Below are 57,671 nucleotides of genomic sequence, written 5' to 3' on the forward strand. Positions count from 1 at the left end.
AAACTGACGAAGCAGAGGATATACATAAAGAACCGAGGAAAGATAGAAGCGAGGGATTTCAAGGACAAAGACAGAGGAAAAGGCAGCTATGGTGAATATGCAGAACGGATCATAGAGGAGGCCTGCGAGGGAGCGATTGATTTCAGCATATTTGAGAGGAGAGAGCCTGTTTTCGATGGAAGCAGCGGAACCCAGACACTGATCAGAAGCCTTAGTATGAACAGAGGCATACCGCTAAGCTAGATGATAATCATTTTGGATCTGTCAACCAAAAACTCCACAACAACTTGACACCGCCGATTTTCTTGACAGCCTTGACCTAAAAATGAGAGCAAAAATGGTAGGTATGATTACAATCCTGCAAGAAAAGGGAAATATGCTTAGAGAACCATATAGTAAATATTTAGGGAATGGAATTTTTGAGTTGCGGGGGAAAGTTGGAAGTAATAATACAAGAGTTTTATACTTTTTTTACCACAATGGCAAAATAATTTTAACAAACGGATTTGTGAAAAAGACACAGAAGACACCCAGAGCGGAACTCGAAAAAGCAAAGGCTTATAGAAAGAATTATTTGGAAAGGCATGATGAAAATGAGGAAATTTAACGATTATTTGGGAGAGCAGATGAGGAATGAGGCATTCAGAAAAGAATATGAGGAAAATCAGCCGGAACTGGATATTATAAGGGCAATAGTGGAAGCGCGGGCATCCCAGCATTTAACCCAAAAACAGTTGGCAGAACGTACAGGGATTAACCAGGCAGATATCAGTAAGCTAGAAAATGGAACAAGAAACCCGACTATTAATTTGCTGAAGCGTCTGGCAGACGGAATGGATATGACACTTAAAATTGAATTTATTCCGAAAAAGAGGTTGTAAGGCTGCAAGGCTTTACAAATTGTTTACCAAACAAGAGAGTTTGTCATAGGTGAGAGCGGTGCAATAGACTGGTGGATGATTACGGTTTTACTACGATTGAGGAAGCCAAAATCAGAAGTGTAACCAAAGAAATCAGTGATGATACGAAGGGTCTGAAAGCATAAAATTATAGGAGACTAAAGGGCTCCGCATTCCTGTTTATCAGATGCGGAGCCCTGTTTTGCGATTTCCCTCATTACTCTCTTTTAATTAAATCTTATTCCTATAAATTTCATTACTTTCAAAAGTCATCCCCACACAAATCCGGACTTAGTGACCGAATTCGTCCAGATCGCTGTACAACTCTTTTTTCGTGCCCAGCAGTCCGACGATCGCGCCGACAATTCTGCCGCCAATGAAAGCGACAACAATGGTAATTACCATGCAAATAATCTGAACACCGGCGTTTCCTGTAATGATGATCGCGGAAAGTCCGCCAAGAAGTCCCGGCATACCGTGCAGATTATGAACGCCGCAGGTATCGGCGCCGCGAATCAGTTTTTCAATACGAGGCGCGATGATGCTGTAGCCGACAGTACTGAGAACGCCTGCCGCCAGGCCGATCAGCATGGCAAGTCCCGGGTTTGCGATGTCGCAGGTGGAACCGATGGCTACGCCGCCGGCAAGAGAGGCGTTGGCGATGTCTTCGATATCAACTTTGCCGCGGATCAGCTTTGAGAATATGTATGTGGCGATCGTAGCGCCGGCAAGGGCAAATACCGTGTTAATGGCAGTAAGAACCACCCGTTCCGGGTTTGCCACCGCGCTTGTAAAGGATGGCCAGAATACCCACAGCAGCAGGCTCCCCAAAAGGGAGAACTGGTTGCTGGTGCTGTCGGATTCACAGGATGGCCCGTTTTCGAATTTTTTGGCAGTTGTGGCTACAAGGCCCAGACCAAAGTAGGCACCAAAGGCATGGATAGCAACACTTCCGCCGGTATCCTGAAATCCATTGAAATAACCGCTTTCAAGCAGCAGCCATTCGTTGAACAGATAAACCGGGACGAACAAAACGCCCAGCAGCAGATACTGATCCATGGTCAAGCGTCCAAGGGGAGCGCCGATTGCGATCAGAAGACTTGCAGCGGCGAACTCTGCCCACATAAACGCGTCGATGCTGAGGGCAGAACCTTCTCCCATAAAGCTTTTAATCAGCATATAAACCGGAATCGCGATACTAACCGCAAGCAGTGTCGCTGTGATGGAACTATAGCCGTGTCCGCGCACAACAACCATCAGAAATCCGAAACCTAAGAGCAGCATGGCCAGAATATGAATCGAGCGATTATAACAGAGTGTGTCAAAAATCGTCCGTGCTTCATAAGCCAGTGACTGTGTGTCGATGCTTTGACCGGTCAGCTCTTTCATGCCTTCTGCGATATTCTCGTTGACAGCAGGCAGAAAAGCGATTGCGACTGCAATAAAGAAAAGAAATGCGACAATCAGAAACGTAGCGTTCCTGGAATTGCCTTGAGGTTTTGTTGACATAATTTTTTCAGCTCCTTGTTAAATAAACTTACCCCTGATAAAAGTTTAACACTGGAATGAAAAACTGTAAATATATAGTAAAATAGTTCGGCGAGTGTGATTTTTTTGAATAATGAAACGAATTGGGGCTTTATTTTGCAAAATAGCATAATAATTTTAAAATATGGTAAAATAGAAAATAAATAATGGAAATAGTGAATTTAATTTTCAAAAAATGAGATATATAAAATTAAAATGATATAATATGATATTTTATTGTATATTTTGCCCAAATATAGTACTATAAGGATACTTATTAATAAAAGAGTGGTGAGTATAGTGCAGTACATTTCTTTAAAAAAAATATATTATTCGAAACGCGCAGAATATGAGAATGAATATCATAAGAGAATGAATGATATGGCATGTGTTTCACTTGGATTAAATGGTGGGCAAGGCGAGATGTTTTTTGTGTACACTCCAGAAATGGTATCCCTTTTATCAAAAGTCCTTACCGTCAACTCCAAGATAGAAGTGCTATATAAATCACTTCCCAGGGCTGCTCGCGACTGTTATTCAAGAAACTGCCTTATCGATGAAATCATGATGACAAACGACATCGAGGGGGTAAGGAGTACAAGAAAAGAAATTCTTGATGTAATTGAAGCACCGGACGACAAAAAGAATAAACATAGTAGATTTGAAGGGCTTATTCAAAAATATTTAAGGCTGTTAGAGTCGGACGCAGGCGACATCCCTTTAAATTCTTGTAAGGATATAAGAAACCTTTATGATGAAATTGTTTTGCCGGAAATAGATGATTGTAATAAACCAGATGGAGAGATTTTTAGGAAAGGCAGTGCATGTGTGATTTCCGCAACGCAACAAGAGAAACATAAAGGCGTCGTCCCAGAAGCTAAAATTGTGGAATATATGTCAAAAGCAATCGAAATTCTAAATAGTGAACAACTCCCATTGCTGGTACGAATTGCGGTTGTGCATTATCTGATTGGTTATATTCATCCATTTTATGATGGAAACGGTAGATTAAGCCGATTCATAAGCAGTTATATGTTACAAAAGGATTTAAATCCATTGATTGCTTTGAGGTTGGCTTATGCTATAAAAAATGATAAATCACAATACTATAAAGCGTTTGACCTTTGTAATGATGTGAAAAACAGAGGGGATGTAACCCCATTTATTCTAATGTTTTTAGAGATGCTAGAGCATGCGGCTGCCAGCATCTTTACTCGCCTTGACGAAGGAATGGAGGTATTATATTACTATAACGGATTGGTTGGAAAGATAAAAAATGCAGATGAGCGTAATGTAATCTTTTTCTTAATACAGAATAAGCTTTTTGCAAGTGAAAGGTTTGACATACAAAATATAGCCAATCTTTTGGACTGCAGTTATGGAAAGGCAAAAAAAATATTAGAAGGTCTGATTAAGGAGGGTGTGCCAATAAAACGGAAGAAACCATCAAGGAAATACTTATTTAGCGTAGACTTAAATGATATTTCTGATTATCTTGAAAAATATCAAGATTAGTTCCCCCCATTAGGGGACTTTTTATCGCACAGGTGTGCAATAAGTGTGCAATAATACCCGAAAATGTGCAAATTGAGGGTAAAATAATGAGAAATAACCGGAATCGTCCGGTCGCTAAAAACCCCTGAAAATCAACCATTCCAGCTGATTCTCAGGGGTTTGTTCTTTCTTATACGTTAAACAGGAAATGCATCACATCCCCGTCCTGCACCACATAATCCTTTCCTTCCGAGCGCACCAGTCCTTTTTCCTTGGCTGTCGCCAGATTTCCGCCGCACTCGATGAGTTTGTCGTAGGCGATGGTTTCCGCGCGGATAAAGCCGCGTTCAAAATCCGTATGGATTTTTCCTGCAGCGCCCGGCGCTTTCGTGCCGCGCTTGATGGTCCAAGCCCGTACTTCCGGTTCACCCGCGGTCAAGAAAGAAATCAGATCCAGCAGATGGTAAGATGCTTTCACCAGCTTGTCCAGTCCGGATTCCTCGATACCCAGTTCTTCTAGGAACATGGCTTTTTCCTCATCATCCAGTTCGGACATTTCCGCCTCGATTTTCGCGCAGATAACCACTACATCCGAGCCTTCTGTGGCCGCGAATTCGCGGACAGCTTTCACGTATTCATTTTCCTCGCCGGCGCCGGCTTCTTCTTCAGAGACATTCGCCGCGTAGATAACCGGCTTGTAAGAAAGGAGATCAAGGCCTTTAACAAAGTCCGCTTCATCGTCGGTCAGATCCATCGCGCGGGCGGATTTACCACTTTCAAGAAATGCGGTAATCCGTTTCAGCAGATCCAGCTCTTTCTGCAGGCTCTTATCCCCTTTAAGATTCTTGGTGGTTTTCTGAATACGGCGCTCCAGAACTTCCAGGTCAGAGAGAATCAGTTCCATATTGATGGTTTCGATATCTGAGAGAGGGTCAATTTTTCCGTCTACATGCACCACATTCGGATCTTCAAAACAGCGGACCACATGGACGATAGCAGCGACCTCACGGATATGGCCGAGGAATTTATTTCCCAGGCCTTCCCCCTTGGAGGCGCCTTTTACAAGTCCCGCAATATCATAAAACTCAATGGTGGTATAGATTGTTTTCTTGGAATTATACATCTCATGCAGGACTTTCAAACGTTCGTCAGGAACGGTTACAACGCCCACATTGGGTTCGATGGTGCAAAAAGGGTAATTAGCAGCCTCGGCACCAGCCTTTGTAATCGCATTAAACAACGTACTTTTTCCTACATTTGGTAAACCTACAATACCTAACTTCATTTCAAAACTCCTTTTTTCTTCCAATATTTATATAAAATCACGTAAGCAATTGTAAAGACAATGATAACCGAAAGGCTTAGCACCTGTGCCTGTTTGAAGGGCCCAATCATCAGAGAATCCGTGCGCAGAGCTTCTACAAAAAAGCGTTCTACAGAATAAAGGATTCCATAGAGCAGGAAAATCTGCCCTTCGAAACGACGGTGATTGTCCATATAAATTAAGAACAGGAATAACAGGAAACACCAGATAGACTCATATAAAAATGTCGGATGATAGGTCTGGCCGTTTACCATGACCGCCCATGGAAGATCCGTCGGACCGCCGTGGGCTTCGGAATTAAAGTAATTGCCCCAGCGCCCGATTGCCTGTGCCAGCGCGACGCCCGGCACCGCGAGATCCATTACATTCAGGGGACGGATTTTCCAGACCGCGCACAAAATGACGGCCGCGGCGATGCCGAAAATGAGCCCGCCGTGAATGGCGAGCCCTCCAAGCCTGAGGTTGATTATTTTCAAAAAGTCGCCTTCGTACATGGACCAGTTGAATACGACATAATAAAGGCGCGCCCCAATGATGCCGACCGGGATACAGATCAGAATAAAATCTAAAACCCGATCCGGTTCCAGCCCGTGGCGGGGAGCCCTTTTATAAGTGAGAAGCGTCGCAAGCACCATTCCCAGCGCAATGAGAACTCCGTACCAGCGAACCTCAATGCCGAAAACAGTAAATGCGACTGGATTTGGTATTGGCATAAATTTTCCTAATTTAACCTTTCTTTTTTAGTTGAGTCATAATCGATTATGCGTCCGGAAGTTCCCTCGCCAGGATCATAAGAGCGCTGCCGCCGATTATGTATACATCGTAAAGTTTTTCTTCCTCCGAATTTCCAGCCTTATCCTGTGAAGCCGCGTCATCTTGAACCTGGGCAATAAATTTGTTCAGATCCATGACCTGAGGCCCTTTTTTTTTGTTTTTTATATAGGTAACACGGGCTTCTGAATCCAGCGGGACTGTTTCCGATAGATTTTTATCTGCGACATAATAACCTTCGTCCGTAATCGAACTTTCTACAATTACCATACTGTTTACCGTCAGATCATAATCTCCGTTTCCGGCCTCATCAATGGAGATCGTGCCGAGAACCTTTTCTCCGCCGTCTTTCAGAATTTGATCCGCATATTCTCCTGACAGATATTTTACTGTAATCTCAGGTTCCGCTAATTCGTCCATAAGTTCTTCGTCTCCGGAGTTTTGTCCGCAGCTGGAAAGCGTGAGGGAACAAAAAAGCAAAACAAGAACCATCAGCAGCGTGAACTGTCTTTTTTTCATCATTTCTTACGCCTATCCTCCAATCATAAAAACCGCCGCAAAAATATCTATCCACATTATACTATCTTGTCTACATTATAACAAGCAAATTCCGGAACGCCGGACGAATTTTACTGTAAAAAGCAAACTAGTTCTGTTACAATAGAATCATGGAATATGAGAACATACGAGAAGGAAGGTTTATCGAGCGGATAAACCGTTTTGTGGCGAGGGTGGAAGTCTGCGGGACGGAAGTCCGCGCTCATGTGAAAAATACAGGACGATGCCGGGAACTTCTGGTGCCGGGAGCGACTGTTTATCTGGAAGATTTCGCGGGCAGGATGGGAAGCCGCAAGTTGCGGTATTCTTTGATTGGGGTCAGGAAAGGAACGCTACTTATTAATATGGACTCTCAGGCGCCCAATCAGGCGGTGAAGGAAGCCTTTGAAGACGGCGCGCTGCTTTTACCGGACTTCGGACAAGCTGTTAAAATTCAGCCGGAGAAAACATACGGCGAATCCCGCCTGGACTTTTATATCGAAAATCAGAATGGAGAGAAAGGGTTTGTAGAAGTTAAGGGCGTTACGCTGGAAGCCGGCGGAATCGCCGCCTTTCCTGACGCGCCGACGGAGAGAGGGATCAAGCATATTCAGGAACTGGCGCGGGCGAAAGAGGAAGGGTATTATGTCTGCGCGCTGTTTGTTATCCAGATGAAGGGCGTCCGGTGCTTTTATCCCAACGACCGGACACATCCACAGTTTGGGGACGCGCTGCGGGAAGCGGAAAAGAAAGGCGTAAGGATTTTAGCCTGTGACTGCCAGGTTACGGAAACAAGCATGAAGCTGGACAGCTGGATCCCGGTGGATCTGTGTCCGCAGTCAAAATTTATACCAGACGAGAATAAGGGGGCATAAGATGGCGGGAAAGAATCCGTTGGTTTCACCGATTTTAAAATGGGTAGGGGGCAAGAGACAGCTTTTAGACAGCATTGTGCCGCTGATCCCGGAATATTCGACTTACTACGAGCCCTTTGTAGGGGGCGGCGCGGTTCTGTTCGGAACGCAGCCGAAAAAGGCGGTTATTAATGACTCCAATGAAGAACTGATGAATGTGTACCGGGTCATCAAGGAAGATCCGGAAGAGCTGATTGCCAAGCTGAAGGAGCATCAGGAAAAGAACTGTGAACCTTACTTTTATGAGGTTCGTTCCCTGGATCGGGACAAGGACGCGTACCGATCTCTGACAAGAGTGGAGAAGGCGGCGCGGATTATTTATCTCAACAAAACCTGCTACAACGGATTGTTTCGGGTAAACAGTTCCGGTGAATTCAATTCCCCATGGGGAAGGTATAAAAAGCCGAATATTGTAAATGAGGAAACGATTCACGCTCTCTGCCAGTATCTGAACAAAGGGAAAATCACCATTTTGTGCGGGGATTACCGGGAGGCGCTGAAGGGAATCCGCAAAGGGGCCTTTGTCTATTTTGATCCGCCTTACATGCCCATCAGCGCGTCGGCCTCTTTTACCGGGTACACGGCCGCGGGGTTCGGTCCGCAGGAGCAGAAAGCGCTGAAAGAACAGTGTGATCGGCTGACGAAACGGGGAATTAAATTTCTCTTGTCCAACTCGGCGTGTCCGTTCATCGAGGATCTGTACCGCGATTATAAAATCGAATATGTTTCCGCCAAACGGGCGATTAACGCCAACCCGGAAAAGAGGGGCGCCATTGAGGAGGTGCTTGTGAGAAATTATGAGCCTGATCGATGAAAAATGGGAGATCCTCTTTGAAAAATACCATATCCGGGAGGAAATCCGCAGAAACGGACGTTTTTTGATTACCGCCGATCAGATCCGCCAGGTTAAGGAGCCCCGTCTGATGACCAAATTTGATACGCGGGAGTCCCGCCCGGAGGTCTTTGGCAGCCGGATCGGGATTCTTCCGGTGACCAGGGGCAGCTATGTGCTGGGCGAATTTGATTTGTATCAGGATTTTCCGGAAACCATAGGCGGCGTCAAACTGGCGGCCGCTAAAATACCGGATTACTTTGAGACTATCGACGTCCGGGACATCCGTTCGGAAGCGGCGGCGATTCATGTAATGGGGATTGCGGGTATCCTGGATGATTTTCTGGGAGAAGAACGGATGGCCCAGACCGTATCCGGCCGTATGGGATCGGGAAGCTTTGAATTTCAAGTGAAGGGAAACGGGGACAGATGCGCGAATACCATCCAGGTGCGCAATTCCCAGGTGGAGATTGACGGCGGATTTGAAGGTAAAACATCCTTTGCGCTGATCGAGGGAAAGAACGTAGTGCATAGTAATTTTCTGATTCGGCAGCTTTATTACCCCTATCGGTTGTGGCAGGAACGGATTCGTAAAAACGTACGCCCGGTGTTTATGGTTTATTCCAACAGCATTTTTCGTCTGTTGGAATATGCCTTTTCAGACATTTGCGATTACAACTCGATCCAGCTGGTGCGGGAAAAGCGTTACAGTCTGGAGGATGTTGAAATTTCCAGAGAAGATCTGCTGCGGGTTTTCCGGCAGACAAGGCCCCAGCCGGAGCCGAAGGTGACCTTCATTCAGGCGGACAGTTTCCCTAAGGTCATTTCCCTGGTGGAACATCTGAAGGAAAAAGCGATGACTACAGGGGAAATTGCCGAGTTGTTTGGATTCCGTCCGCGCCAGTCGGACTACTATTATAATGCTTGCAGGTATCTGGGGCTGGCGGAGAAAAAGAAGGGGGAAGCAGGGGTTAAAGTGCATATTACGCCTGCGGGGAAACGGCTTCTGCAGATGAAATATAAAGAGCGCCAGCTGGAATATGCGCGTCTGATTTTAAAGCATCCCATTTTTCATGAGCTTTTTGAAGTTGTACTGCGAACCGGGGAATTTCCGGAAAAACCGTACATTAAAGAACGGATGCGGGCGCTGGCGCTTTGCAGTGAAAATCTGATTGACCGGAGATCCAGCTCTGTGAGGGGATGGCTTCTCTGGATTCGTGATCTGATTTCTGTATAATTTTCAGGGAGGTGGAGCATTTGGAACAGATATCCTTGTTTGAACGTGAAGTCCCCCAGCCGCTGGCGGCGAGGCTGCGGCCGCAGACTCTGGAAGAATACGCCGGGCAGTCTCATCTTCTGGGACCCGGAAAGGTTCTGCGAAAGCTAATTGAAAACGATCAGATTTCTTCCATGATTTTCTGGGGACCGCCCGGAGTGGGAAAGACGACGCTGGCCCGGATCATCGCTAACCGGACGAAAGCGTCGTTTATTGATTTTTCCGCGGTTACAAGCGGAATTAAAGAGATCCGCGCGGTCATGCAGAAGGCGGAGGAAAACCGCAGATACGGGGAAAAAACCATTGTCTTTGTCGACGAGATTCACCGTTTTAATAAAGCTCAGCAGGACGCGTTCCTTCCCTTTGTGGAAAAAGGGAGCATTATCCTGATCGGCGCCACAACGGAAAATCCGTCTTTTGAAATCAACGGCGCGCTTTTGTCCCGCTGCAAAGTTTTCGTTCTGCAGGCGCTGAAAACAGAAGAACTGACAGGACTTCTTGCCCGCGCCCTGAAAGATGAACGGGGATTCGGCGGTCAGAACATCCAAATGGAAGAATCTTTGCTGGAGCGAATCGCCCGGTTCGCGGACGGAGACGCCCGTATGGCCCTCTCCACTCTGGAGATGGCAGTCCTCAACGGAGATGCAAAAGAAGACGGGAGTATCATTGTTACAGATGAGACGCTGGAACAGTGTACGTCCAAGAAATCTCTGCTTTATGATAAAAACGGGGAGGAGCATTACAACCTGATTTCCGCCCTTCATAAATCTATGCGTAATTCTGACCCGGACGCCGCGGTCTACTGGCTGGCCCGGATGCTGGAGGCCGGAGAAGATCCTCTGTATATCGCCCGGCGGGTTACCCGGTTTGCCAGCGAAGATGTGGGGCTTGCCGATCCCCGGGCCCTGGAGCTTTCCATTGCCGCGTATCAGGCCTGCCACTTTATTGGTATGCCCGAGTGCAGCGTTCATTTGACGGAAGCGGTGGTCTACCTTTCCCTGGCGCCTAAATCCAATGCTCTTTATATGGCCTATGAACACGCGAAGAAAGACGCGCTGAATGATCTGGCTGAGCCGGTGCCCCTTGTAATCCGCAACGCGCCCACCCGGCTGATGAAGGAACTGGATTACGGGAAGGGCTATCAGTACGCCCATGATACGGAAGAAAAGCTGACTGATATGCAGTGCCTGCCGGATTCTTTGAAGGAGAGGGAATATTACCGTCCCACAAAACAGGGACTGGAGGCCAAGCTGCGGGAACGGCTTATGCGGATTAAGGAGTGGAAGAAAGGTTAATTGGGGATAAATGCATAAATAATCAAAAAAGTGAATATAAAGTAGATGGAACGTTTGTGATTCCGGCAGGAATTTGTCCAATTTTGAAAATATCGTCTGTTTGGACACGTTTTTTTGAAAAAATAACGGTTCGCAGGAGGATTCTTTCCTCTGCCAGCCCAAAACCGTTGAAAATTAGAAAAGAAAAAATGAGTGATAAATATACAGGACAAAAAAACGTGTCCAAAATAGAAATCTTCTGCGGATTGGACATTTTTTGAAAGATTTGATGGAAATCCGCAGGTTGGAATTGGCAAGAGTTCTTCCCGCTTTTTGAACACCTCTTAACCATTGCTCCCCCATGATATACGACGATTCATTTTATAAAGAAGAGAGAGCAATAATGCCGCAGCATTACCAACTCTCTCTTAAAGTGGCTAATTTTTCTGTTGTCCGCCAACAGCTGACACATTCGTTACCGAGCACCTTTATTGGCATCTCAATTAACCTCTTTACATTTTAAACAAACGAATAAAAAATTTTTTCAAAAAAATTTTCGCCTTTTTTGAACCGATCATACATCTTTCTTCGTCTTATGTTTATAGAAGGCTATGTTAATCTGGAGCATTTGCAAAGGCAGGAAGAGGTGCGAGACATACTGACAGCTTTAATGGAGCTGTATGAAAAATATCGGACCGTATTAACATGGTATCTCATTTATGAAAAAACAATTCCGGAAATCGCCGCGGAATTCCAGATGCGTTATGATACCGTTCAGACCCGGTATCGACGTGGAATTTGAGAGAAAGATGCTGTCAAAAGGCAGAGAAAAGGGGGGAAGATGGAGAACAAAAACATACATAACCAGTTCAAAAAGGTGATGCAGGAGGCATGGGAACATGTAGATTTAGACAAAGAAACGGTGGAGCAGTTTGCGATCCCGGAGCCGGATCTGTCTTTTTTAGAAGACCTGGAATCGAAAAACAAAAAAGCAAAGCAACATCATCGTCTTGCGAAGATCGCCGTGTTTCTCATTGCGGTATTCCTGACAAGCAGCGCGCTCAGCCTCTTTATGAATTCCCAGGCTTCTTATGGCGTAAAAAGCCTGATTCAAAATGTCAAACATTTCTTTTCCGAAAACGAACCTGTCGTGGACGAAAACGGCGTGCAGTCACTGGTTCTGACAGACTGGGAGGACCTTTCCGATGGAAAAGAGATCGCAGGGACACTGTACGTGCCTTCGTATATCCCGGAGGGATATGAATTTCAGGAAGTTTCCTTTGACAGGATGGAAACTGCAGCAGGAACAAGCTACCATTTTTTAAAAGGAAAGAAGGATCTGTATGTAGATATCGAGGTTCTCTTCGATGATATGGACGTCTATGTAAAGGGGGACTTATTTCAGTCGCCATTTTCGGAAAAGGAAATGTATTATGCGAAATACGATGGTGGGAGCGCTGTGACCTATGCTGCAGGAGATCATAATTTTTCGGTAGTGGGAGATTTGTCAAAAGAAGAAGGGGCGAGAGTAATTGAAGGCATCGTCGAACGAGAATAACAAGAACCATGGATAGTGTAAAATCCAGTAGGGAGAGAGTGAAACATGAATATTTTAAACATCTCAAAAAAAATACCGAATTCTCCATTACGAATTATTCTTTTTTTAATCATGGTAGCGGGTGGAAGTATAGGTTTTCGACTTCTTATGGAACATGGTTTGCTTGTCACAATCTGGGGTAAAGCATTATTTCTTATAATTCTGTTGATGATATTCTTAATTTTATTTGCAGTAGAACGTAAATATTTATTAAGAAAAACAGCGATGACCCCAGAGCAAATATGCCTTTTGAGGTTTTCTTATAATCCGTTGCCTTGGCTCCAAAAAATTTGAACCGAAAAGCCGGATAGGATCGTCTTAATATTATAGAGGGGGAAGTTTAAGAAAGGAGTGGTGCAGAAAAAAGATGAACGCAATGGGAATCGTACTTAAGTGTATTGTGTTTTGAGCTTGCTAAAAGGCAAGCAAATTTATAAAACAGCTTCCGGCTGCAAGGGAATTTATCTGATGTTTGGGTATCGGATCCTGTCTGCGCCGGGGAGCATGTGTTTCTTTGAATTTAAGTGATGTGTGTGATAGAAATAAAGAGGGCGTCGTGCAAACGATTGTCCTCTTTTTTCCGTAACAGTCGGAGAACCATTTCAATAGGAAAAAGGGAGCGTTCTTTTGTCTTTTGTGATAAAGCAGAATCTTAAAAAAAAACCGGTTGCCTGATCCATCCGTAAGAGTATACAATAATAATGTAGGCTTATACGGGAAAAGGAGATTTTTACATGCTTCAGATCAGGCAGATTTGTAAAGAATACCGGACAGGAGACTTAGTACAGAAAGCGCTGGATCATGTAGACCTGAACCTGCGTGACAATGAATTTGTCGCCATTTTAGGTCCCAGCGGTTCCGGGAAAACGACGCTTTTAAATATTATCGGAGGCCTTGACCGCTATGACAGCGGCGACCTGATTATCAATGGAATTTCTACAAAAAAATATAAGGACAGGGACTGGGATTCCTATCGGAATCATACCATCGGGTTTGTGTTTCAGAGTTACAACCTGATTCCTCACCAGACGGTTCTGGCAAATGTGGAACTGGCTCTTACGATTTCGGGAATCGGGAAAACCGAGCGGCGGCAGAGGGCCAGAAAAGCCCTTGAGGAAGTGGGACTGGGGGATCAGCTTCACAAAAAGCCCAGTCAAATGTCAGGAGGCCAGATGCAGCGGGTGGCCATCGCCAGGGCACTGGTCAACGATCCGGATATCCTGTTGGCGGATGAGCCGACGGGAGCGCTGGACAGCAGTACCAGCGTGCAGGTTATGGATCTGCTGCGGGAGGTGGCAAAAGACCGTCTGGTAGTGATGGTAACCCATAACCCGGAGCTGGCGCAGCAATACGCGACCCGTATTGTTAATCTGCGGGACGGGCAAATCCAGTCGGATTCGGATCCCTTTACTATCGAGGATTCGGATGACCAGATTCCGGAACATAAAAACATGGGGAAAGCGTCCATGTCCTTTTTTACGGCGCTGTCTTTGAGTTTTAACAACCTGCGGACCAAGAAAGCCAGGACAATTCTGACCGCTTTTGCCGGTTCTATCGGCATTATCGGAATTTCTCTTATCTTATCCCTCTCTACAGGAGTCAACGACTATATTAAAAATGTGGAAGAAGAAACTCTTTCCCAGTACCCTTTGCAGATTCAGAGTACCGGTTTTGATCTTACCTCCATGATGACCGCGGGCGCGGCAACAGGAGCTGGAGGCGGCGGACAGGAAAAACAAGCCGATCAGGTCAACGTCATACAGATGGTGACCGATATGTTCTCCCAAATGAACTCCAACGATTTGGAATCTCTGAAGTCCTATCTGGACAGCGGACAGAGCAAAATCGAAAACTATACCAATGCCATTGAGTATTCTTATGATGTCACTCCGCAGATCTACAGTGAAAAAGATGACGGCAGCGTCCGGCAGGTGAATCCGGATAAATCCTTTGAGTCCCTGGGATTCGGATCCTCGGAAAGCTCCAGTAGTATGATGTCCACTATGATGGGAACGGACGTTTTTTATGAAATGCCGAAAGCTTCCGGTCTTTATGAAAGCCAGTACGATGTAAAGGCGGGGCGCTGGCCGCAGAATTATAATGAATGCGTGCTTGTGCTTACTGCCAACGGAAGCATCAGTGATTTCCTTTTGTATACGCTGGGACTGCGGGATTCCGTGGAACTGGAGAAAATGATCCAGCAGTTTATCGATGAAGAAGAAATTGACACCCCGGGGGATATGGGGTCTTACTCCTATGATGATATTCTGGGAATCACCTTCAAGCTGGTGCACAGTAAAGATTATTACCAGTACGACGGACAATACGGGATCTGGCGGGATAAATCGGATAATGAAGCTTATATAAAAAATCTGGTCAAAGAAGGTGAAGACCTGAAAATTGTAGGCATCGTACAACCTTCCGAGGACGCCAACGGTACTCTTCTGAGTACGGGGATCGCCTATCCGGCATCCCTCACAGAACATATAATCGAGGTGGCCGCGGACAGTAAAATTGTAAAGGCGCAGCTGGCGGATCGGAATACCAACGTTTTCACCGGAAAAGCCTTTGGCAAGGATGACAATGAAAATGATTTTGATATGCAGTCGCTGTTTGCGGTAGATGAAAAAGCATTGCAGGAGGCGTTTTCTTTTGATGAGAACGCGCTGAAAAAGGGACTCGACGGAGCTTCTGGAGGATTTGATCCGGAGGAACTGAGCAAATCTCTGGATCTGTCAGAACTGATGGATATGGATGAACTTTCAAAGTCTCTTTCTAAAATAGAGGCGCCGGACATGAGCGAACTGTCAGAAACGATTCAAATTGACGGAGCCGATAAAGCGGTGCAGGATATGGTCTCCAGCCTGTTAGAAGGCTATCAGCAGTATCTGGCGGGAAACTCCCAGAACGACTATTCTCAACTGGGAGAATCATTTCAGGAGTATCTGCGAACCGAAGACGCGCAGAAGATTCTAAACCAATGGGCAGAGGATGTATTTAAGAATAACCCGGATGGGGAAGCGACACAGGAACAGCTTGACCAGCTTTCGGAAAAACTGATGGAAGGTTATCAGGCATATGCCGGAGAACATGCCAAGCCGGATCCCGGACAGATGGAAAGTTCCTTCCTTGCTTACCTGCAGACCGAAGACGCGCAGAAGCGAATTACTCAGGGAATTTCCGATATGGTGGATGATGAGGAATTGCAGACACAGATTTCCGGAGCGGTTACAACGTATATGGAGCAAATGATGTCCTCCTATTCCGGAACAGTACAGAAGGCGTTGGAAAAGCAGATAACTTCCGCTATGAAAAAGCTTGTAAATCAGATCAGCGGCCAGATGGAAAACTCTATGCGGACTATGGCCACACAGCTTGGGCAAAATATCCAGGAAGCGATAAAAGTGGATCCGCAGGCCTTTGTCAATGCCTTCAGCATGAACATGAATGCTGAGGAATTGGAGGAACTTTTCGCTTCTATGAATTCCGCGCAGAGCGCAAGCTATGAAAACAACCTGAAGACCCTGGGGTACGCGGATTTTGGCACGCCGAGTGGCATTGACATTTATCCGATTGACTTTGAAAGCAAAGAGCAGGTTGTAAAGATTTTAGATGATTATAATGAGCGGATGGAAGACGCGGGAAAAGAGGAACAGGTTATCACCTATACGGATGTGGTAGGAGCGCTGATGTCTTCGGTTACGGATATTATCGATACCATCAGCTATGTGCTGATTGCGTTTGTCGCGATTTCTCTGATTGTTTCATCGATTATGATTGGGGTCATCACCTATATCAGCGTTCTGGAACGGAAGAAAGAAATTGGTATTCTCCGGGCTATCGGAGCGTCCAAAGGAAATATCTCACAGGTGTTTAACGCGGAGACCTTTATTATCGGACTGACGGCAGGTCTGATTGGTATCGGACTTACTTTGTTGATTCTGATTCCTGGTAATATGGTGATTCATCATATTGCGGATAGTAATGAGATCAACGCGGTTCTGCCCGCCGGAGCGGCAGGGATTCTGATTCTTCTCAGCGTACTGCTGACTTTGATTGGCGGTCTGATTCCATCAAGAAAAGCGGCTAAAAGCGATCCGGTGGCGGCGCTGCGGACAGAATAAGCAGGTAAAAAAGATGTTAAAATCAAAGCAGGAAATGCGTAAGAACGTAAAAAAAGAGGCAGCGCAATTAACAGAAGCTTACTGTAAAGACGCGGATGAGATGATTTTTAGAAATATCCGGGCACTGCCGGAATATCAGAGGGCGGACACGGTGTTCTGCTACGTGGGAACGAAAACCGAAATCAATACGATGCCGATTTTAAAAGACATTTTAGAAAATGGAAAGATTTTAGGTGTTCCTAAATGCGTGGCCAAAGGGATTATGGAAGTGTTCCGGGTTGAAAGCCTGGAGCAGTTAAAAGAAGGCGCGTATGGAATTCTGGAGCCGAAAGAAGAATGCGGCCGGATTTTGCCCGAACAGATCGATCTGGCACTGGTTCCATGTCTGTGTTGTACGAAAGATGGGAAACGGCTGGGATACGGAGGCGGTTACTACGACCGGTACTTGGAAAAAAAGGAATTTACAAAAGTGGTTTTGTGTAGAGAAAAGTTGATGAAAGAGTTCATCCCCATTGATCACCATGATGTAGAAATGGATCTGGTCATTTCGGAAAGGGGAGTATGTGAAAAATAAGATCCGGAATGAAAGCGCAAAGATGCCGGACTGCCGCATTTGGCGGCAGCCTGGTATTCTCTGCTCTTTTCTATCTTCTGTGTCTGGGCTCCGGTCTCGGCGGCGTACATTCATTTCCGCATCCGCAACCGCAGTCCGCAGGACCGTTTCCTCCGGAAGCCGGATTCCCGCCGCTTCCATTTCGGGGTTCACAGCACGGGTCGCATGGATCGCAGGAATCCGGACAGTTTTCCGCGGTATCTGCTTCGCCAATCCGGTTCGGGAACAGAGCCGGGAAGGTTGTGCAGATGGGGTTGGACTGAGTCGGAATTTCCGCGAAGCCTGTAGAAAGCGCGCAGAGCTGTACAGGAACAACGACTTTCTTTTCCGCGCTTACGCACAGGGCGATGATCAGGTTTCCGCAGACTTCTCCGTCCGGACCGACGCTGAGATCTCTGCCGCAGTTATTTGTCGCGAGGCGGGCCTCACAGGCGACATTGGTAAACTCCGTGAATCTCGGCAGGAACGCGGTGTCGATTGCGCTCGGCATGCAGATTTCAAAGAAGTTGGTGAGAACCAGAGGATGAGAAGACGTCGCCACATTTACCTCAGCGCATACGGTACATACACTTTCATTATTGCATCTGTCACACAGCAGCAGGTCGATGTAGACCAGAACATTTCCGGTAATACTTACATTCTGGGTGCCGAAGATGGGGGTCCCCATACATTTATCATCACATTCTTTGGTATCCGCGTAAAGAATTTTTTCGGAAAGGGTTCCGTCCGGACCTACAACTTCCAGTGGATTTCCCTGGCCGTTCTGCAGGAAGGTCGCTCCGGAAATGCTGGTATTCACATCCAGATTCAAATTTCTGGGATCATCTACATTGCATGGATTAAAGAACCTCTTACAGCGAATATCTACAACCCGGCTGATGGTGCTCCCGCAGGGAATATTAGGCGAGAACATCTGTCCCTGCACCGTTTTCATTCCCTGAAGGTTAAACAGCACAGCATCATAGACGCTCTGCACATAAATCGGCGTACTTACAACATCTTCAAGCTTACCGCTGAATTTGCAAAGATTGCCGGCGTTGCAGCAATTCTCATAGAGGTCCGGCGCCGGTCGATTGCCAAAACAACTCATATCGTGTTACCTCCTTAAATATACCGCAGATTGTGCTGCGGCGCATATCGCAATTTTTATTGCAATTAACGATTCTTGGATAGTATATGAAACTTGTGAAATTTGTGTTACAACAGGGAAAAGTTGTGGTATAATAAAACACTATTATCGTAAGAACCGCGCGGATTTGACCGTGGCGGGAAGGGAAAGGAGATTAGCGATGGCAGGAAATCTTACACAAAATAAACAGATGCGATTTGAAAATCCGGCCGGCAGTCGGCAGATCAGCGAGCGGGCCTATAATCTGATTATCGGAGGAACGCTGCTGTATGGATTTGCGGTAAATGCTTTTATGATACAAGTGTTCGAAGGCGCGTTTGACAACATGAACCAATGGGGACTGCTCATTGGATATATTGTCTGCATTATCATAGGGGCAGTCCTTACGAGGAGCCAGAGCGGATTTATAAGCTTCGTGGGCTATAACTTTATTGTTGTGCCGCTTGGGGTCATGCTGACGATACTGCTGCCTTATTACGGATCGGAACGGGTCTTTGACGCGGTAGTGATTACCGGTATTATTACATTACTTATGATGATCGCCGCGGGGGCGTTTCCTCATATCTTTCTTAAGATGGGAAGGGCATTGTTCTTTACCCTCATTGCGGTTTTTGTTGTGGAGTTGTTTTGCGTTTTTGTAATGGGCCGGGATTTCGCGGTTATTGATTATGTGGTGGTGCTGCTGTTTTCCGGCTACATCGGCTACGATTGGGCCAGGGCGAACGTTTATCCGCGTACAGTAAATAATGCGATTGACAGCGCTGTAGATTTGTATATGGATATTATTAATATCTTTATCCGGATTCTGTCGATTCTCAATCGGCAGTAAAAGGCAGCGGCGGCTTGTATAGGAAAGGATGACACAAAGAGGCCTTTGTGTTACAATACCGGTTAGAGATTGGAGAAAAAGGACGCAGTCAGAATGAACAAAAAAGAAACATCCAAAACAGAAGAACGCCTTCCGGATGAAGTGTTCCGGGAGGACTCGCGAAAAGAGGAAGAGGAGAGACAAGGCGTGGCGAAAAGGGCCAGCCTTGCTGTTTTTATACTGGTGGTACTGCTCTTCGCGGCAGTCATGTTTATAACATATTTTTTTGAATTTAAGTTTGGGAAGACTGCGGGAACCATCGCTCTGATTGCAGTCGCTCTTCTGATCGCGGGATACCTTTATAAAAACGAGCTGATGGAAAAAATAAAGAGAAAAAAATAGGGTGGAAAAAATGATTCAAACAAAGAAACTGAGCTGCGGAACAACCGTAGTGATGGAGCAGATTCCATATGTAAAGTCCGTGGCATTGGGGATATGGGCAAGAGCCGGCGCGGTGGATGAACCTGCGCGAATCGCGGGGGTATCCCATTACATTGAACATATGATGTTTAAGGGTACGGAAAAGAGAACCGCAAAGCAGATCGCTTCGGATGTCGATCGGATCGGCGGGCAGTTTAACGCCTTTACCGGAAAAGAAGCGACTTGTTACTATATGAAAACGCTTTCCGACAACCTGGAGCAGGCCGCGGAAATCCTTTTGGACATGATTCTCAATTCCAGGATGGATGAAGAGGAGATGGCAAAGGAAAAGAGTGTCATCCGTGAGGAAATCAAGATGATTCAGGATACGCCGGATGATGATGTTCACGATACAGTCTGCGAGTTGGTTTTTCAGGGACACCCTCTCGGAAACTCGATTATCGGAACGCCGGAAACGCTGGAGCGGATTGATCGGGATGTGCTGACCGGTTATCTGCGCAGAGAATATACCAGAGACAGCCTTGTGATCGCCATTGCCGGAAACTTTGATGAGGATAAAATCCTGTCCATGTTTGAAGATAAACTGGTAAAACTCCTGCCGTCCAAAGCGGAAAAACAGGCGGTCCCTGTGCGGTATCAGCCGCGCTATAAAGTGAAGAGCCGGGATATTGAACAGAGCCATATCAGCCTTGCGGTGCCGGGAGTCTCCCTGGAGGACAGCCGGTATTACGCTATGGGGCTTCTCAGCAATATTATGGGAGGAAGCATGAGCTCCCGCCTCTTCCAGAATATCCGGGAAGAAAAGGGGCTGGCTTACTCCGTCTATTCGGCGGCGAGTTCCTTCAGCGGCGCAGGCTATTTTGAGATTTACGCGGGAGTTGCTCACGATAAGATTGCCGAAGCCATCGGGGGAATCCGGGAAGAACTGGAGATTCTGAAAAGGGACGGCGTTACGAAAGAAGAACTGGATAAGGCGAAAGAGCAGATGAAAAGCGCCTATATCTTCGGGCAGGAAAATGTAACCGGAAGAATGTTTTCCATTGGAAAGAACATGGCCGTATGCCGCAGAGTGCATACGCCGGAGGAAGTGGTGGATGGCTTTAACCGGGTGACCATGGAAGATATGAGGGGAGTGGCGGATCTGGTCTGTGATCTGAATCAGTACTGTGGCGCCGCGGTAACGAATGGAACATTTGATATGAAACAGGCAATGGAGGGATAAGCGTTGATGGAGATTAAAATACGAAGTGAAAGAGGCCGGATGCCGTCTTATGAGACGGAAGGTTCAGCGGGAATGGATCTGCAGGCAAGTCTCGACGCGCCGGTTGTGATAAATCCGGGAGAACGGACCTTGATTCCGACGGGGCTCTTTATTGAACTTCCACCGGGATATGAGGCGCAGATCCGGGCAAGGAGCGGGCTTGCCATAAAAAAGGGAATCGGCCTTGTCAACGGTGTAGGGACCATTGACAGCGACTATCGGGGAGAGATCAAAGTGGCTCTTATCAACTGGGGACAGGAGACTTTTACCGTACAGGACGGCGATCGGATCGCGCAGATGGTTATCGCAAAGTACGAAAGAATTACCTGGCAGCCTGTCGCGAGACTGCAGCAGACGGAACGCGGTGACGGCGGGTTCGGGCATACAGGCATATAGAAAAGCGATTGACGCAAACAGAAACCAAAATAAAATCTGTCGCATATATTACTTTGAGGTGGTATACGATGACAGATTTTTTATTGTTGGAAAAAATAAGCCAGCTGAACAGTAAAAATCCAAAACCCAGGCTGCTTCACCAGAAAGGCATCGCCGCAGGCGGCGTATTTTCCCCATATATGCCTCTTTCTGATTACACCAGCGCAGACTTCCTGCAAGATCCACAGCGAGAAGTACCTGTTATAGCAAGGTTTTCACGACTTATGGGAGAAAAAGGAAGCGGAGATTCTCTTCGAGATACGAGAGGGTTTGCTGTACGGTTCCAAACCGGGCAGGGAAGCTACGATCTGCTGTGCCACAATCTTCCCTGTTATTATATTCGCAGTCCGGCACAGTTTCCCGATATGGTGCGGTCCCTTACAGGAATAAACAGAACCCCTGGGGAGGACAGCGGCTTCTGGAAATTTTTATCTCAAAACCCTGAAGCGGTCAATTTGGCCATGTGGCTTTTTTCAGATAAAGGAACACTGAAATCATACCGGTTTATGGAAGGCTACAGTGTAAATACTTATCAATGGATTAACAGCCGCGGGGAGACTTTATATGTCCGCTACAAGTGGAGCCCTTTAAGTGAAAGTGGGAATGGCGATGAAAAACGAAAGGGAATTTCATATCAGGAGGCAGAATTTCTGGCGGGTTTCTCACCGGACTGCTGTATTTCCGATCTGGCTCTGGCAGTGGAGGAAAAGCGGTTTCCCGCGTACGAATTGGAGGTTCAGATGATGGACCGGCAGCAGGCGGAAAACTGTGGATTTGACTTCCTGTCTGTTACCTTGTATTGGCCGGAAGAAATTTGCCCCAGCAGGAAGATCGGAAAGATGGTTCTCAACTCTATTCTTTCCGCGGAGGAATGTGAAAAACTATGTTTTGCGCCAGGGAATCTGGTTCCGGGGATTGAATTTGGAAATCGTGAATTTCTGGAAATTATGGATTTCGCCCACAGAGACGGAGGCAGGCAGAGAGGTGCGTCAAAATGATGGAAGAAAAACAGGCAGCCCGCAGATACCAGAGCATGACACAGGAAGAAAAAGAGGTTCTTGCAGAGAATATTTCCGAAAGACTCATTTTCGAGCCACGGGAAATTCAGCAGGCTGTGTTAAGTCTCATGGGGGAGGTTGATCCGGAGCTTGTAAAAAAACTGGAAAAAAGATTTTATTTTTAATTTGCTTTGATATACCGGGGGTGTTATGATAAGAGTCGTAAGGAATCTAATACAAAAGAGAAATGAGGGATGATGCATGATCGGTGTCAAGAAAAAGGAAGATGAATTTTTTCAGCTGCTAATTGAGTTCGCGGAAAAAATCGTCAGAGTTGGAGAAGCATTTATAGAACTGGTTTTGGATTATCAGAATGTAGCAGACAAAGTGGCAGGCATTAAAGTACTGGAAACAGAATGCGACATGCAGGCGCATAAAATCCTGACCGCTCTGAATGCTTCTTTTATTACGCCTTTTGACAGGGAAGATATTTATGATATAACAAAGGAGATGGACGACATTGTTGATTCTTTGGAAGAGGTCGCCAACCGTTTTATCGTATTTGATGTGAAACAGCTGAAACCGGAATGTCTGAAAATGGCAGAATACATAATGCAGGCGATCCGGGAGCTGGAAGTTCTTTTCCGGCACCTGTCGGAAGTAAAGAAAAATACCATCGTCCATGAACAGATTGTGGAAGTAAACCGCATTGAAAACGAGGGAGATCTCCTGTACAGAAAAGCCCTTACGGATCTTTTCCGTGACGAAAAAGATCCCATTGAGCTGATTAAGTGGAAGCATCTGTATGAACAGCTGGAAACCAGTCTCGATTCCTGTGAGAACGTGGCCAACATTGTCGAAGGAGTGGTAATGAAATATGCTTAGCGGAATCTTAGGCAGTGTTGTAATCGTTGCGCTGGCTTTTGAGTTTATCAATGGATTCCACGATACAGCAAACGCGATCGCGACTTCCGTATATACCAGAGCGCTTACTCCGAAAAAAGCGATCCTTTTAGCAGCCGCCATGAATCTGGTGGGAGCCATGGTCAGCGAAAAGGTAGCGATGACAATTTCCAGCGGACTGGTCGATGTGGCACTGGAACAGTATGTGATTTTAGGCGCTCTGTTTGGCGCGATTTTATGGAATCTGTTTACCTGGTGGAAGGGAATTCCCAGCAGTTCTTCCCATGCGTTGATTGGAAGCCTGATCGGCGCGACCATTGTGTTTACGATGGGAACGGAACATATTCTATGGGACGGAGTGATCCGTAAAGTAATTATTCCGCTGTTCACATCGCCGTTTATCGGGTTGTTTATCGGATTCGGATTTATGAAGCTGATTTTTTATCTTTTTTCAGGATGGTCCCAGTCAAAAGCGAATAAAGTCTTTTCAAAGCTGCAGATTTTTTCGGCGGCTCTGGTAGCTTATTCTCATGGAAATAATGACGCGCAGAAGACAATGGGGATTATTACACTGGCGCTGATTACCGGAGGAGTACTCGATCCCGGTTCGGGCGTTCCTCTCTGGGTAAAAGCCGCCTGCGCCTGTATGATGGCACTGGGGACCTCCCTTGGAGGATGGAAGATCATGAAAACCATGGGAGGGGGAGTGACGAAACTCCAGCCTGCCAGCGGATTCGCGGCTCAAACGGCATCCGCTGTGGTAATTGAGAGCATGTCCTTTCTGGGAGCGCCGATCAGTACGACACAGGTTATCACGACATCCGTAATGGGTGTGGGAAGCGCGCGGAGGATTAGCGCGGTAAAATGGGGAATCGCCCAGAATATTATTATCGCATGGGTTGTAACGCTGCCGATTACCATGATTCTGGGAGGTTTATCCGTATTTGTGATTCAGTTTTTTGTATAGGTGAACGATGATAACGAGAGAAGATCTTGAAAAAAGAGAATATGAGATCCTTTCGCCGTACGCGGCGAAAGTGGCGGAGTCCAGGGGAAGAAAAGTGCCGGAGGAAAAGTGCGCCATCCGAACGGACTACCAGAGAGATCGAGATCGGATTATCCATTCCAAGTCTTTCCGGCGGCTGATGCATAAAACACAGGTTTTTCTGGCGCCGGAAGGCGATCACTTCCGAACCCGCCTGACTCATACTATTGAAGTTTCTCAGATTGCCAGAACGATCGCGCGGAGTCTGGGGCTCAACGAAGATCTGACGGAAGCCATTTCTCTGGGTCACGATTTAGGCCATACGCCATTCGGACATAATGGGGAAAAAGTTCTTAATGATCTGTATAAAGGCGGATTCCGCCACAATGTCCAGAGCCTTCGGGTCGTGGATGTGCTGGAGAGCAACGGGGTGCGCCGGGGGATGAACCTGACGGAGGAAGTCCGGGACGGAATTCTAAATCATACGGGAAAAACACTTCCCTTGACACTGGAAGGACAGATCGTGAAGATCAGCGACCGGGTCGCATATATCAACCACGATATTGACGACGCGCTGCGGAGCGGTGTGATTACAGAATCTGATTTGCCCAAAGCCTGCATTGAGGTTCTGGGGAAAACGCATCGCGGCCGTATTAATACGTTGGTCACCGATCTGATTGAAAATAGCTTTGAGAAAGACCGGATTTCCATGAGCCGGACCTGCATGACGCACATGGAGCTGTTGCGGGATTTTATGTTTGAAAATGTCTACCACAATCGAAAGGTAAAAAAGGATGAGGAACTGGAAAAGATAAACCATATTCTGAAATCTCTGTATCAGTATTATATTGAAAATCCGGATCAGCTCCCTGAAGATTTGCGCCAGATGGTTCCGGAGTTCGGTCTTGAGGAAATGGTCAAGGATCATATTGCCGGTATGACCGATCGGTACGCGGTGAACCTTTATACCGAGCTGTTTGTCCCCAAGAGATGGAAATAACAGAGATAAAATTTATTCAAAAAAATTTTCACGAAAAAAAAGGAATCCGGGCACTTTTGTCGAAAAAGATTATGATACGAATATTTTTTGACAGGGAGAGAACGTGAGCGCAGGAAACAACACAGTTGATGAAATAAAAAGCAGGTGTAATATTGTCGATGTGATCGGTAGGGTTGTTCCGCTGAAACGAGCCGGAAGCAACTATAAAGGCAGATGTCCGTTTCACAATGAAAAGACACCTTCTTTTGTTGTATCTGAAACAAAGCAGATTTTTACCTGCTTCGGCTGCGGCGCCACAGGAGATGTCCTCAGCTTTGTGGAAAAATATTATCAGCTGGATTTTATGCAGGCAGTTGAAAAGCTGGCGGATGAATACGGAATCACCGTGCGGCGGGGGTTCCATAAAAGCGAAAATAAGGAACAAGCCTACCAGATTAACCGTGAGGCCGCGAAATTTTTTTTCCGGGCTTTGAGGGAAAGAGCGAATCCCGGTTACAGCTATATGAAAAAAAGAGGCATTGCGCCGGAAACGCTTAATAAGTTTGGAATCGGCTACGCGGATTCTCAGTGGGACAGCCTTTACCGCCATCTGACCGCGATGGGATTTAAAAAAGAAAAATTGTTGGAATTAGGGTTAATTTCGCAGTCGAAGGGTAAATATTATGATAAGTTCCGCGGCAGAGTCATGTTTCCCATTATGAACACCAGCGGAAAAGTAATCGGATTCGGCGGTCGCGTTGTGGGGGAAGGAGAGCCCAAATATCTGAACTCCCAGGAGTCCAGCGTATTTTTAAAGAAAAACAATCTGTATGGCCTGAATATTACAAGACAGGAAATCGGACGGGAAGATCAGGCGATTTTAGTGGAAGGATATATGGATGTCGTGTCCCTTTACCAGAGCGGAGTACGGAATGTTTCGGCTTCGTTGGGTACGGCCCTTACGGAGAATCAGGCAAAACTCCTCAAGCGATATACGGACAATGTGGTTTTGTCCTATGACGCGGACCAAGCGGGGATCAACGCGGCGCTCCGCGGACTGGATATCCTCCATCGGGAGAATTGCCGGGTAAAGGTACTTCATGTAACGGATGGAAAAGATCCGGATGAATTTGTGAAGAAAAACGGAAAACTGGCTTTTTTGAAACTGATTGACCAGGCGCTTCCCTTTGCGGACTATAAATTGAGTCTTCTGCGAAAATCCTTTGATTTAACGACCACGGAGGGGAGAGTGGATTTTCTCCGGCAGGCCGCGCGGGTGTTATCGGACTTGAGTCCTGTAGAACAGGATATTTACATAAAAAAACTGGCAGAAGAGACAAAAATTTCACAGGGTGCTATAAGACTTGAAATAAATGGCAATACTAGTGAAAAACAGAGCGGCCATCAGCCTGCCGCAGGCCGGACGGAACGGGAAGAATCGGGCGGAGAAGTCAGCATGCTGGAAAAAAATATTATTAAGCTGATTTTGCAGAGCAGCAGCTATTATCCGAAATTTGCGCCTTATGAAAATACCGCGTTTTTTTCGGAGAGCGGCAGACGGATTTACCGTGGAATTCAGGAAATATATATGGAAGAGGAAGAAATTGATATCCGAAAACTGGCGGATTTATTAGAACCGGGAGACGCGGAGATACTGAAAGATATCCGGGATAATGTGCGTCTGGCTCATAAGGAAGAGCGGATTTTTCAGGACTGCGTCCGGGCCATAAAGGAACGGGAGCTGGAGCATAAGGAAAAAGAGCTCATTACAAGGCTTTCCATGGCGGATGAAGAAGAAAACGAGGAAGTAATAAGAGAGTTGACACAGGAGCTTATGAATATCCAGAAGATGAGGAAAACGGTAGGGGGTAGATAGAGAAATGGCAAAAAAAGAAGTACAGCAGGAACCGATGCAGGAACAGGTGAAAGATAAAAAACAGCTGCTTGAGGAACTGACCGAAAAAGCAAAAGGAAAGGGTTCCCTCACCTATACGGAAATTTCAGATTATATGGGAAATATGGAGCTGGATAAAGACGATATGGACGATCTCTATGATCAGCTGATGTCTAAGGGAATTGAAATTGTTTCTGAAGTCGAGCCGGACGCGCTGGAACTGAGTGAGCTGGAGGACGAGGATGTCGATGATCCGGATGTGGAGGCGGCAATCGCGGAAAGCGGCGATTCCAAGGAAATCGATTTGGAAGCGACGATTCCCAAGGGGATCGCGGTGGATGATCCGGTTCGCATGTATCTGAAAGAGATCGGAAAGGTGCCGCTCCTTACCGCGCAGGAAGAAATCGAACTGGCGAAGAAAATGGAGGCCGGAGATGAAGAGGCCAAGCAGAAGCTTTGTGAAGCGAACCTGCGTCTGGTTGTCAGCATTGCCAAAAAATATGTAGGCCGCGGGATGCTGTTCCTGGATCTGATCCAGGAGGGAAACCTCGGTCTGATCAAGGCAGTTGACAAGTTTGATTGGAAAAAAGGGTACAAGTTCAGTACTTACGCCACTTGGTGGATTCGGCAGGCTATCACCCGCTCGATTGCGGATCAAGCGAGAACTATCCGGATTCCGGTTCACATGGTGGAAACGATCAACAAGCTGATTCGAGTGTCCCGCCAGCTGATTCAGGAAAAGGGACGGGAGGCAACACCGGAAGAAATTGCTGAAGAAATGGGAATTTCGGAAGAAAAGGTGCGTGAAATCCTGAAAATTGCTCAGGAACCGGTTTCTTTGGAAACGCCTATCGGGGAAGAAGAGGACAGCCATCTGGGAGACTTTATCCCGGATGAGGATGTACCGGCTCCGGCAGAGGCAGCAGCGTTTTCCATGCTGAAGGAACAGTTGGTGGAAGTGCTGGATACTCTGACGGAACGGGAGCAGAAGGTTCTCAAACTGCGGTTTGGCCTGGAGGACGGACGCGCCCGCACCTTGGAGGAAGTAGGGAAGCGGTTTGACGTAACAAGAGAGCGGATTCGGCAGATTGAGGCAAAAGCGCTGCGCAAACTGCGTCATCCAAGCAGAAGCAAGAAACTGAAGGATTATCTGGAATAAGTATGGTAAAATTAAGTGACAGACTGCAGGTTCTTGCAGATCAGATTGGAAATAAGGAAACCATGGCCGATATTGGTACCGACCATGGTTTTTTGCCTGTTTATCTCTGGGAACGGGGGATTTCACCAAAGGTGATTTTTACCGATGTGAGCGCCGGTTCTTTAGAAAAATCCCGCGTGAACGCAAAGATGCTCTACCCGGAAGAGCCCTTTGACTTCCGTTTGGGAAACGGACTGGAAGTGCTTTCGGCAGGAGAAGTGGATGATGTGGTGATTGCGGGTATGGGAGGAATTCTCATGACCCGAATTCTGGGAAAGGATCTGGAAAAGACGAAAAGCTTTTCCAAGCTGATTCTGCAGCCGAGAAGCGGTCAGGGAGTTCTACGGCACTGGCTGCTGCAGAATGGATTTGTGATTGAAAAAGAATCTCTGGTGCGGGAGGGAAAATATATCTGCGAAGTGATAAACGCCGCGCCGGAAGGAACGCGGGACAGAGCGCCTGTTTCTCGAAAGCTGGAAGGCTGCGGCCCGGAGGATATTGAATATGAGGTGCCGCCGTGGATTGGCACGGCAGGGCCGCTGGCAAAAGCGTTTATTGAAAACAGAATTGCGGTCGAGATGCGGATCCTTTCCGGCCTGCAGAAAAGCAGGACGCCGGATCGGAAAGCGATACAGTCTGAAAAAAGGCGAATCGCGTATCTCAAGTCGCTTTTGGGAGGTATTTAAAATGGCAATGAATCTGGAAGAACTGATCGAAATAATTGAAGAAATCGCGCCGCCGGATACACAGGAAAGCTGGGACAACAGCGGAATTCAGGTGGCTGCGGGTCCGATGGAAATTCAGAAGGTGCTGACCAGTCTGGAAATCACAGAGGCTGTAATTGATGAGGCGGATGAAAAAGACGCGGATCTGATCCTTACCCATCATCCGCTGATTTTCGGAGGAATTAAAAAGGTAGATTACAGGGAAATGACCGGCTCCTTCCTTGTTCGCCTTTTGAACCTGGGAATTTCCGTTTATTCCTGCCATACACCTTTTGACAAGCTGAAGGGTGGAAACAACGACTTTCTGGCTGAACTCATCGGCCTGGAAGAGATTCGGGGGTTTTCCGACGGGCCGGAGGAAAACCGGATCGGAAGGATCGGGTATCTCAGCTCTCCGATGACGCTGGTTTCCATGATGGATCTTCTGGCTGACCGCCTGGACATGGATCCGGAGCAGATTCGCGCGGTAGGCCGGCCGGATACCATGATTCACAAGGTGGGAATCTGCACCGGAGCAGGAGCGGACTTAATGGATCTGGCCATAAAAAACGAGTGCCAGCTGTTTCTTACAGGAGATCTGAAATACCACGACGCGCAGAAGGCAAAAGCCTGTGGGCTTGCGGTCATCGACGCGGGCCATTATGGAACCGAAAAATCCTTTGCGGGAAATTTCGCGGAAAAACTGCGGGCAAAAGTGGATGATGGAATTGAAATTATCCAATCGGAAGTGGACATTGACCCCTTTGAGATGATATAATAGAAAAGCTTTGCTGAAAAGCACACGGTTTCGGGTAGTTCAGGCAGTCGCGTGCATCTTCGGGATGTATGAGGAAAGTCCGGGCTCCACAGGGCGAGGATGCCAGATAACGTCTGGCGTAGGTAACTATAGGGAAAGTGCAACAGAAACACACCGCCGAAACGGGTAATGCCGTGGTAAGGGTGAAATGGTGAGGTAAGAGCTCACCGGGAGTTATGGTAACATAATTCCCGTGTAAACCCCATCCGGAGCAAGACCAAGACAGGGCAGTAAGTGCGGCGGCCCGCCGCCGCCCGAGAGGTAGGTCGCTGGAGCGTGCTGGTGACAGTACGTCGAGATAGATGATTGCCAGATACAGAACCCGGCTTACGAGCTGCCCGAAATCTTTTGATGGATAAACGTTGAAAAATCAACGTTTGAGGTAAATGGTCCTCCAAATACAGAATCTGTTTGCTGATAGAAAATTTATCAGTCTGGTTCTGTTTTTTGGAGGTTTTTTCCATAAAAATACTATTGTCGATGCTGAAAAAGCCTTTATTAGTTACTGGAAGAATAGTTTCTATTCAACGTATCAATTACATTCTGCGAGAGTTGGAACAGCAACATAATTGACGGAATATTTCTATAACTTCTTTCGGTGGATAGAGTTATAAATTAGTAATTGAATTGACTTAAAACTTTAAAAATCTGCTTTGCAAATGAGGACACTTCCTACCCCAAAAGGGAAAAATACAAAACAGGCTCATTTCAAAGTAATTTTATACAGATGGATTAAGAGAATAAAATGTGATACAATAACGAAAAAGGAGGTTGGTATCTATGGCATTAGCACAGGAAAAGCTTTATACCATTGATGATATTTACGCTTTGCCAGATGGGGAGCGGGCAGAACTAATCGACGGGGAGCTGTATATGATGACTCCGCCAGGGACGACACATCAGAGAATTTTGAGTCATCTATTTACAGAAATAAGTTTGTTTATTCGAGAAAAGAACGGAGATTGCGAAATATTTCCGGCTCCATTTGCAGTCTTTCTCAATAATGATGAACATACCTATGTAGAACCGGACATTTCAGTTATCTGTGACAAATCCAAATTAGACGAAAAGGGGTGCAATGGCGCGCCGGATTGGGTGATTGAAATTGTCTCTCCCAGCAGTAAGCGAATGGATTATTTCATAAAACTGTCAAAATATCAAAATGCCGGAGTAAGGGAATACTGGATTATAGATCCTGATAAAAATAACGTGTTTGTTTATGACTTTGAAAATGAAGATCTGAATGCGTATGGTTTTGAGGAAGAAATCCCGGTTAACATCTATGGTGGAGATTTGAAAATCACCATGAAAACCGAATAAAATATTCACTTTTTTTCACTAAGAAAGACACAAAGTCCGAAAACCAAAAGAGGATATTTCGTACCATAAGAGTAGACCTTAATTCACAATCGGAAATCCTAAAAAAAGTACACAGGTTCAGTATAGAGAGGTAGAGTGGTTCAAAATCAGAGTCAGTTTCTGCTTGCTGGAGCATGCTGGTGACAGTACATTGAGATAGATGATTGCCAGATACAGAACCCGGCTTACGAGCTGCCCGAAACCTTTTGATTCTTAAATCCATCCAATCAACTCGGACACCACTGCCGCTGCGATCTCAGCGGCAGTTTTGCAGTTCTGCTCAAAGTGGGCGAGTCCGCTGAATTCAGGAGTATCGGTTATAGTCCGTACCGCGAGGAAGGGAATCTGGTTTACATAGCAGACATGGGCGACAGCCGCGCTTTCCATGTCAACTGCCAAAGGTTCGAATTTCGCGTTGATCCTGTCACGCTGAGTTTCCTTTGTCACAAACGTTTCCCCTGTAACAATCGTCCCGAACAACAGAGGCGTTTTTACCTGTGGGCGGCATCTTTCCGCCGCGTCCAGGAGCTGTGGGGAGGACGGGAAAAAGACAGAAGGCAAGTAGGGGTGGAAATCGGTCAGAATATCTCTGGCTACATCGTGGTAGACGGTTCTCCGCGCGATGATCGTATCAAAAATCCGTACAGTTTTACTCATCCCTCCGGCTGTTCCGCTGTTTATGATGCAGTCCGCGTGAAAGCGGTCAATGAGAAGCTGGGCGGCGATCGCGGCATTCACCTTACATACGCCGCTGGATACAGCGATAATTTCTTTTCCTTTTATCCTGCCTCTATAGAATTTCAGCATCGCGGCTTCGGCGATTGGCTGTTTTTCCGTTTTGGTTAAATAGGGCGCCAGTTCCGCATCACCAGCGCATAAAATTCCGATTCGTTTCATTTGAGCTCCCCTGATAATTGTGATAACTCCATTATAACAAGGCAAAGCCGAGGAGACAAGGCGCTTCGGTTTGGAAATAGTTTTGTGATAAAGGCATGTCTGTAACCTTTGAAAAAGGCAGAAATGATGGTACAATATTAAAAATAAAGTCAGAATAACAAAGACAGGAGATAGATATGGCAGTGATAACGAAACTGACCCCGTTTCCAGACGCGGAGGTATTGGAGAGAACCCGGAGCATCTGTCCGATCTGCCAAAGACCGGTCGAGGCCTTTTATGTGGAAGAAAAGGGTAGGGTCCAGTTTATAACGCTTTGCCCGGAGCATGGCGCATTTAAGACGACAGCGGCGGAAAACGCGGAAGATTACAGACAGTGGATCAAAAATCCGGTTATTAATATCGCCCCTAAAGAAGCGATTACAAAGGGAGATCCGGAGGATAAGAGCTGCCCGCTACACTGCGGAACCTGTGAAAATCATCTGCAGACCGCCTGCTGTGTGCTGATCGATCTGACGGATCGGTGCAACCAGCATTGTCCCTACTGCTTCGCCAAATCGGAAATGGACGCGGACAGAAAGGGTGAGCCGACGCTTTCGGAAATTGAGCGAAAATACGATCGGCTGCTGGAACTGGGAGAAGAACGTCCTTTTAACATTCAACTTTCCGGCGGAGAGCCGACGGTCAGGGAGGATTTGCCGGACATTATCCGAATGGCAAAGGACAAAGGCTTTCACTATGTACAGATCAATTCCAACGGAAAAAGGCTGGCCCTGGAAGAAGGATATGCCCAGGTGCTGAAGGAGGCGGGAGCATCGGTTGTTTTCATGCAGTTTGACGGCACAAAGGATTCGATTTACCAGGTTTTGAGGGGGGAACCGCTTTTGGAAATCAAAAAGAAAGCCATCCGGAACTGCGAGCTGGCAGGGCTTCCGGTTACGCTGGTACCTACCATTGTGGAGGGCGTCAATACGGATAATATCGGAGACATGATGGATTTCCTAGTAGAGCATGTCAATGTGGTAAAGGGGATTCACTTTCAGCCGGTGAGCTTTTTCGGCAGGCATCCGGAGCATGCAAAAAACAAAGAAAAAGACGCGGCGCAAAGCGGAGACTTTCCGGGAAGAATCACCATGTTCGGTCTTCTGCGGAAGCTGGAGCGGCAGAGGCCGCAGTTCCGCTATGAGAACTTCTGCCCCATAGCGACGGGCCATACTCTGTGCTGCTTTTACAGCACTTACATCAAAGAGCCGGATGGCAGCGTCCGCTGTACGCTTACCCAATCCCAGAAAGAGCGAGGTGTTTCGTGCTGTGATACCGGACGCGCCGCCGCGAGGGATATAGATGTGATAAAAAGGGATCGGGATTTTGTATTAAATAAGTGGGAAATTGCCCCTCCTGAAAAACAGGAGGACAACGTTCCCGGTTATCAGTCCAGCGCGGAAATCACATCTCTGGACGAGTTTCTCCGCTATTACAGGCGCAACTCGTTTACCGTAACCGGGATGGCCTTCCAGGATCTTACGAATCTGGACGCGGAACGGGTAAAACGCTGCCGGGTTCAGGTACTGTCAGAAGATGGCAGACTGATTCCCTTCTGCGCGTACAACAGTATCTATAGGAATTCAGACCAAGTATAGGAGGAAGAAATGATTACAAAATATGCGGTAATTAGTGGATTTTTAGGCGCGGGAAAGACAACCTCGATGATTGCCTTTTCCAGAGAAATCAATCGGCGCGGTCAGGAGACTGCCGCGATTCTGGCAAACGATCTGGGAGCGGGGAATATTGTTGACGCGGAATTCTGCGCTGCTGCCGGGGTTATGACCCTGCCTATTTCCGGAGGGTGCATCTGCTATCAGCATGAAAATCTGGTAGGGAAAATGCATCAGTTGGAAGCGGCAGGGGCAGATGTGATATTTTCCGATATACCGGGATGCGGAATCGGCGCCATGGATCATGTTTATCTGGAACTGGAGGAAAAGGAACCGGACGAGTTCGAACTGCTGCCCTTTACCTGCATTGTGGATCCGGAGCGGCTGCGCATGGTTCTGCCGGAAAACGCGGATCTGAATCTTCCGGAAGAAATGAAATTCCTCCTGGACGCGCAGATGGCGGAGGCGGAGCTGATTGTGCTGAATAAAACGGATACCATCGGCGAAGAAGAAGCGGAAGCGATTATTTCATTTATCCGGGCGATCTATCCCCAGACGCCGGTGATGGCCATGTCGGCCATGAAGGGAACCGGCGTCAGTGAGGTTGTGGACTATCTGCTGGAGCATCGATCCAGGGCAGTGCACCGGGAGATCGGCTATGGCTCTGAGGCATTCCTGGCGGCGGAAAACCAGCTGAGCTGGTTCAACACAAGGGTCTATATGCGGCAGCGGGAAGAGCGAAATCTGGATTTCAACCAGGTGATCGCGGAAATCTTTGAAGGCGTTCGAGCAGGTCTGAAAGAGCGGGGACGCAATGTTCCCCATCTGAAAATGTTTGCCGCGGACAGTGATGAGGAGTTGACGGACTTTTTCAAGGCCAGTCTGATCGGCGTTGATTATCCGGTGGAATATGATCGTAAGCTTCAGAACAAATACAGCGCGCTTTCGCTGATTATCAACGCCAGGTGCGCTGCCGATCCGGTGGAAATGGCAGAAATTGTGGAAGATGCGGTGGATGCGGTTTCCTTGAAATACAATATGAAAGTAAGGACCTTTTTTATGGAAACCTTCGGCATGATGGAGGAAGGAAAGGGCAACATCGGAAAAGCGTCACGCTATGAGGACTGAGAGGAAAGGTATGAAGGAACAGAAAGAAGCCTGTCTGATCTGCGGAGCGGAACTGGAATATTTTACGGAAGCAAGAGAGCAGAACTGCGCAATCTGCGGAGACAGGAAAGTGACAAACGCATGCTGCAAAAACGGGCATTTTGTCTGTGATGCCTGCCATATGGAGCAGGGAATAAAAGAGCTGCTTCAATACGGTCTGGAGGAAACATCGGGAAATCCCATAGAGATAATTCAAAAGTGGATGGGACAGGAGCAAATCCACATGCACGGTCCGGAGCACCATGTGCTGGTAGGGGCGGCGCTGCTTATCGCTTACGCTGGTAGCGGCGGCAAGATCGACCGGGAGCAGGCGCTGCGGGAAATGTGGGAGCGGGGAAGGTCTGTTCCCGGCGGAATCTGCGGATTCTGGGGCTGCTGCGGCTCAGCTGTCAGTTCCGGTATTTTTTTGAGCTTGATTACAGAAACCACTCCCTTCAGCCGCAAGACATGGGGACTTTCCAATCAGATGACGTCCCGGGCTCTGATCCGAATTGGAAAAACGGGAGGCCCCCGGTGTTGCAAACGTTCGGCATTTCTGGTCATAAAGGAGGCAGCTGCTTTTACAGAGGAACATTTGGGCGTCAAAATGCAAATGCCGGATCGGATTGTTTGTGGATTTTCCGAGCGAAACAACGAATGCCTTGGTACGAGCTGCCCCTTTTTTAAAGGAAACGAAGCTTAAAGATACAGCGCCAGGCCCGCGGCGCCTCCCGCCAGCATCAGCAGGATTGGGTGCGGTTTCCATTTGCGCAAAGCAAAGAAGGAGGCCGCGAACAAGGCCAGCGCGGTGAAATCCGGAATTGCCGGCCAGGGGACATCAACGAGATCGGAAACTCCATAAAATGTAAGCAGAAGGATGGTCAGCCCCGCGTAAAAAATCAGTCCCAGGGAGGTTGCCTTCAGGCCGCTTAAAACGGATGAAACAAAAAAGGAGTTTTCATATTTTCTGAAAAATATCCCCAGCAAAAGAGAAATTATAACGCCTGCGGATACACAGCCAAGAGTCGCCGCCACAGCGCCCGGAATTCCGGAAAGCTGCATTCCGACAAAGGTGGAGATATTAATGGCCAGAGGACCGGGGGTCATCTGAGAGATGGCGATCATATCCGTGAACGCTTGCTGCGAGATCCAGCCGCTTTTGATTACGAGCTGTTCCTGGATGACCGCGATGACGGCATATCCGCCGCCGATACTGAACAAACCGATTTTGGAAAACATAAAAAACAGCGCTGCCATCAGGAAACCTTCCTTTCTCTTCTGCGTGTCATGTACAGAGCAAGGCAGTACAACAGACTGCCGGATACTAAAAGAATCGCCGCGTTGATTCCGGTAAAGGCGCAGGCCAGAAAAGAAAGAACCGGAAGAGCATCCAGCAGACGGGACTTTTCTTTCAGGATGGTCCGGTACATGTCAACTGCCAGATCTACAATCAGAGCCGCTACACAAGCCTGCATCCCGGTAAGAGCGGCGCTTACGTAAGGATTGGCGGCGAAGGCGTTATAGCAGGTGGAGATGATTCCCAGGATCACCAGGGGAGGCAGAATGGAAAAGATCAGTCCCAGCGCAATTCCGGGAATCCCGGCAAGCTTTTTTGCCACCAGCACATTGAGATTTACCGCGATGGCGCCGGGAGAGGACTGGGCAATGGCAGCCAGATCCAAAAATTCCGACTCCTGCAGCAATTTTTTCTGCGTTACGAAAATTTTTTTAACCATAGGGATGATCACATACCCGCCGCCAAAGGTAAAAGTGCTGATGAATAAGTTTATATAACTAATCCAGACATATAACTTCCATTTCTTTTTCATGTTGTGTATTCTCCAATTCGCTTTTTGAATCTGCGCCCAGTATAACGGTTGCGCTGGCATTTGTAAAATGATAATATAGAGCATAAGCTATGAATAAAATTCATGGGAAGGAGAAAGCTCTTGAATTTCAAACAATGTGTTATTTTCCGGGAAATCGCGAAAACGGAAAATTTTACAAAGGCAGCCGCAAACCTGTTTCTTACTCAGTCCGCGGTTTCCCATGCTGTCAGGGAACTGGAAGACGAAGCGGGGACCAGGCTCTTTGAACGGCTGCACAGAACAGTGAAACTCACCAAAACAGGCGAGCTTTTCCTGCGGGAAATCCTGCCGGTTCTGGAAAGCTTGGAGCGCGTCGAAGCCCGTATGAAAAATCTGCAGATGGAGGCGCCGCTTCGCGTAGGCTCCTGCATCACCTTCGCTCAACTGGAACTGCCGCGCCTGGTGAACCGGTTCCGAAAGAGCATGCCGGACTGCCCGCTGCAGATTACCGTACACCGGGCTTCGGAAATGCAGTCCCTTTTGCAGCAGGGGGTCATTGATATTGCTTTTATTGAAGGGGCAATTCTGGAAAACAGCTTTGAAATGAAAAAAATTTCTTCTTACGAGCTGTGTCCGGTAGCGGCTCCCGGATACTGCGGAGATTCCCAGCTGGAGCTTCCTCAGCTTCTGGAGATGGATCTGCTGCTTCGGGAGCGGGGCAGCGCTGCCAGAGAAACCTTTGAATCCGCGGCAGCCTTAAAAGGATATAAAATCCGGCCGATATGGGAAAGTGTGGATTCCCAGGTTTTAATTCAGGCGGCAAAAGCGGGGCTGGGGGTTTCTGTCCTGCCGCGGATGCTGGTTGCCGAGGAAATTGCCGCGGGCAGCCTTAAAGTCCTTTCCGTCCGGGGTGTGAAGCTGTATAATGATATCCATATCGTAACAAGAACAACAAGTTATAAGACGGGGCCTCTGGAGTTTTTCTGGAAGATGATCCCCAAAATCGAAGATAAAACAGAAAAAGGAGTTTGATATGAAACACGCGTCCGATTTAAAACGGAACCTTTTTTCCATAGATGGAAAAAGCTATTCGATGTACAAGGAACTGCGGGGCAGCTACCGCTTTGATGGATATATCCTGTCTTTAGACCGGATTCAGGGAGACCCGTTTGCTCCGCCTTCGGCGCTGAGCCTGCAAATTCCCTTTGAAGCCACAGGAATTCCCGCGGAATATCTGGAAACGAAAAATCGCCGCATTACCCTGCAGGATTACCTGACCCGCCGGCTGGCAAAAGAGATGGAGGATTACAGTTTTAAAGCCAGAGGATCCGGAAAAAGCGGGCTGATCGCCATATCCCGCTGCGGACAGACCGTACTGGAGCGGACTGCCTGCCGGATTACGGAAAAGGCGGTGTTCGTCCGTTTTCACGTGGGTTTTCCGGCAAACGGACGGAGAATCAACGGAAGAGAACTGGAAAAGATTTTGTTTCAGTTCCTACCGATGTGCGCGGAGGAAGCGCTGTTTTACCGGAACATGAATCCAAAGCATCTGGAGCGGGCGATCTTTCTTTCCGATGATCAGCAGTTCATTCGAGAAGAGCTGAAAAAAAGAGGTCTGGCGGCCTTTGTAGCGGAGGGCGCTGTTCTTCCGAGGAAAAGCGGAGTATCGGATCTGCCGATGAAAGGGGCGGTTCCTTTCCAGTCTCCGGATTCCCTGAAGGTCACGATGGAACTTCCCCATCAGGGAAGGATCTGCGGAATGGGCATCCCCTGCGGCATCAGTCTCATCGCCGGAGGCGGATACCACGGAAAGTCCACACTTCTGAACGCGCTGGAATCCGCTGTTTATAACCATATTCCGGGAGACGGGCGGGAATATGTTATCTGCGATGATACCGCGGTGAAGCTGCGATCCGAAGACGGGCGGTTTATCAAGGACGCGGATATTTCCATGTTTATCAACGACCTGCCCAATGGGAAAGATACCCGCTGCTTTTCCACGCTGGACGCCAGCGGCAGTACCTCCCAGGCCGCGGGCATCTCCGAAAGCATCGAAACAGGAAGCAGTCTCTTTCTCATCGACGAGGATACCTCCGCCACCAACTTTATGGTAAGGGACGCTTTCATGCAGAGAGTTATCAGCCGCAGCAAGGAACCGATTACGCCTTTTGTGGAGCGGGCCCGGCAGCTTTATGAGCAGGCGGGAATCTCGACGATTCTGGTAGCCGGAAGCTCAGGCGCCTTTTTCCATATTGCGGATACGGTGATCCAGATGGATTCCTACCGGCCTTTCGATATTACCGAAAAAGTAAAAGAGCTGTGTCCCGAATATCCGGACGCGGCGGGCATGCCGCCGGTCTTTCAGCTTCCTCAGAGCCGCAGGATTATGAGCGTCCCCAAAGAGCTGCAGAGGGAACGACAGCGTCGGCCTCTGAAAGTGAAAGTCCACGGCATTGATTCTTTTTCCATAGGAAAAGAGACGGTGGATCTGCGTTATGTGGAGCAGCTGGAGGACGGGGAGCAGACCGCTTCTCTGGGCCGACTGTTGGAATACGCTCTGGAATATCTGACCGATGAAAAGCGGACGATTCCCCAGATTGTTTCCCTTTTGGAAGAAAAGCTGGAAGCAGAGGGGCTGGAAAGTCTGTTTTCCGGAAATGCGGTCTGCGGATTCGCGAGACCCAGAAAGCAGGAAATCGTAGCGTGCTTTAACCGGTTCCGAAGATAATATTTTAAGGATATTATGGAAATGGTAAATAAATTTATTGATATTATCAATAAATTTTGGTACAATGTATATAATAAAAAGTGAAGAGAGATGATAGTGTGGCACAAGTAAATGTAAATATTCGTATGGATGCGGACTTGAAAAAACAATTTGAAGCGTTTTGTTCCGATATTGGAATGAATATGACAACTGCCTTTTGTGTTTTTGCAAAAATGGCTGTCAGAGAACGTAGAATTCCCTTTGAAATTACAGCTGGTAATGATCCGTTTTACAGCCTGGAAAATATAGAAAGACTGAAGCGTTCCATTGCGCAGCTGGAGGCGACAGGCGGAACCGTTCACGAGGTAAAGCTAGATGATTAAAGCATGATCCGACGAAGCATGGGAAGATTTTGAGTACTGGACGAAACAAGATAAAAAGACGATGAGGCGTATACTGAAACTGCTGAAAGATATTGACCGGAACGGTTATGATGGGATCGGAAAGCCAGAGCCTCTAACCGGAAGTCTCGCGGGATATTGGAGTAGAAGAATCGATGATTTCAACCGTATCGTTTATCGAATCAAAAAGGATACGATTCTGATCGCGCAGTGTGGATCACATTACAGAGATAAATAATATCTTGACAAGCACCCCAAAGATATAGTATAGTCAAAAAGTCATATGACTGACGGAAGTGGAAGAAACCACATGGAGTATGATGAGTAGAAAACAAAAGCCGACCGTCTGGGCTGAGAAAGGGCCCGGATGCGCGGCTTTTTCTGTTATTTCATAGTTGTACTGCATATGGAGGTAAGAAATGCGGAAAGAATGGGAAGGATTTAACAGCGGAAACTGGAGACATGTTATTGATGTAAGAAATTTTATTCAGAAAAATGTAACCCCTTACATGGGCGACGACAGCTTTCTGGAAGGTCCCACAGAGCGTACGGAAAAGGTGTGGGGAAGGTGCAGAGAGCTACTGCTGGAAGAAATCAAAAATGGTATTTATGATGTAGAAACGGAAGTGGTATCCGGCATCAATAACTTCGCTCCGGGATACATTGATAAGGAAAACGAAGTGATCGTGGGGCTTCAGACCGATGAGCCGCTGAAACGGATTGTCAATCTTTACGGAGGAATCCGTATGGCCGAATCCGCGCTGAAGCAGTACGGATATGAAATGAACCCGGAAATTCAGAGACGGTTCCATGAATTCCGCAAGACGCACAACGAAGGCGTATTCGACGCTTATCCGAAACGGACAAAGGTTGCCAGACACGCGGGACTTCTGACCGGACTTCCGGACGCTTACGGGAGAGGACGGATCATCGGTGACTACAGACGGATCGCTCTTTACGGAATTGATTACCTGATCGAGCAGAAAGAACAGGACATTGAAATGGCTGACGGTCCTATGACGGAAGAACTGATCCGGATTCGGGAAGAACTGCACGAACAGGTACGGGCCCTGAAGGAAGTCAAAGCCATGGCCGCCCAGTACGGCATTGACCTTAGTAATCCGGCCGCTAACGCGCGGGAAGCGGTACAGTTCCTCTATATGGGATATCTGGCGGGTGTAAAGGAAAATAACGGCGCGGCGACTTCTCTGGGAAGAACTTCCACCTTCCTGGACATTTATATTCAGCGGGATCTGGATCGGGGAACTATTACGGAAAAGGAAGCGCAGGAACTGATGGATCAGTTTGTTATCAAGCTGCGCTTGGTACGTCACCTGCGTACGCCGGAATATAACGAACTTTTCGGCGGCGATCCGACATGGGTGACGGAAGCCATCGGCGGCATGAGCGTTAAGGGAATGCCGCTGGTAACGAAAAATTCCTTCCGTATCCTGCATACTCTGAAGAATCTGGGAACCGCGCCGGAGCCGAACCTGACGGTTTTGTGGAGCCAGAACCTGCCGGAAAATTTTAAGAAATACTGTTCTAAGATGAGTATTGAGACGGATTCCATCCAGTATGAGAACGATGATGTAATGCGTCCGGTATACGGCGATGATTACGCCATTTCCTGCTGCGTTTCGGCAATGAGCGTGGGAAAGCAGATGCAGTTTTTCGGGGCCAGAGCCAACCTGGCGAAATCTTTGCTCTATGCCATTAACGGCGGTGTGGATGAGCTCAACGGTGATTTGGTGATTCCGGGAATTGAACCGCTGAAATATGACGATGTTTTAGATTTCAACGAAATTATGCTGACCTATAAAAAGGTCATGTCCTATGTGGCAGAGCTTTATGTGGACACCATGAACGTCATTCATTATATGCACGACAAATACGCTTATGAGGCCAGCCAGATGGCTCTTCACGATACCCATGTGGAACGGCTGACAGCCTTCGGTATCGCGGGGCTTTCCTGCGCGGCGGATTCTCTTTCGGCAATCAAGTTTGCCAAGGTAAGACCGATCCGCAATGAAAAAGGGATTGCTGTTGACTTTGAAGTGGAAGGGGACTTCCCGAAATACGGAAACGATGATGACGCGGTAGACGATATCGCGGTGGAAATTGTAAAATACTTCTCCGCGGAGCTGAAAAAGCACCCGATGTATCGGGGCGCCAAGCATACCCTGTCCGCGCTGACCATTACTTCCAACGTAATGTACGGAAAGAAAACCGGAAACACGCCGGACGGAAGAAAGCACGGAGAAGCTCTGGCGCCGGGAGCGAACCCGATGCACGGAAGAGACATCAATGGGGCGGTGGCTTCTCTGAATACGGTTGCCAAAATTCCGTACCGCAGCGTATGCCAGGACGGCGTTTCCAATACCTTCTCCATTGTGCCGGACGCCCTTGGAAAGGACGAGCGGCAGAGAGAATACAATCTGGTTTCCCTGCTGGACGGCTATTTCTGCCAGGGAGCCCATCATCTCAATGTCAATGTGATGAGAAAAGAATTGCTGAAAAAAGCTATGGAGCATCCGGAAGAGTATCCGTCCCTGACCATTCGGGTATCCGGATACGCGGTTAACTTTGTGCGCCTTTCCAGAGAGCAGCAGGAGGAAGTTATCCGGCGGACGTTCCACGGAGCGATGTAAGTTCCCGAAATCTTTGATAAATTATGCCGGGACTTGTTGAATTAAACAGGAAAACATAATATAATATCTCCTTGTGATAGGAGGTATTATATTTTTATGAGCGAGCAGATTCATGAAAACAAAATGGGCACTATGCCTGTTGGAAAGCTGATTGCGACCATGTCCTGGCCGGCAATTCTGTCCATGCTGATCCAGGCGCTTTATAACATTGTGGACAGTATTTTCGTATCCATGATCAGTGAAGAGGCGCTGTCCGCGGTAACTTATGTTTATCCGATACAGATGTTGCTGATCGCGGTGGGTGTCGGAACCGGAGTGGGAATCAATTCTCTGATTTCCAGAAGGCTGGGAGCTAAAAAATACGAAGAAGCCAATATGGCGGCCAGCCACGGTTACAGGTTATCCTTTTTTAACTGGATCGGATTCGCGCTGATTGGAATTTTCTTTTCCGGAATTTTCATGCGATTCTTTTCCGATACGCCTTATATCGTGGAAAGCGGGATTGATTACATGCAGATTGTTACCATTGGCTCTCTTTTCATGCTGGTGGAAATCACGACGGAAAAAATTCTGCAGGCCACAGGGAATATGATGTTTCCCATGCTCTGCAGCATTGCGGGCGCGGTAACAAACGTGATTCTGGATCCGCTTTTGATCTTTGGCGTCGGACCGTTCCCGGAGATGGATGTAGCGGGAGCGGCGCTGGCAACGGTAATCGGCCAGCTTGTCTCTTTTATTCTCGGTCAGTACCTGTTGTTTAAAAAGGATCATCTGGTAATTGTAAAAATTCGAGGTTTTAAGATGCGGGGCCGTGTCCTGAGGGATATTTACTCGGTAGGTGTTCCGGCGATTTTGATGCAGGCGATGCTGTCCATCATGCAGTTTGGCCTCAATGCGATTTTAGGTGGTCTTTCGGAGACCGCGGTTGCGGTAAACGGCGTTTACGGAAGACTTCAGTCCTTTATTTTCATGCCGGTTTTCGGCCTGAATCAGGGAACCCTTCCAATCATGGGCTACAATTACGGAGCGCGGAATAAAACACGCCTGATGCACGCTTTTAAGCTTGGGTTTATGGTAGCGTTTGTAATTATGGCCATTGGGTTGTTGCTGTTCCAGTTCTTCCCTCACCAGTTCCTGAGTATGTTTAATGCTTCGGAAGGTATGTATGAGATTGGAACCAGGGCGCTGCGGATTATCAGTATCTGTTTCCTGCCGGCTTCCTTCGGAATTTTAGCGTCATCCTTTTTCCAGGCGACTGCTCACGGCATGATGAGCCTGTGGGGATCGCTGATTCGCCAGCTGATTGGAATTCTTCCTCTGGCGTGGATTCTGGCAAGGCTGGGAGGGTTGGAACTGGTATGGTTTGCCTTCCCGTTGGCGGAAATTCTGGGACTGCTATACTGTATTATCGCGATGCGCTATGTATACAAAAAGGATATTCAAATGCTCAATACAAAGTAAGAGGAAGAAGACTGCGGTTCGGATTTGCGGACCGCGGTCTTTTATCGTATGAAGTAAAGTTCAGTACCATCTTGCTCCCGATCTTCGGAATCCATTTGAACCAGGTCAAAAATCCGAGAATCTCGGAGCAGGTGGGTCCAAACTGTATAGGTGGCCCGAATAAAGGAAGAATTCAGAGGCAGTTTCTTTTCAATAAGCGGGCAGGCATATGGCAGCTTGTCCGGACATAGGATCAGGTGGAGGATACCATCTGGCGTAAGATGAGGCGCCAGCGGAAAAAATCGGCATTGAAGCGGCCGCTTTTCTCTCGGACAATGGGGAGGCGTAAGGCAGTTGACAAAGTAGATTTTTCCATGCCAGGAATCGGGAAAATCAAAATCCTCAGCCTGTTCACAGGTCCAGCGCAGCCAGCTTTCTTTTTTTGTAAACACCTTCTCTTCACCGGGAAGCAGGTAGATTCCAAGGGCAGGGCCGCCCTCCGTCTCATCTGAGACGCAGGTACAGCAGGCGGCGCCGCAGAGAGTCCCGCAGTCACAGTCAAGGGGCGAAACCCGATCCAGCAGACGGTAAATCGCCTGGTAGGTGCGTTTGCGTATCGATGATTTCATAATAACTCCTTTTTTCTCAGAAATTAGTATAACACAAGGGAGAGAGTTTGTGCTATAATCACGGAAATTAAAAGAAAATGTTTGAGTTTCAGAGAAAAAGGTATATATATAAGTAGGTTTTTTTAAAATCAAGGGACTTCTAAGCAGGTTTGTGTTATAATAAATTTCAATAATGCAGTCCTTTGAAATTCTATATAAATGAGGTAATTATGAGATTAGGTATTGATGTAGGATCAACAACAGTAAAATTAGTGCTGCTGGACAGCGACAATAGTATTTTATACAGCAGATACGAGCGGCACATGTCGAATGTATTCGAGACGGTAGCGCAGCTGCTGCAGGATCTGTACGCTAAATATCCGGACGCGGAAATGAAAGCTGTAATTACAGGATCCGGCGGACTTTCTCTATCACAGCTTCTGGAGATTCCGTTTGAGCAGGAGGTTGTAACCTGCAGCGCGGCAGTGGAAAAACTGATTCCGGAAACGGATGTCGCCATTGAGCTGGGCGGTGAGGACGCGAAAATCACCTTTTACGGACAGACGGTAGAGCAGAGGATGAATGGTACATGCGCGGGAGGAACCGGAGCTTTTATCGATCAGATGGCGGTTCTCCTGAACACGGACGCGGCTGGTCTGAATGAAGCCGCGAAAAAACACAAAATGATTTATCCCATTGCCGCGAGATGCGGTGTTTTCGCAAAGACGGACATTCAGCCGCTGATCAATGAGGGAGCGGAAATTGAAGATTTATCAGCGTCGATCTTTCAGGCGGTTGTAAACCAAACCATCAGCGGACTGGCGTGCGGACGAACGATTAAGGGGAAAGTCGCTTTCCTGGGGGGACCTTTATCGTTTCTTTCCGAGCTTCGCAAACGCTTTATTGAGACCCTTGATCTTGCGGATGAGGATGTGATCTTCCCGGAAGATTCGAAATACTTCGTAGCTATCGGAGCAGCGATGACAGCGCAGAAATATGAGACTCTCTCTCTCTCGGAGGTGACGGAACGGATTAAAAACCTGGATCCGGCGCAGATGTCGGATACCAAGCATGTAGATCCATTGTTTTCAGGGCACGAGGATTATCAGGAATTTGTGGAACGACACAAAAAAGACGCGATTAAGAAAAAGGATATCCGGAAAGCAAAAGGAAAAGTCTTCCTTGGTATTGACGCGGGTTCGACCACGACTAAGGCGGCGCTCATTGATGACGAGAAAAATCTGCTGTACTCCTTTTACCGGAATAATGAGGGGAAACCCATTGAAGCCTGCATGGTGATGCTGAAGGAACTTTATTCCCAGCTTCCGAAGGAAGCGTTTATCGCCAACGCGACGGTTACCGGATACGGTGAAGGGCTGATTAAGGCGGCTTTCAAAGTGGATCTGGGCGAGATCGAGACCATGGCTCATTATAAGGGAGCGGAAGAATTTCTGCCGGGGGTTGAATTTATCCTCGATATCGGCGGGCAGGATATGAAATGTATGAAGATTAAAGACAACGCGATCTATAATATCATGCTGAATGAAGCCTGCTCCTCCGGGTGTGGTTCCTTTATTGAAACGTATGCCAAATCGGTGAATATGGATGTGCAGACATTTGCGAAGGAAGCGCTGTTTGCCAAGGCACCGGTGGATCTGGGCACGAGATGCACGGTCTTTATGAACTCCAAGGTAAAACAGGCGCAGAAAGAGGGCGCTACGATTGGAGATATTTCCGCGGGATTGTCCTATTCCGTTATTAAGAACGCGCTGTACAAGGTAATCAAACTGAGAAACCCGGAGGAAGCCGGAGAGCGAATTGTCGTGCAGGGCGGAACCTTCCTGAACGACGCGGTACTGCGGAGTATCGAGAAAATTATTGGCAAGAACGTGGTGCGGCCGGATATTTCCGGCATCATGGGAGCTTATGGCGCCGCGATTATAGCGAGAGAAAACTATGTGGAAGATACGGAATCTTCGATTCTCAAACCGGAGGACATGGATTCCTTTACCGTGGAGAATACCCATACCCGGTGCAAAGGATGCGAGAACAACTGCCTTCTGACCATCAATCGGTTTAACGACGGCAGCCGCTTTATCACCGGAAACCGCTGTGAGAAGGGAGAAGGAAAATCAAGCGAGGAAAACGAGATTCCGAATCTGTATGAGTATAAATTTAAGAGGCTGTTTGACTATAAACCGCTGAGTGAAATGGACTCCGCGAGAGGAACGATCGGAATCCCGAGAGTCCTGAATATGTATGAGAATTACCCGTTCTGGTTTACCTGCTTCACGAAGCTGGGGTTCCGGGTGCAGCTTTCACCTCCGTCCAGCAAGGAGTTGTATGAAGGCGGTATGGAAACCATTTCTTCGGATACTGCCTGCTATCCGGCAAAACTGGTGCACGGACATGTGAAATGGCTGGTAGACCGGGGCGTAAAATGGATTTTCTATCCGAGCATCAATTATGAACGGATCGAAGACCCGACGGCGCCAAACCATTATAACTGCCCGATCGTCGCTACATATCCGGAAGTTATCGCGGGCAATATGGATGATATCTTTGAGGAAAATGATGTTATCTTTTCTCATCCTTTTCTGCCTTATGACGATGATGAGGCTCTGGTGAGAGAACTCTACCGCGTACTGAGCCGCACCGGCGTTACCAGATCCCAGGTAGAGCGCGCCGTAAAGAGCGGGCGCGCGGAGATGAAGCATTTTAAGGATGATATTAAGAAAAAGGGAGAATATTCCCTGAAGTACGCAAGAGAACATAAAAAGAAAACCATTGTTCTCGCCGGTCGCCCTTACCATCTGGATCCGGAAATCAACCATGGAATTGATAAGATTATCACATCCTTTGATATGGTTGTAGTAACAGAGGATTCGATCGCGCATCTTGGAAAACTGCCAAGACCGATCCGTGTGCTGGATCAGTGGATGTATCACTCGAGACTTTATAAGGCGGCTCAGTTTGTGGGAACTACCGATGACGTGGAACTGGTGCAGCTCAATTCCTTTGGCTGTGGGCTGGACGCGGTTACTACCGACCAGGTGGAAGAAATAACGAAGAAAAACAACAAGCTGTATACGGTGCTGAAAATTGACGAAGGATCCAATTTGGGGGCTGCCCGTATCCGTATCCGCTCTCTGAAAGCGGCTATGGATGAGAGGGAAAAGAACGGCATTAAGCATGTGGAAAACAATGCTCCTTATGAGAGAAAGTATTTTACAAAGGAGATGAAAAAGGAATATACGATTCTGATTCCGGAAATGTCGCCGATTCATTTCCAGTTCATGGAAACTGCCCTTAAGAAAGCGGGGTACAATGCGGTGCTGCTGCCTACGGTAGATAAAAACGCGGTGGATGAAGGGTTGAAATATATCAATAACGACGCCTGCTATCCGACGATTGTGACACTGGGACAGATCATTTCCTATCTGAAATTGGGAAACGTGGATCTGGAGCGCACGGCGGTATTTATGAGCCAGACCGGAGGCGGATGCAGGGCGAGCAATTATGTGGCGCTGCTGCGAAAAGCGCTCAAAGATCTGGATATGGAACAGATTCCGGTTATCTCTGTCAATATAGCGGGGTTGGAGTCCAATCCGGGCTTTAAATTCAGCGCCGGATTGCTGAAACGTATGTTGATGGCATTGGTATATGGAGATGTCTTCATGCGGGTTCTGTATGCGACACGGCCGTATGAACAGGTTCCGGGGGCGGCTGACGAGTTGTATGAAAAATGGTCCCGCGTCGCGAGACGGAATGTTTATACAGGAAGCTTCCGGAAGTTCAAGAGCTGCATACAGGAAATTGTAAAGGATTTTGACGCATTGCCGCTGCGGGATATTAAAAAGCCAAAGGTTGGTGTTGTAGGAGAAATCCTCGTAAAATATCATCCGAACGCGAATAACGATATTGTAGGAACCATTGAGAGAGAAGGCGGCGAGGCGGTTGTTCTTGACCTGCTCGACTTTTTCCTGTATGGTATGTACAGCAAGAAATTCAATTTTGAACATCTTTCGGGTTCTTATAAGGCGATGGTATTCAATAAGGCGGCTATCAAAGCCATCGAATATTTCCGGAAACCGGCAAGGAAGGCGCTTTCTGCCAGCATCCGGTTTGAAGAGCCGATGCATATTGAGGATATCGCCAAGAAAGCCAGCGAGATTATTTCCCTGGGTAATCAGTGCGGAGAAGGCTGGCTGCTGACCGGAGAGATGGTGGATCTGATTGACAGCGGCGTGGAAAATATCGTCTGCATGCAGCCTTTTGCCTGCCTGCCGAACCATGTAACCGGAAAAGGCGTGATGAAGGCTATGAGAAAGCGCAATCCGCTGGCGAATATCGCGGCCATTGATTATGACCCGGGAGCCAGTGATGTCAACCAGCTCAACCGGATTAAGCTGATGATGGCGACTGCGTATAAAAATATGGAAAAGGGCCTTTCCGAGCAGGATCGGAAGAAGATGGAGCCGGTGGTGTTTGATAAGGCGGAGTAAACGTTGGAATGAAAGAATATGAGTTCGCGTTTGGTCTGTTGCCGGCGAAAACTTTTGCGGTTGAAAGCAGAGCGTTTTTCGTGTATACTATATAAGTTAAAAATATACGAAGGAGGTGTCTTGATGGGAAGACACGGTACAATTGCGGGAAGAAAAGAAAAACAGGACTCCAAACGGGCCGCGGTGTTTACAAAGTATGCCAGAGCGATTACGGTTGCGGCGAAAAACGGAGGCGATCCGGATTACAACGTAGCATTAAAGCACGCAATTGAAAAAGCAAAGAGCATCAATATGCCTAATGATAATATTAAAAGAGCGATCAAAAAGGGAACCGGCGAACTGGCTGGCGAGACATATGAAACCGGTCGCTTTGAAGGGTACGGCGCTGCCGGCGTAGCGGTCATTGTCGATGTTCTGACGGATAATAAGAACCGAACCACAGCGGCGATGAAGCATGCCTTTGACAAATTCGGAGGTAACCTGGGTTCTCCGGGATGTGTATCCTATATGTTCGATCAGAAAGGCGTAATTGTCATTGAAAAAACCGATTCCGTAGATGAGGACGCGCTGATGGAAGCTGCCCTGGAAGCGGGCATGGACGACATGGTTACATACGACGACTGCTATGAAGTTCTGACGGCTCCGGAGGATTTTGACAGTGTAAATGAGGCTCTGAAAGCCGCGGGATATGAGTTTGTGGAAGCGGATATTGAATATCTCCCTTCCGTAGAATCCACGCCGACCGAGGAGCACGACATCAAGAATCTGAAAAAGATGATTGAAATGCTGGAAGATAACGACGATGTACAAAAAGTTTACCACAACTGTACGGTGGATTTGGAAAGCTAAAGATATTATTTACATGTGCGGAAAACCTTTTTTTCGGATGGGAAGCCATTAGGAAAAAAGGTTTTTTTGATAGGATTTTTAATAAGATGGTATCGGTAATAGAATAAGTACAAAATATTGGGTTGTGGTTATGGGCAATATTTTCTTTTTTTTGGATACCTGTTTTCTTTAGAAAAATACAAGACTATGAGTCTGTTAGAGGTGAAATAATCGGGATAAAGCTCGTATTAAAGGATAAAACGGTAAAGGTATCTAAAGTAATAAGAGGAAATAGTCAAATGCAGTATTATCTGTTGAATGGTGAGTTGGGGACGGTAGGGTTTCTTTCAAATGAAGAAGCACGAATAGAAATGTGTGTTCGATTAAAAGAGAATAAATATATTCAACTTATAGAGTCATGTTTTCCTGATTTGCAAGTCAAAAAGTAACTTTAGAAGGGGTGAGTAAAAAAGAAATTTCCTTATGTAAAGTTAAGTTCCATACGGAAGAGTAAATGTAGCATTTTAGAGATTGGCAAAGTGTGTTAAACCCTTTAGTAAGTAGAATTTAATCAGAACAGATGCACCTGATGTAAAAAGGTAGGCGAAAACGACAATAAGAATAAGGATTATAAAAGTAAATTCCTGCTGTTTTCCATAAGCTTAAGAAGATTTTTCCATAGGTTTATTGTTATCATCTGATTTGAGTTACTTAAAAATATAGAGAGATTTGATGAAGTATTTTCTATGGTACTTTTGACGATGAGTCTCCAGCCACATGTTTTTATGGTGGAGGCCGAAAAAACATACCTGCGCTTCTTTCCGCTAAAGTAAAGGTATTACTATGCCATCGTTCATTATCAAAAGACTTCCGTGGCATAAACGCTATAATATTGTCCCTATAAGATTTCAGAACGATTACGATACGGGTTGTGCAAGGAAAAATGTTTTTTTGTTATCTACTGTTGTGTCATATGTAAGCTCTTAATTTCTACTATTGATATTACAACGAAAAAAGTAAAATGGATATTATCAGAGCGCGTAAGACTAAATTTCATACGAAAGAGGAACTTACTTGTGTATTCAAGGTAAAAGAATTTAGACATTATTAAATGAAAATTGGAGAATCGTTAATAGCAATTTGCCAAATAACAGTTTTGGGATCAGTTAAAAAGGTAGGAAATTAAAGAAGTAGAAGGGGAGTGATCATTATTAATAACTATAAAAGTTTAGTAATAATAGGAAACGGGTTTGATTTACATTTAGGAATGAAAACCTCATATTATGACTTTAGAGATTATTTGCAAAATATTGAAAATAATTTCGATATTTTAGCGCTAATTGAATATGCATATGAAGGATTAGGAAATTTAAGTAGCGATGCAACCAGAAAAGTATCATTATGGAGTGATTTTGAAGAAAATTTATCTAAAATAAATACCGATGAGTTTATTACTGGATGGGGAAAGGAAGAAGAGGATGTTTTAGATGTTGAATTTATCTTAGGTAAAATGTATGAATTTTTGTATTCAAATTTTAGGAGGTGGGTAGTTTGTAAAGATATAGAAATAAAGAATAGAACGAGAGGTGTTTTTTCTAAAAATAGCTGTTATATAAATGGTGATTATACGTCTAGTTTAGAAAAATGGTATAATGTGAAACGGAAAAATATTTTTTATATCCATGGAGAGGCTAGAGAACACCGAACTATCGTATTAGGTCATAGCGGGTTACAATATAAGGATGAGTTTTTAGAAGATTATCAAGCTGCAATTGATATGGAAACAATAGGAAGTGCATATGGGAAAATTAATAGATTAGTATTAGATTATATCCTAAAAACCTCTAAAAACTATAAAAGAAACCTTGATAGATTGAAAACATGGTTAAGAGACAACAAATCTTTTTATTTTAGAAAGATAGAACAAGTATATATTTTGGGGCATTCCATCAGTAACGTGGATTATCCTTATTATAGGTACTTGCTACGTCATTTACCAAAAGCATGTATTTGGAAAGTTTCTTTTTATGATGATAACGAAAAAAGTCGTAAATTTCAATTTTTAAAACAGAATGGTATTAAATATTTTGAGTTAAGAGAGATAGAGGCATATATGCAAGAGTTACAACTTGATTAATAAATTTGGGATCACAAGGAAAAATGGGAGCGTTTTACGAGGAACTGTGATATCCGGATCGAAAAAACCTCGGAAGGTACCTATCGCTATTTTGCTCCGACACAGATGTATGTGCTGGGGTGGGATCCAAACCAGCTGAGCATTTAAAAATTTTATTACAATCCGCTGGTTGCTCTTGAAGAACAGAGGCGTATTTGCTATAATAAACACAGTTCAAAAAATAATTTATTCAGGAAAAAGGCGCGGAACGAGCTCCTGAATCTGGAAGGGAAATTCATGAGTATTTCACCTTGAATCGTATAGAATATGATATAGATCCTGAAGTGTTCGTTGAGAATTTATAATTCAACCTACGTTATAACATTGGGAGTCCGGAGTTTTCGGCGGCGGATGTCAAGCCGTCTTTGAACGGAAGACAGAGGCGGAAACAGGGCACCCCCCTATCAAAGATAGGGCGTGAATTATATTCTCGACGGCATGTCGGGATTTCTTGCTTTTTGGATGCCGGAACCTGATTTGCGGAAAACGGAGCCTGCCACTTTATGAAACGAAGGGCAGAGTTGGGAGAACCGCGTAAAAGAGGGGCAGACAGAGAAGACAATTAAAAATAGAAGAATCGAAGCCTATATCCAAAAATGTGAATGGGACTTGAAAGATGGTATCACAATCCGAAGGAAAGGAGTGTGATAGCATGAAAGCAGGATTTATTGGTGCCGGAAAGGCGGGATGCAGCCTTGGCCGGTATTTGCGCGATTTGCGGCTCAAAGAAAGCGCTGCGGCGGATGAAAATTCCGGAGCGGGCCGGACTTTTGAGCTCAGCGGATTTTACAGTAAAACCTTTGAACATTCAAAGGAAGCGGCTGATGATACAAAATCGGCCGCTTTTTCTAATTTCGAACAGGTGATTTCAGAAAGTGATATCATCTTTATAACAACCCCGGACCGCGTGATTGGAGAAGTATGGGAAACGATTCGTAAAAAAGGAGAACAAGGGGAGCTCCCTGTCAAGGGCAGGATATTCTGTCACTTGAGCGGTTCTCTGTCTTCTGAAGTGTTTCGCGGCAGAAAAGAACTTGGCGCCTTTGGATGCGCGGTGCATCCGATGCAGGCTATCAGCAGCCGGGACACGGATTTTTCCGGAACCTTCTTTACCGCTGACGGAGACGCGGAGGCGGTGGCCGCGGTAAAAGAACTGCTGAGCCAAAAGGGAAATCCGGTGTCTGTAATCGAACCTTCCTGCAAGAAAAAATACCATATGGCCGCCAGTACAGCAAGCAACCTGGTGGTGGGCCTGATCCAGATGGCTCTGGACGCGCTGGAGGAATGCGGATTTTCTCAGGATACCGCCCTTGCCATGCTTACGCCACTTATCGAGGGCAATGTAAAAAACATCTGTGAGAAAGGAACCGCGGCGGCGCTGACCGGGCCTGTGGAGCGGGGAGACGCGGAAACCGTAAAAGTGCATCTGCAGCAGCTTACTGGTGAACGGCGGGAAATTTACCGCCTGCTGTCCAGGCAGCTGATGGGAGTGGCGCGGGTAAAAAATGAGACGCGGGACTATTCAAATTTAGAAACATTACTGGAGGAAAAGGACCAATGAAAAACACAACAGCTACCTTTAAAAAAGCCAAAGAGGAAAAACAGAAGATTACCATGCTGACGGCATACGATTATTCCTTTGCCAAGCTTATGGATGAGGCGGGGATTAACTCGATTCTGGTAGGTGATTCCGTGGGAATGGTGTGCCTGGGATATGAAGATACCCTGCCGGTCACCATGGAAGATATGATTCACCACACAAAAGCGGTCGCCAGAGGGGCGAAAAACGCTCTGGTTGTGGCGGACATGCCGTTTATGTCTTACCAGACTTCTGTGTATGACGCGGTTGTTAACGCGGGCCGCCTGATAAAAGAGGGCGGAGCCCAGGCGGTCAAGCTGGAAGGCGGCTTTGAAGTGACGGAGCAGATCAAAGCGATTGTAGACGCTTCCATTCCGGTCGTCGCCCATATTGGTCTGACTCCTCAGTCCGTCAACTCCTTCGGAGGCTTTAAGGTGCAGGGAAAAAGTGAAGCGGCCGCGCAGAAGCTTCTGGATGAAGCCCGGGCGGTGGAAAAAGCGGGAGCTTTTGCGGTGGTAATGGAATGCGTTCCGGCAAAGCTGGCGGCGAAGATTACAGAAGAGCTGTCCATCCCGACCATCGGAATCGGAGCCGGCGCGGGCTGTGACGGCCAGGTGTTGGTTTATCAGGATATGCTGGGACTGTTCAGCGATTTCACGCCGAAATTCGTAAAGCAGTTCGCGAATGTAGGTGAAATCGTAAAAGGCGCCTTTGAAGGATATATCAGAGAAGTGCAGGAGGGAACCTTCCCGGCCCAGGAGCATACCTTTAAAATTGACGATGAAGTTTTAGACAAGTTGTATTAAAGAGGAGACAGATGAAGACAGCGGAAACAGTAAAAGACACAAGAGCGATTATAAAAGAATGGAAAAAACAGGGACTCAGCGTCGGACTGGTCCCGACAATGGGATTTCTCCATGAGGGGCACGAGAGTCTGATCCGGCGTTCGGCAGCGGAAAATGACCGGACGGTAGTCAGTATCTTTGTAAATCCCATGCAGTTTGGAAAAAATGAAGATCTGGAAACTTACCCCAGGGATTTTGAACGGGACAGCCGGATCTGTGAGAGAGCGGGAGCGGATCTGATTTTCCATCCACAGCCGGAGGAAATGTATCCACCGGACTTTTTCACCTATACGGATATGGATACTCTTACGGAAGGGCTTTGCGGAAGCCATCGTCCGGGGCATTTTCGCGGCGTGTGTACAGTGGTGGGAAAGCTCTTTCATATCGCGGCGCCGGATCGGGCTTATTTCGGACAGAAAGACGCTCAGCAGCTTTCTGTTATCCGGAAAATGGTGCGGGATTTGAATTTTGATCTGGAAGTTGTCGGATGTCCTACAGTCCGAGAAGAAGACGGTCTCGCAAAAAGCTCCCGCAATACCTATCTTTCTCCGGAAGAACGACAGGCGGCAACGGTGCTTCATAAGGCTCTGCTGCATGCGGAAAAGGCCATTGCCGGAGGGGAGCGAGACGCGGCGGCAATCCGCGGGGAAATGCTGCGTATCATTGAGGCTGAACCGCTGGCAGTTCCTGATTACGTGGAAATTGTAGACTGGGAGCTTCTGCAGCCTGTCCGGAAACTGGAGAAACCGGCTCTTGTGGCGGTTGCTGTAAAGTTTGGAAAAACCAGGCTGATCGATAATTATATCTGGGAGTAGCGGAAAGGAGACTGGAAAAACTTTCAGATTTCCCCTTGATTTTCAGGAAAGACTGGTATATTATAATGTTAGCACTCATTAAATATGAGTGCTAACATTTTTAGGTTAAAGGAGAACAACTATGGCAAAGAAACAGTTTAAAGCAGAATCAAAACGGCTTTTGGATCTGATGATCAATTCCATCTACACCCATAAAGAGATTTTCCTCAGAGAGCTTATTTCCAATGCCAGCGATGCCATTGACAAATTATATTACCGCAGCCTGACAGAGGGCAATACCGGACTTTCCAGGGATGATTTTTCCATCCGCCTTGAACCGGATAAAGAAGCTCGTACTCTGAAAATTATCGACAATGGCATGGGTATGACAAAAGAAGAACTGGAAAAGAATCTGGGAACCATCGCCAAGAGCGGCTCACTGGATTTTAAAACGGAAATGGAGAAAAAAGAAGACGTTGATATTATCGGACAATTCGGCGTCGGGTTTTATTCCGCTTTCATGGTAAGCGACAAAGTAACCGTTGTCAGCAAAGCCTATGGCGAGGATGTGGCTTACGAATGGGAATCCACGGGAGCGGATGGTTATACGATTAAAGATTGCGAAAAAGAAGGGAATGGAACAGAGATCACCCTTCTTTTAAAAGCGGATACTGAAGATGAGAACTATAGTCAGTATCTGGAAACTTACCAGATTAAAAATTTGATCAACAAATATTCCGACTACATCCGTTACCCGATCCAGATGATGGTCGAACATCAGAAATTAAAAGAGGGAACGGAAAACGAATACGAAACCTATTCGGAACTGGAAACCTTAAACAGTATGATTCCTCTGTGGAAGAAAAACAAGAGCGAACTGAAAGACGAGGATTACAACCAGTTCTATAAAGAAAAGTTTTATGATTTTACCGATCCCGCCAAGGTTATTCACACCAACGTGGAGGGAGTTGTCAGCTACACGGCGCTGCTGTTTATTCCGGGACAGGCTCCGTACAATTATTATACAAAGGAATTCGAAAAGGGTCTGCAGCTTTATTCTTCCGGCGTTCTGATTATGGAAAAATGCGCGGATCTGCTGCCGGATTATTTCAGCTTTGTAAGAGGGCTTGTGGACTCTCAGGATCTGTCTCTGAATATTTCCAGGGAAATGCTGCAGCACGACCGTCAGCTGAAGGCGATTGCTCAGAGGCTGGAAAAGAAAATCAAGAGCGAGCTGCTTTCCATGCTGAATACGGATCGGGAAAAATATGTGGAATTTTTCAAGAACTTCGGTCTGCAGCTGAAATTTGGCATGTACGATAAATTCGGAGCCAATAAAGACGCGGTCAAAGATCTGGTGATGTTCTACTCTTCCAGTGAAAAGGCGCTGGTAACCCTTTCTGAGTATGTATCCAGAATGAAGCCGGATCAGAAATACATCTACTTTGCCAGCGGTGAAAGCACGGATAAGATTGACAAGCTGCCGCAGACCGAGCTTCTGAAGGACAAGGGATATGAGATTCTCTACCTGACGGATGACGTGGATGAATTCGCGCTGCAGATGCTCCATACCTTTGAGGAAAAAGAATTCAAATCCGTTTCTTCCGATGATCTGGAAATCGAGGAAAGCAAGGAAGAAAAGGAAGCGGCGGAAAAACAGGCGGAGGAAAGCAAGGACATGCTGGAATGCATGAAGGAAGCCTTAGGCGACAAAGTGGCGGAAGTGCGTCTGTCTCAGAGGCTGAAGAGCCACCCGGTATGTCTGACCGCCAAGGGAGGCCTTTCCATTGAAATGGAAAAAGTGCTGAATTCTATGCCGGTGGATCAGAAGATCCAGGCGGAACGGGTGCTGGAAATCAACGCCAAACATCCGATTCTGGAAACGCTGAACAAGGTTTACGGAGAAGACAAAGAAGCGGTTAAAAAATACGCGAAACTGCTGTATGATCAGGCGCTTCTGATTGAAGGGCTTCCGGTAGAAGATCCGGTGGCGTTCTCCAATGCGGTTTGCGAACTGATGACAAAATAAAACAGACCGAAAACAGACCGAAAACGTTAATCGGTCTGTTTTTTTTTATGCGGAGAGGGATACCGCATCTTTCAGAATATGCTATAATATAGCAAAATGAGGGGGACGTTTTATGGAAATTTTATTTCTGGCCATAGTGGCAGTTTGTTATATCGCCTGCAATGTGTTTATCTGGAGCCGAGCGGTGCACTGGTTTCACTGCTTGCACAGCTTCCTGCGAAAACGCTGGTTTAAGCTGTTGTTTACGGTAGTTTACTGGATTTTCGCGGCGTCGCCGCTACTGTGTACGCTGTTTAAAGATGAGGCGGTAAAAGCGGTGGCAAAGCATATCAGTAATGTATGGATCGGTTTCTTTATTTACGCGCTTATCTTTATGGTACTCTCCTTTTGTGTGACCTTTGTTCTAAAACATGCAAAAAAAAGAGACTGTCAGAGCGGGGCATGGAGAAGGTTTATTGTCGTCCGAGGAGTGATAGTAGCTGTATGCATTGCGGCTTTCAGTACATATGGGA

General features: G+C 46.8%; 53 protein-coding genes, 2 other RNA genes, 1 pseudogene and 1 riboswitch (1 of these 57 running past the window's edge). Of the genes and pseudogenes, 47 read left to right on the top strand and 9 right to left on the bottom strand.

The features are described from left to right. From H9L42_RS06525 to H9L42_RS06535, 3 genes are all read left to right on the top strand, one after another. A partial coding sequence (locus H9L42_RS06525; RefSeq protein WP_187302588.1) for a hypothetical protein occupies positions 1-243 on the top strand: 243 nt, incomplete at its 5' end. 16 nt (positions 244-259) lie between these two features. Further along, positions 260-607, top strand: a complete 348-nt coding sequence (locus H9L42_RS06530) for a type II toxin-antitoxin system RelE/ParE family toxin (RefSeq protein ID WP_346726295.1) — start codon at positions 260-262, stop codon at positions 605-607. Between the two features lie 19 nt (positions 608-626). Next, positions 627-881: a helix-turn-helix transcriptional regulator gene (locus H9L42_RS06535; protein ID WP_346726292.1), complete on the top strand. Its 255-nt coding sequence runs from the start codon at positions 627-629 to the stop codon at positions 879-881. A 309-nt stretch (positions 882-1,190) separates the two neighbouring features. Here the strand turns inward: H9L42_RS06535 and H9L42_RS06540 are convergent, their stop codons facing one another. Then, complete coding sequence (locus H9L42_RS06540; RefSeq protein WP_187302591.1) at positions 1,191-2,408, bottom strand: ammonium transporter family protein; 1,218 nt, start codon at positions 2,406-2,408, stop codon at positions 1,191-1,193. Positions 2,409-2,798: 390 nt separating this feature from the next. On the opposite strand from H9L42_RS06540, the gene H9L42_RS06545 reads away from it, so the two are divergent. After that, positions 2,799-3,941, top strand: a complete 1,143-nt coding sequence (locus H9L42_RS06545) for a Fic family protein (protein ID WP_187302592.1) — start codon at positions 2,799-2,801, stop codon at positions 3,939-3,941. Positions 3,942-4,110: 169 nt separating this feature from the next. Here the strand turns inward: H9L42_RS06545 and ychF are convergent, their stop codons facing one another. From ychF to H9L42_RS06560, 3 genes are read right to left on the bottom strand one after another with little or no spacing between them, the layout of a single operon-like run. After that, a complete protein-coding gene (gene ychF / locus H9L42_RS06550) occupies positions 4,111-5,205 on the bottom strand; it encodes a redox-regulated ATPase YchF (protein WP_187302593.1) in 1,095 nt (364 codons plus the stop codon). Continuing rightward, positions 5,202-5,957 (bottom strand): prolipoprotein diacylglyceryl transferase, encoded by a 756-nt coding sequence (lgt, locus tag H9L42_RS06555; RefSeq protein WP_187302594.1) that lies wholly within the window; start codon positions 5,955-5,957, stop codon positions 5,202-5,204. Before lgt ends, ychF begins: the two co-directional genes overlap by 4 nt. Before the next feature lie 46 nt (positions 5,958-6,003). Beyond that, on the bottom strand, positions 6,004-6,537 hold the full coding sequence (locus H9L42_RS06560) for a hypothetical protein (RefSeq protein WP_187302595.1): 534 nt from the start codon (positions 6,535-6,537) through the stop codon (positions 6,004-6,006). 146 nt (positions 6,538-6,683) lie between these two features. Between H9L42_RS06560 and sfsA the strand changes: the two genes are divergently transcribed. The 10 genes from sfsA (at position 6,684) to H9L42_RS06610 (ending at position 17,143) form a co-directional block, all read left to right on the top strand. Next, on the top strand, positions 6,684-7,427 hold the full coding sequence (gene sfsA / locus H9L42_RS06565) for a DNA/RNA nuclease SfsA (RefSeq protein WP_187302596.1): 744 nt from the start codon (positions 6,684-6,686) through the stop codon (positions 7,425-7,427). Position 7,428: 1 nt separating this feature from the next. Next, a complete protein-coding gene (locus H9L42_RS06570) occupies positions 7,429-8,280 on the top strand; it encodes a DNA adenine methylase (RefSeq protein WP_187302597.1) in 852 nt (283 codons plus the stop codon). Beyond that, on the top strand, positions 8,264-9,535 hold the full coding sequence (locus H9L42_RS06575; RefSeq protein WP_187302598.1) for a type II restriction enzyme: 1,272 nt from the start codon (positions 8,264-8,266) through the stop codon (positions 9,533-9,535). Before H9L42_RS06570 ends, H9L42_RS06575 begins: the two co-directional genes overlap by 17 nt. 20 nt (positions 9,536-9,555) lie before the next feature. Next, entirely contained in the window at positions 9,556-10,869 is a 1,314-nt protein-coding gene (locus tag H9L42_RS06580; protein WP_187302599.1) for a replication-associated recombination protein A, read from the top strand. After that, the gene (locus tag H9L42_RS06585) at positions 10,854-11,129 is read left to right on the top strand and encodes a hypothetical protein (RefSeq protein ID WP_187302600.1); all 276 of its coding nucleotides are present in this window, start codon (positions 10,854-10,856) and stop codon (positions 11,127-11,129) included. Before H9L42_RS06580 ends, H9L42_RS06585 begins: the two co-directional genes overlap by 16 nt. Before the next feature lie 365 nt (positions 11,130-11,494). Continuing rightward, the gene (locus tag H9L42_RS17160) at positions 11,495-11,650 is read left to right on the top strand and encodes a sigma factor-like helix-turn-helix DNA-binding protein (RefSeq protein ID WP_187302601.1); all 156 of its coding nucleotides are present in this window, start codon (positions 11,495-11,497) and stop codon (positions 11,648-11,650) included. A 39-nt stretch (positions 11,651-11,689) separates the two neighbouring features. Continuing rightward, positions 11,690-12,406 carry a DUF4367 domain-containing protein gene (locus tag H9L42_RS06595; protein WP_187302602.1) on the top strand — a complete coding sequence of 239 codons (717 nt, stop codon included), beginning with the start codon at positions 11,690-11,692 and terminating at the stop codon, positions 12,404-12,406. A 45-nt stretch (positions 12,407-12,451) separates the two neighbouring features. Next, the gene (locus H9L42_RS06600) at positions 12,452-12,739 is read left to right on the top strand and encodes a hypothetical protein (protein ID WP_187302603.1); all 288 of its coding nucleotides are present in this window, start codon (positions 12,452-12,454) and stop codon (positions 12,737-12,739) included. A gap of 440 nt (positions 12,740-13,179) precedes the next feature. Next, entirely contained in the window at positions 13,180-16,569 is a 3,390-nt protein-coding gene (locus H9L42_RS06605) for an ABC transporter ATP-binding protein/permease (protein WP_187302604.1), read from the top strand. Between the two features lie 13 nt (positions 16,570-16,582). Next, positions 16,583-17,143: a 5-formyltetrahydrofolate cyclo-ligase gene (locus tag H9L42_RS06610; protein WP_187302605.1), complete on the top strand. Its 561-nt coding sequence runs from the start codon at positions 16,583-16,585 to the stop codon at positions 17,141-17,143. A 70-nt stretch (positions 17,144-17,213) separates the two neighbouring features. Here H9L42_RS06610 and H9L42_RS06615 read toward each other — a convergent pair whose 3' ends face one another. Then, complete coding sequence (locus tag H9L42_RS06615) at positions 17,214-18,272, bottom strand: hypothetical protein (RefSeq protein ID WP_187302606.1); 1,059 nt, start codon at positions 18,270-18,272, stop codon at positions 17,214-17,216. Positions 18,273-18,471: 199 nt separating this feature from the next. Between H9L42_RS06615 and H9L42_RS06620 the strand changes: the two genes are divergently transcribed. The 15 genes from H9L42_RS06620 to H9L42_RS06690 all read left to right on the top strand — a co-directional run bounded on the left by H9L42_RS06620 (position 18,472) and on the right by H9L42_RS06690 (position 31,054). Continuing rightward, positions 18,472-19,140 carry a Bax inhibitor-1 family protein gene (locus tag H9L42_RS06620; protein ID WP_187302607.1) on the top strand — a complete coding sequence of 223 codons (669 nt, stop codon included), beginning with the start codon at positions 18,472-18,474 and terminating at the stop codon, positions 19,138-19,140. 93 nt (positions 19,141-19,233) lie between these two features. Then, positions 19,234-19,521, top strand: coding sequence for a DUF1056 family protein (locus H9L42_RS06625; RefSeq protein ID WP_187302608.1), 288 nt, complete (start codon positions 19,234-19,236; stop codon positions 19,519-19,521). 10 nt (positions 19,522-19,531) lie between these two features. After that, complete coding sequence (locus tag H9L42_RS06630) at positions 19,532-20,782, top strand: M16 family metallopeptidase (RefSeq protein WP_187302609.1); 1,251 nt, start codon at positions 19,532-19,534, stop codon at positions 20,780-20,782. Positions 20,783-20,788: 6 nt separating this feature from the next. Then, a complete protein-coding gene (gene dut, locus H9L42_RS06635; RefSeq protein ID WP_187302610.1) occupies positions 20,789-21,217 on the top strand; it encodes a dUTP diphosphatase in 429 nt (142 codons plus the stop codon). Positions 21,218-21,285: 68 nt separating this feature from the next. Further along, positions 21,286-22,254 (top strand): catalase, encoded by a 969-nt coding sequence (locus tag H9L42_RS06640; protein ID WP_187302611.1) that lies wholly within the window; start codon positions 21,286-21,288, stop codon positions 22,252-22,254. Continuing rightward, positions 22,251-22,439: a catalase-related domain-containing protein gene (locus H9L42_RS06645; protein WP_187302612.1), complete on the top strand. Its 189-nt coding sequence runs from the start codon at positions 22,251-22,253 to the stop codon at positions 22,437-22,439. Before H9L42_RS06640 ends, H9L42_RS06645 begins: the two co-directional genes overlap by 4 nt. A gap of 76 nt (positions 22,440-22,515) precedes the next feature. Then, positions 22,516-23,139: a DUF47 domain-containing protein gene (locus H9L42_RS06650; RefSeq protein WP_187302613.1), complete on the top strand. Its 624-nt coding sequence runs from the start codon at positions 22,516-22,518 to the stop codon at positions 23,137-23,139. Further along, entirely contained in the window at positions 23,132-24,124 is a 993-nt protein-coding gene (locus H9L42_RS06655) for an inorganic phosphate transporter (protein WP_187302614.1), read from the top strand. The genes H9L42_RS06650 and H9L42_RS06655 overlap by 8 nt, the downstream gene beginning before the upstream one ends. Before the next feature lie 7 nt (positions 24,125-24,131). Beyond that, positions 24,132-25,142 carry a deoxyguanosinetriphosphate triphosphohydrolase gene (locus H9L42_RS06660; protein WP_187302615.1) on the top strand — a complete coding sequence of 337 codons (1,011 nt, stop codon included), beginning with the start codon at positions 24,132-24,134 and terminating at the stop codon, positions 25,140-25,142. A gap of 103 nt (positions 25,143-25,245) precedes the next feature. Next, the gene (dnaG, locus tag H9L42_RS06665) at positions 25,246-26,997 is read left to right on the top strand and encodes a DNA primase (RefSeq protein WP_187302616.1); all 1,752 of its coding nucleotides are present in this window, start codon (positions 25,246-25,248) and stop codon (positions 26,995-26,997) included. Positions 26,998-27,001: 4 nt separating this feature from the next. Continuing rightward, positions 27,002-28,174 (top strand): RNA polymerase sigma factor RpoD, encoded by a 1,173-nt coding sequence (gene rpoD, locus H9L42_RS06670; protein WP_207734938.1) that lies wholly within the window; start codon positions 27,002-27,004, stop codon positions 28,172-28,174. A 2-nt stretch (positions 28,175-28,176) separates the two neighbouring features. Further along, on the top strand, positions 28,177-28,899 hold the full coding sequence (locus H9L42_RS06675) for a tRNA (adenine(22)-N(1))-methyltransferase (RefSeq protein WP_187302617.1): 723 nt from the start codon (positions 28,177-28,179) through the stop codon (positions 28,897-28,899). A gap of 1 nt (position 28,900) precedes the next feature. Continuing rightward, positions 28,901-29,695: a Nif3-like dinuclear metal center hexameric protein gene (locus tag H9L42_RS06680; RefSeq protein WP_187302618.1), complete on the top strand. Its 795-nt coding sequence runs from the start codon at positions 28,901-28,903 to the stop codon at positions 29,693-29,695. 31 nt (positions 29,696-29,726) lie between these two features. Continuing rightward, an RNA gene (gene rnpB / locus H9L42_RS06685) (RNase P RNA component class A) lies at positions 29,727-30,079 on the top strand. Positions 30,080-30,514: 435 nt separating this feature from the next. Further along, positions 30,515-31,054 (top strand): Uma2 family endonuclease, encoded by a 540-nt coding sequence (locus H9L42_RS06690; RefSeq protein WP_187302619.1) that lies wholly within the window; start codon positions 30,515-30,517, stop codon positions 31,052-31,054. A 252-nt stretch (positions 31,055-31,306) separates the two neighbouring features. Here the strand turns inward: H9L42_RS06690 and H9L42_RS06695 are convergent, their stop codons facing one another. Continuing rightward, positions 31,307-31,990: a 5'-methylthioadenosine/adenosylhomocysteine nucleosidase gene (locus H9L42_RS06695; RefSeq protein ID WP_187302620.1), complete on the bottom strand. Its 684-nt coding sequence runs from the start codon at positions 31,988-31,990 to the stop codon at positions 31,307-31,309. Between the two features lie 176 nt (positions 31,991-32,166). On the opposite strand from H9L42_RS06695, the gene H9L42_RS06700 reads away from it, so the two are divergent. Genes H9L42_RS06700 through H9L42_RS06710 form a run of 3 tightly spaced genes read left to right on the top strand, consistent with a single transcriptional unit; the run spans position 32,167 to position 35,491 of the window. Next, entirely contained in the window at positions 32,167-33,627 is a 1,461-nt protein-coding gene (locus tag H9L42_RS06700) for a radical SAM protein (RefSeq protein WP_187302621.1), read from the top strand. 9 nt (positions 33,628-33,636) lie between these two features. After that, positions 33,637-34,770: a GTP-binding protein gene (locus H9L42_RS06705; protein ID WP_187302622.1), complete on the top strand. Its 1,134-nt coding sequence runs from the start codon at positions 33,637-33,639 to the stop codon at positions 34,768-34,770. A 10-nt stretch (positions 34,771-34,780) separates the two neighbouring features. Then, complete coding sequence (locus tag H9L42_RS06710; protein WP_187302623.1) at positions 34,781-35,491, top strand: DUF5714 domain-containing protein; 711 nt, start codon at positions 34,781-34,783, stop codon at positions 35,489-35,491. Here H9L42_RS06710 and H9L42_RS06715 read toward each other — a convergent pair. Together H9L42_RS06715 and H9L42_RS06720 are read right to left on the bottom strand one after the other, a co-directional pair. After that, positions 35,488-36,045 carry a chromate transporter gene (locus tag H9L42_RS06715; protein WP_187302624.1) on the bottom strand — a complete coding sequence of 186 codons (558 nt, stop codon included), beginning with the start codon at positions 36,043-36,045 and terminating at the stop codon, positions 35,488-35,490. The genes H9L42_RS06710 and H9L42_RS06715 overlap by 4 nt on opposite strands. Next, positions 36,045-36,617 carry a chromate transporter gene (locus H9L42_RS06720; RefSeq protein ID WP_187302625.1) on the bottom strand — a complete coding sequence of 191 codons (573 nt, stop codon included), beginning with the start codon at positions 36,615-36,617 and terminating at the stop codon, positions 36,045-36,047. Before H9L42_RS06720 ends, H9L42_RS06715 begins: the two co-directional genes overlap by 1 nt. Before the next feature lie 120 nt (positions 36,618-36,737). On the opposite strand from H9L42_RS06720, the gene H9L42_RS06725 reads away from it, so the two are divergent. The 6 genes and pseudogenes from H9L42_RS06725 to H9L42_RS06750 all read left to right on the top strand — a co-directional run bounded on the left by H9L42_RS06725 (position 36,738) and on the right by H9L42_RS06750 (position 43,816). After that, a complete protein-coding gene (locus tag H9L42_RS06725) occupies positions 36,738-37,628 on the top strand; it encodes a LysR family transcriptional regulator (RefSeq protein ID WP_187302626.1) in 891 nt (296 codons plus the stop codon). A 1-nt stretch (position 37,629) separates the two neighbouring features. After that, complete coding sequence (locus tag H9L42_RS06730; RefSeq protein ID WP_187302627.1) at positions 37,630-39,324, top strand: ABC-ATPase domain-containing protein; 1,695 nt, start codon at positions 37,630-37,632, stop codon at positions 39,322-39,324. A 98-nt stretch (positions 39,325-39,422) separates the two neighbouring features. Next, positions 39,423-39,686 (top strand): type II toxin-antitoxin system RelB/DinJ family antitoxin, encoded by a 264-nt coding sequence (locus tag H9L42_RS06735; RefSeq protein WP_187302628.1) that lies wholly within the window; start codon positions 39,423-39,425, stop codon positions 39,684-39,686. Between the two features lie 22 nt (positions 39,687-39,708). Then, positions 39,709-39,942, top strand: a pseudogene (locus tag H9L42_RS06740) (Txe/YoeB family addiction module toxin); the annotation flags it as partial. A gap of 35 nt (positions 39,943-39,977) precedes the next feature. After that, a riboswitch (ZMP/ZTP riboswitch) is annotated at positions 39,978-40,063 on the top strand. A 60-nt stretch (positions 40,064-40,123) separates the two neighbouring features. Beyond that, on the top strand, positions 40,124-42,355 hold the full coding sequence (gene pflB / locus H9L42_RS06745) for a formate C-acetyltransferase (protein ID WP_187302629.1): 2,232 nt from the start codon (positions 40,124-40,126) through the stop codon (positions 42,353-42,355). Between the two features lie 96 nt (positions 42,356-42,451). Beyond that, positions 42,452-43,816: an MATE family efflux transporter gene (locus H9L42_RS06750; protein ID WP_187302630.1), complete on the top strand. Its 1,365-nt coding sequence runs from the start codon at positions 42,452-42,454 to the stop codon at positions 43,814-43,816. A gap of 41 nt (positions 43,817-43,857) precedes the next feature. On the opposite strand, the gene H9L42_RS06755 is transcribed toward H9L42_RS06750, so the two are convergent. Further along, the gene (locus H9L42_RS06755; RefSeq protein WP_187302631.1) at positions 43,858-44,424 is read right to left on the bottom strand and encodes a hypothetical protein; all 567 of its coding nucleotides are present in this window, start codon (positions 44,422-44,424) and stop codon (positions 43,858-43,860) included. A 209-nt stretch (positions 44,425-44,633) separates the two neighbouring features. On the opposite strand from H9L42_RS06755, the gene H9L42_RS06760 reads away from it, so the two are divergent. The 9 genes from H9L42_RS06760 to H9L42_RS06800 all read left to right on the top strand — a co-directional run. Continuing rightward, complete coding sequence (locus tag H9L42_RS06760; protein ID WP_187302632.1) at positions 44,634-48,908, top strand: 2-hydroxyacyl-CoA dehydratase; 4,275 nt, start codon at positions 44,634-44,636, stop codon at positions 48,906-48,908. Positions 48,909-49,031: 123 nt separating this feature from the next. Continuing rightward, positions 49,032-49,757, top strand: coding sequence for a YebC/PmpR family DNA-binding transcriptional regulator (locus H9L42_RS06765; protein ID WP_187302633.1), 726 nt, complete (start codon positions 49,032-49,034; stop codon positions 49,755-49,757). A gap of 1,180 nt (positions 49,758-50,937) precedes the next feature. Continuing rightward, entirely contained in the window at positions 50,938-51,873 is a 936-nt protein-coding gene (locus tag H9L42_RS06770; RefSeq protein ID WP_187302634.1) for an AbiH family protein, read from the top strand. Between the two features lie 312 nt (positions 51,874-52,185). Then, a non-coding RNA gene (gene ssrS, locus H9L42_RS06775) (6S RNA) lies at positions 52,186-52,364 on the top strand. A 200-nt stretch (positions 52,365-52,564) separates the two neighbouring features. Next, positions 52,565-53,473 carry a Rossmann-like and DUF2520 domain-containing protein gene (locus tag H9L42_RS06780; RefSeq protein WP_187302635.1) on the top strand — a complete coding sequence of 303 codons (909 nt, stop codon included), beginning with the start codon at positions 52,565-52,567 and terminating at the stop codon, positions 53,471-53,473. Then, entirely contained in the window at positions 53,470-54,297 is an 828-nt protein-coding gene (gene panB, locus H9L42_RS06785; RefSeq protein WP_187302636.1) for a 3-methyl-2-oxobutanoate hydroxymethyltransferase, read from the top strand. The genes H9L42_RS06780 and panB overlap by 4 nt, the downstream gene beginning before the upstream one ends. An 11-nt stretch (positions 54,298-54,308) precedes the next feature. Continuing rightward, on the top strand, positions 54,309-55,151 hold the full coding sequence (gene panC, locus H9L42_RS06790) for a pantoate--beta-alanine ligase (protein WP_187302637.1): 843 nt from the start codon (positions 54,309-54,311) through the stop codon (positions 55,149-55,151). A gap of 121 nt (positions 55,152-55,272) precedes the next feature. Continuing rightward, positions 55,273-57,159, top strand: coding sequence for a molecular chaperone HtpG (htpG, locus tag H9L42_RS06795; protein ID WP_187302638.1), 1,887 nt, complete (start codon positions 55,273-55,275; stop codon positions 57,157-57,159). Between the two features lie 112 nt (positions 57,160-57,271). Next, positions 57,272-57,671, top strand: partial view of a metallophosphoesterase gene (locus H9L42_RS06800; protein WP_187302639.1) — the 5' end (the start) only. It continues 812 nt past the right edge of the window; only the first 400 of its 1,212 coding nucleotides appear in the window; its start codon is at positions 57,272-57,274; the stop codon falls past the right edge of the window.

The sequence above is a fragment of the Zhenpiania hominis genome, from assembly GCF_014333425.1.
GTDB lineage: Bacteria > Bacillota > Clostridia > Peptostreptococcales > Anaerovoracaceae > Hominibacterium > Hominibacterium hominis.

What these genes read in the sequence shown, in the direction of transcription:
- H9L42_RS06535 (WP_346726292.1), top strand. Translation starts at nt 627, where the DNA reads ATGAGGAATGAGGCATTCAGAAAAGAATATGAGGAAAATCAGCCGGAA.
- H9L42_RS06540 (WP_187302591.1), bottom strand. Translation starts at nt 2,408, where the DNA reads ATGTCAACAAAACCTCAAGGCAATTCCAGGAACGCTACGTTTCTGATT.
- H9L42_RS06545 (WP_187302592.1), top strand. Translation starts at nt 2,799, where the DNA reads ATGAATGATATGGCATGTGTTTCACTTGGATTAAATGGTGGGCAAGGC.
- ychF (WP_187302593.1), bottom strand. Translation starts at nt 5,205, where the DNA reads ATGAAGTTAGGTATTGTAGGTTTACCAAATGTAGGAAAAAGTACGTTG.
- lgt (WP_187302594.1), bottom strand. Translation starts at nt 5,957, where the DNA reads ATGCCAATACCAAATCCAGTCGCATTTACTGTTTTCGGCATTGAGGTT.
- H9L42_RS06560 (WP_187302595.1), bottom strand. Translation starts at nt 6,537, where the DNA reads ATGATGAAAAAAAGACAGTTCACGCTGCTGATGGTTCTTGTTTTGCTT.
- sfsA (WP_187302596.1), top strand. Translation starts at nt 6,684, where the DNA reads ATGGAATATGAGAACATACGAGAAGGAAGGTTTATCGAGCGGATAAAC.
- H9L42_RS06570 (WP_187302597.1), top strand. Translation starts at nt 7,429, where the DNA reads ATGGCGGGAAAGAATCCGTTGGTTTCACCGATTTTAAAATGGGTAGGG.
- H9L42_RS06575 (WP_187302598.1), top strand. Translation starts at nt 8,264, where the DNA reads ATGAGCCTGATCGATGAAAAATGGGAGATCCTCTTTGAAAAATACCAT.
- H9L42_RS06595 (WP_187302602.1), top strand. Translation starts at nt 11,690, where the DNA reads ATGGAGAACAAAAACATACATAACCAGTTCAAAAAGGTGATGCAGGAG.
- H9L42_RS06600 (WP_187302603.1), top strand. Translation starts at nt 12,452, where the DNA reads ATGAATATTTTAAACATCTCAAAAAAAATACCGAATTCTCCATTACGA.
- H9L42_RS06605 (WP_187302604.1), top strand. Translation starts at nt 13,180, where the DNA reads ATGCTTCAGATCAGGCAGATTTGTAAAGAATACCGGACAGGAGACTTA.
- H9L42_RS06610 (WP_187302605.1), top strand. Translation starts at nt 16,583, where the DNA reads ATGTTAAAATCAAAGCAGGAAATGCGTAAGAACGTAAAAAAAGAGGCA.
- H9L42_RS06615 (WP_187302606.1), bottom strand. Translation starts at nt 18,272, where the DNA reads ATGAGTTGTTTTGGCAATCGACCGGCGCCGGACCTCTATGAGAATTGC.
- H9L42_RS06620 (WP_187302607.1), top strand. Translation starts at nt 18,472, where the DNA reads ATGGCAGGAAATCTTACACAAAATAAACAGATGCGATTTGAAAATCCG.
- H9L42_RS06625 (WP_187302608.1), top strand. Translation starts at nt 19,234, where the DNA reads ATGAACAAAAAAGAAACATCCAAAACAGAAGAACGCCTTCCGGATGAA.
- H9L42_RS06630 (WP_187302609.1), top strand. Translation starts at nt 19,532, where the DNA reads ATGATTCAAACAAAGAAACTGAGCTGCGGAACAACCGTAGTGATGGAG.
- dut (WP_187302610.1), top strand. Translation starts at nt 20,789, where the DNA reads ATGGAGATTAAAATACGAAGTGAAAGAGGCCGGATGCCGTCTTATGAG.
- H9L42_RS06640 (WP_187302611.1), top strand. Translation starts at nt 21,286, where the DNA reads ATGACAGATTTTTTATTGTTGGAAAAAATAAGCCAGCTGAACAGTAAA.
- H9L42_RS06645 (WP_187302612.1), top strand. Translation starts at nt 22,251, where the DNA reads ATGATGGAAGAAAAACAGGCAGCCCGCAGATACCAGAGCATGACACAG.
- H9L42_RS06650 (WP_187302613.1), top strand. Translation starts at nt 22,516, where the DNA reads ATGATCGGTGTCAAGAAAAAGGAAGATGAATTTTTTCAGCTGCTAATT.
- H9L42_RS06655 (WP_187302614.1), top strand. Translation starts at nt 23,132, where the DNA reads ATGCTTAGCGGAATCTTAGGCAGTGTTGTAATCGTTGCGCTGGCTTTT.
- H9L42_RS06660 (WP_187302615.1), top strand. Translation starts at nt 24,132, where the DNA reads ATGATAACGAGAGAAGATCTTGAAAAAAGAGAATATGAGATCCTTTCG.
- rpoD (WP_207734938.1), top strand. Translation starts at nt 27,002, where the DNA reads ATGGCAAAAAAAGAAGTACAGCAGGAACCGATGCAGGAACAGGTGAAA.
- H9L42_RS06675 (WP_187302617.1), top strand. Translation starts at nt 28,177, where the DNA reads ATGGTAAAATTAAGTGACAGACTGCAGGTTCTTGCAGATCAGATTGGA.
- H9L42_RS06680 (WP_187302618.1), top strand. Translation starts at nt 28,901, where the DNA reads ATGGCAATGAATCTGGAAGAACTGATCGAAATAATTGAAGAAATCGCG.
- H9L42_RS06690 (WP_187302619.1), top strand. Translation starts at nt 30,515, where the DNA reads ATGGCATTAGCACAGGAAAAGCTTTATACCATTGATGATATTTACGCT.
- H9L42_RS06695 (WP_187302620.1), bottom strand. Translation starts at nt 31,990, where the DNA reads ATGAAACGAATCGGAATTTTATGCGCTGGTGATGCGGAACTGGCGCCC.
- H9L42_RS06700 (WP_187302621.1), top strand. Translation starts at nt 32,167, where the DNA reads ATGGCAGTGATAACGAAACTGACCCCGTTTCCAGACGCGGAGGTATTG.
- H9L42_RS06705 (WP_187302622.1), top strand. Translation starts at nt 33,637, where the DNA reads ATGATTACAAAATATGCGGTAATTAGTGGATTTTTAGGCGCGGGAAAG.
- H9L42_RS06710 (WP_187302623.1), top strand. Translation starts at nt 34,781, where the DNA reads ATGAAGGAACAGAAAGAAGCCTGTCTGATCTGCGGAGCGGAACTGGAA.
- H9L42_RS06715 (WP_187302624.1), bottom strand. Translation starts at nt 36,045, where the DNA reads ATGGCAGCGCTGTTTTTTATGTTTTCCAAAATCGGTTTGTTCAGTATC.
- H9L42_RS06720 (WP_187302625.1), bottom strand. Translation starts at nt 36,617, where the DNA reads ATGAAAAAGAAATGGAAGTTATATGTCTGGATTAGTTATATAAACTTA.
- H9L42_RS06730 (WP_187302627.1), top strand. Translation starts at nt 37,630, where the DNA reads ATGAAACACGCGTCCGATTTAAAACGGAACCTTTTTTCCATAGATGGA.
- pflB (WP_187302629.1), top strand. Translation starts at nt 40,124, where the DNA reads ATGCGGAAAGAATGGGAAGGATTTAACAGCGGAAACTGGAGACATGTT.
- H9L42_RS06750 (WP_187302630.1), top strand. Translation starts at nt 42,452, where the DNA reads ATGAGCGAGCAGATTCATGAAAACAAAATGGGCACTATGCCTGTTGGA.
- H9L42_RS06755 (WP_187302631.1), bottom strand. Translation starts at nt 44,424, where the DNA reads ATGAAATCATCGATACGCAAACGCACCTACCAGGCGATTTACCGTCTG.
- H9L42_RS06760 (WP_187302632.1), top strand. Translation starts at nt 44,634, where the DNA reads ATGAGATTAGGTATTGATGTAGGATCAACAACAGTAAAATTAGTGCTG.
- H9L42_RS06765 (WP_187302633.1), top strand. Translation starts at nt 49,032, where the DNA reads ATGGGAAGACACGGTACAATTGCGGGAAGAAAAGAAAAACAGGACTCC.
- H9L42_RS06780 (WP_187302635.1), top strand. Translation starts at nt 52,565, where the DNA reads ATGAAAGCAGGATTTATTGGTGCCGGAAAGGCGGGATGCAGCCTTGGC.
- panB (WP_187302636.1), top strand. Translation starts at nt 53,470, where the DNA reads ATGAAAAACACAACAGCTACCTTTAAAAAAGCCAAAGAGGAAAAACAG.
- panC (WP_187302637.1), top strand. Translation starts at nt 54,309, where the DNA reads ATGAAGACAGCGGAAACAGTAAAAGACACAAGAGCGATTATAAAAGAA.
- htpG (WP_187302638.1), top strand. Translation starts at nt 55,273, where the DNA reads ATGGCAAAGAAACAGTTTAAAGCAGAATCAAAACGGCTTTTGGATCTG.